The organism is Brevibacillus centrosporus, from assembly GCF_003710815.1.
Classification (GTDB): domain Bacteria; phylum Bacillota; class Bacilli; order Brevibacillales; family Brevibacillaceae; genus Brevibacillus; species Brevibacillus centrosporus.
Map to the genome: position 1 here is coordinate 1 of NZ_RHHP01000032.1, position 57,671 is coordinate 57,671.

Genomic DNA, 57,671 nt, shown 5'->3' on the forward strand with positions numbered 1-57,671 from the left:
CCGCTTCACCAACGGGCCAATATGTAAGGGTGATTATGGCGGATGGAGTGGGATTTGAACCCACGAGACGGGTCGACCCCGCCTACACGATTTCCAATCGTGCTCCTTCGGCCGCTCGGACATCCATCCATGTATGATAAAGGATCGAAGCGATCCGTGTTGTTTCCCTCACGGAATTACTATGTTACCAGATCTCTTGGTTTTTCGCAAGTACTTTTTTAATTTAGTTTAAAAAAGTTCAATCAGATAACACATCGCTGTCAGACACAATAGCCATTGTATATCGTAGAACACTCAATGTCAACGATAAACTCAATTCTTTTATCATTTTTTTGTTTTTTCATGGCGCCAAGTGGATCTGCGATTATCATAACCCTCGAAACCCGAAAATACTCTTCTCACTTCCCCTACAACTTTCAAGTTGATTTTCTATTTTATACCTCCTGATTAAAGTAAGGGAGCAGATGTAAGTTAACCGACTAGGCATCCTTTATTCCATACTTGCAGCTAGTAGCATGTTATTCTTTTCTTATGGCATCTGTTCTTTTTCTTTCTCCTAAATTAGAAAGGGGGCTTCCTTTCATGGTCCTGATCCGTCAGGCTACTTTACAAGACCTCACAAAGGTCTGCCATATCGATGCTGTTGTTCTGGGAAATACCAGCCGAGCTCAAGAACTGAGCAGTAATGTAACAGCTGGAGAATGCTTTGTTGCGTGCGAGAATGCTGAAATTATTGGTTTTATCGTGATGGATTATAGCTTTTTTAAACAGTGCTTTATCCCACTCCTGATTGTACATCCTCAGCATCAAAATCGAGGAATCGGAGCAGACCTCATCACATATGTAGAGTCGGTTTGCACAAAAGATAAACTGTTCACTTCCACTAATCTTTCCAATAGGCCCATGCAGCGCCTCTGTCAAAGGCAGGGCTTCATTCAGAGTGGAATTATTGAGAATCTCGATCCCGGAGACCCAGAAGTCATTTTTTATAAACCGCTCCAGAGGAATAGCGAAACGGACTAAAACAAGACAAAAAGCCGCATGCTCTAACATGAGCTGCGGCTTTCCCATCCCACTCAGCCTATTGATTTCGTTCGTAAATCAGCCGCAGCCCTTTTAAAGTCAAATACGGATCGACGATGTGGATGCACTCCGTCTCTGTTGCTACTAATGATGCCAGCCCACCAGTCGCAACGACTTTGGGCTGGGTTCCGTACTCGGCAATAATCCGGCGAACGATCCCCTCTACCTGCCCGACAAACCCGTAAAAAATTCCAGACTGCATCGCCGCAATCGTGTTCCGTCCAACGACACTCGCAGGCTTAGCGATCTCGATTCGTGGGAGTTTGGCAGCACGACTAACCAACGCCTCCGTGGAAATCCCGATCCCCGGAGCAATGGCACCACCCCAATACTGCCCCCGCTCATCCACATAGCAAAAAGTCGTTGCTGTCCCGAAGTCAACCACAATCGTCGGGGTACCGTAGTAGTGGATGGCGGCTACCGCATTTACAATCCGGTCTGACCCCACTTCTCGCGGATACTCGTATTTGATGTTCAATCCCGTCTTGATTCCGGGCCCGACCAGCAACGGCTTTTGACGCAAATACTTTTCACACATCCGCTCGATCGTATGGTTGGAAGGCGGCACGACAGAGGAAATGATGACCCCACTCACCTGGGAAAGGGTCAAACCTGCATGCTGGAACAGGCTTGCTACCAGCATGCCGTACTCATCTTCGGTCTTGTTCCGATCCGTAGAGACACGCCATTGCTGCCGCAGCTCGTCCCCAGCATACAGACCCATCACGATATTGGAGTTGCCGATGTCTATCACCAGTAGCATGGCAGTGCTCCTCAGCGCTTGCGCGTATTCAAATCAAGGCTGATATCAAATGCCTTGACTGAGTGCGTCAGTGCTCCTACCGATATGATATCCACGCCGGTTTTCGCAATGGAACCGATCGTATTCAGGTTCACTCCACCAGAGGCTTCGACGATCGCGCGCCCAGCAATCAGTTGAACCGCCTCCACCATTTGCTCGTTCGACATGTTATCCAGCATGATGATATCGGCCCCTGCATTCAGTGCTTCCTGGACTTGCCCCAATGATTCCGCCTCCACCTCGACCGTCATCGTATGCGGAATGGCAGCGCGTGCGGCAGCAACAGCTTGCGCAATCCCACCCGCACCTTTGATGTGATTGTCCTTGATCATCACCGCATCGTACAAAGCGAACCGATGATTGTGGCCTCCTCCGACGCGCACCGCGTATTTCTCCAGAAAACGCATGCCAGGTGTCGTCTTGCGCGTATCGACCACGCGGGCTTTAGTGCCAGCTACAGCCTGTACGTACTCATTTGTTTTTGTCGCAATGGCTGACAGGCGCTGCATCAGGTTAAGGGCCAATCGCTCTCCACTCAAAATCGAACGGACAGACCCGCTCACTTCCGCAATTTGCTGGCCGTATTCCACGCGGGTACCCTCCTCTACCTTGGCCGTAAAGGTCAGCTCTGGATCAACCGTTTCAAACACTTGCTGTGCGATCTGCAATCCGGCTACGATTCCCGCTTCCTTGGCATAAAGAATCCCGATTCCCTGCTCGCCCTCCGGAATCGTACTCATCGTTGTAATGTCACCGAAGCCCAAGTCCTCGTGCAGCCACTCTTCGATTTTTCTTTGCAGCTCTCGTTTATTCCACATCGTTTTTGCCACTCTCCTCCTGGACGCCAGCATAGATAGACTGCACCAAGTGCTTGCGCCAAATTAAGTCGTCCTTCTCAGGGAAATCGATGCGATAATGCCCGCCCCGACTTTCTTCTCTCATGAGGGCAGCCCTGGTCGTCAAGACTGCTGTATTCAATAAATTGAGGTATTCAAAATCTTCCCGTTCCATCGGGATATCCTGAAAGTCCTGCTCCATGCGCTCCAGCTCTTCCAGTGCTTTACGCAGGCCTTTTTCATCCCGTTTTACACTCACATAGCGCAGCATCAGCTTTTGCAGCTTCACTCTTTTTTCGCGTGTACCCGCAGCGTGACGCTGTCCAGGGTCTGCTACCACCCTCACAGGCAAAACATCCGGCAAATCCGGCAGCTCTTTGATCCGCTCAGAAATCCGATGGCCAAAAACAACAGCCTCTGACAAAGAATTGCTCGCCAGGCGGTTGGCACCGTGAACCCCTGTGCTCGATGCTTCCCCGCACGCAAATAATCGTTTGGTAGAAGTCTCGCCATGCAAGTCCGTTTGCACACCACCCATCATATAATGGCAGGCAGGCGCTACCGGAATCCAGTCTGTTACCATATCTAAACCATATTGCAGGCAAAATTGATAAATCGTCGGGAAACGATGGCGAATCAATTCCGCTGATTCATGTGTAATATCTAGAAAAACGTTCGTTGCATTCGCTTTTTCCATCTCGGAGACGATCGCCCTAGCCACCACATCACGGGGGGCAAGCTCCTTTTGCGGATGGTACTTGTCCATGAAACGCTCGCCATTGCTATTGCGCAGCACCGCTCCTTCACCTCGAACAGCTTCGGAGATGAGGAAACGTGGTGCGCCTGGATAGTAAAGGGCCGTTGGGTGAAACTGAATGAACTCTACGTCCCTGATGCGAGCACCTGCCCGATAAGCGATCCCGATTCCATCTGCGGTCGCAATTTCCGGATTTGTCGTATAACGATACAGCTGCCCGGCGCCACCTGTCGCGAGTACCGTCGCATCTGCTTCCAGGAAAAATAGCTCGCCGTTTGGCTCCCGCACGATCACACCTACGCACTCGTCATTCTGTGTCACGACATCGATAGCAAAATGATGCTCGAGTACCGTAATGTTCGGCTGTTCCATGACTCGCGCAGATAAAGCACGAACGATTTCCGCTCCAGTCGCATCTCCATTTGCATGCAGGATTCGCCGTTTACTGTGTGCCCCCTCTTGGGTAAGCTCGTAGTGTCCCTGCTCGTCCCGATCAAACTCGGTACCGTAGGCGATCAGCTCTTGCAGCCGATCCGGTCCCTCATGCACCAGCACGTCCACCGCGTCGTATGAGCAGAGTCCTGCACCTGCGATCAGCGTATCCTGGCGATGCAGCGCTGGCGTGTCTGTTTTGGCTGTCACCGCAGCGATCCCACCCTGCGCCCAGCGAGTATTGCTATCGTCCAATTCCTTTTTACTGATCAATACCACATCTGCATACTCGCTCGTTTGCAAGGCTGTATACAAACCAGCGATCCCTGCTCCAATGATAGCCACTTTCGTTTTCCTTCGCGGCAAAGCGTGCAAATCAAAGTCGACGATATAGCGGGGAATCATCTCGTGTCCCTTCTCTCCTCTTGATAGGTTAAGCAATGGAAAAACCGATGATTTCCAACTCATTATAGCAAATCTTTCGGGTTTATCGACCATGTTAGAAAACTTGGCTCGCAAGCCTTTTGCATCCAAAAGGTACTTGGCACTTATACTGGATAAGGATCTCATCAATCCTTCCTGTACAAAAAAGAGCACCTCCCTCATCGGTAGATGCTCTTCTCTGTTTCTTACAAAGGTTTAGTTAGTGTGCGCTACGCAATCCTTACATGTTCCGTACACTTCAAACTTGTGGCCAGTGACCTGAAAATCATCAGGTACAGCTGACATGATATTCATCGGACAGCCGGGTAACGAAGAGGTTTTTCCACATTCCGTACAAATGACGTGATGGTGGTGATGTCCATCTGTCGAACATGCCAAACGGAATTTACCCTCCCCGTCGAGCTCGGTTTCCTCGAGAATCCCCAATTCCACAAAAGTGGAGATATTGCGATAAACGGTATCAAAGCTGAGCGAAGGATACAGCTCTTTGATTCGCTCCATAATATCTTTGGCAGACAGGTATCGCTTCTCCGCCGCGCAGATGCGAATCATCTCCTCCCGCTTGCCGGTATACTTGAATCCATGATCTTTTAAGATCTGCAGCGCTTCTTCTACTTTCATCGACAAACTCTCCTTCCTTTTGTCTTTACTGGGTTGGTTGATCTATCGCATGAGAACTCGCAGTTTTTTTACACCTAAGACGACCAGCAAAATCAATACAGCCATCAACACAATTGTACCACCAGATGCCCAATCTAACAGGTAGGCAAAATACAATCCGGCCAGCACAGATATTTCCGCAAACAGGATCGAAAAGAAAATCGTCTGGCGGAAGCTTCGAGCGATCTGCAGACTAGTGGCAACCGGAAGTGTGATCAAGGCCGAGATCAGCAGGACACCGACAATGCGCATAGAAGCCGCAATCGTCAACGCCACGAGTACCATAAACCACAGGTTGATTGCTCGGCGCGCTACACCCGATACACGGGCAAACTCTTCGTCAAAGGAGACCGCGAACAGCTCTTTGTAGATGAGAAACACGGTTCCCAGTACAACAACCGCTACACCGACGAGTGCGTACAAGTCCTCGATCGATACCGTCACGATCTTACCGAATAAGTATGAGTACAAATCCGTATTAAAGCCGTCGGCGACACTGATCAGAACCGTAAACAGGCCCAAGCCAGTGGACAGGATAATCGGAATGGCCAGGTCTTGATACGCTTTATACACCTTGCGCAGCCGCTCAATAAACAAAGAACCAATCACCGCAAACAGCATCCCGAAAAACAACGGATTTACGGCAGAGAAAAATGCGATTTTCTTGGAAACCAGCATCCCTGCCGCCACACCCGAAAGTGTTACGTGCGAAAGACCATCTGCCATCATCGACAAACGACGTACAATCAAAAAAGTCCCGAGGATGGGACAAATCAGTCCAATCAAAATCCCTGAGAACAGGGTATACCTCAAAAAATCATACTGCCACCAATCAGCAAGCATGTTCATGCTCCTTCTTTTCCATGTTATATACAATCAATGGTGATGAGACAGCAGTTTTACTGAATCACCGTACATTTGCGTCAGGATTTGTTCGTGATTGTGAGCGAACTCGTGCGCCGTTCCATGGAAATGGATTTTCTTTTGAACACAGGCTACCTTGTTTACCCACTGCGTCATGACACCTACATCGTGGCTGACAATCATCATGGTCAGCCCATTTTCTTCTTTCAGGGAGCGCAACAAGCTGTAGAACTGTTCAATCGACTCCTGATCCACCCCGACAGTTGGTTCGTCCAAAATGAGCAGCTCCGGCTCCGCAACCAGTGCACGGGCAATAAATACACGCTGCAGCTGACCGCCCGACAAGCTGCCAATCCTCTGATCGAGCTTGGCTGTCAATCCCACACGCTCCACCGCATCCCGGACCTTTTCGTGATGGTGAGCTTTCAATCGGCGAAAAAGTCCAACCTTGGCAACCAGCCCGGATGCGACCACTTCCCGCACCGTTGCAGGAAAACCACCAGCACCATGAGCGACCTGCTGGGCAACGTATCCGATTCGGCTCCAATCCCGAAACTTCGAGAGCGGCTGCCCGAACAGCTCGACTGTGCCTTTGGTCGGCGACAGAAGCCCGAGAATGAGCTTCATCAGCGTGGATTTACCTGAGCCGTTGGGACCAACAATCCCGACAAAGTCACCGCGCTCCAAAGTAAACGCCACCTGGTCGAGAACTAGTTTTTCTTCATATTGAAAGGAAACGTCCGTGAGCTTTACCACAGCTTCTCCTTTGGTTATGCGTTCCATGAATCAATCATTCCTCAAATCGGATTTGTTCTGATTTAATCCCCTTCATCCTACTACGATTTTGCGAGGACGACAAGGGCTAAGGTGCAAAATATAAAAAGCAACATCTTCTATAAGCAAAGATGCCACCCGAAAGAGCGACACCTTCATTATTCCCATTTATTTTAACGCTGCGCGCAGCGTCTCGATATTTTCACGCATGATGGACATGTAATCACGGCCTGCTTTGACATCCTCTTCCGTCAAACCTTCCAGCGGATTCAGTGTCGCCGTCTGCACACCTGCCTCCCTGGCAATCACCTCAGCGACTTTTGGAGACACGAGTGTTTCAAACAAAACGTACGAAATTTGATGTTCTTTCACATGTTCCACCAATTCTTTCAGCTGCGATGGCGATGGCTCGTCAGCTGGATTCACTCCGGAAATAGCCACTTGTTCCAAGCCATAGCGGTTCGCCAGATAGCCGAATGCGCTGTGAGAGACCATGAATTCCTTTTTGGAGGACTGCGCTACCATGTCCTTGAATTCTTTATCCAACTGATCCAGATCTGCAGACAGCTGCTGGAAGTTCTTCTCGTAGTCGGCAGCATGGGCCTGATCCTTTTTCACCAGAGCATCCTTCACCTTCGCAGCTTGCTCTTTCAGTTTACTAGGGTCCAGCCATACGTGCGGATCTTTGTCCCCATGATCATGACCTTCCTCTTCGGTCGCTGCCTCTCCCTCGTGCTCGTGGTCATGCTCCTCTTCCACCGCATGCAGCAGATCCATTCCTTCTGTCGCATTAACAATGGTCGTTTTATTTTTATCCATACTTTCCACTGCCTTGTCTACCCACAGCTCCAGACCACTGCCGTTAAAGGCAAAGATGTCTGCCCCTGACAATGCCACCATATCTTTGGCTGTAGGCTCGTAATCATGCGGCTCTACCCCCGGCGGAATCAAGTTAGTGACTTCGATATGATCGCCACCAATCCGTTCGGCAGCGTATTCCAGCGGATAAATTGTCGTGTATACTTTTGGCTTAGCAGCCGCACTACCCTCTGCTGCTGGAGTGCTTGCTGTTTCCTTGCTTCCGCAGCCAGCGATCCCCACAGCTGTTACGATGCTCAATAAAGCCAACAGGCTCTTCTTCATTTTTCTAGTCATCTCCTCTAGTAATTCATAATCATTCCGATTTACTTGCTTCCCGTTTTTCATTATACGGACAGTCAACCAGAATGTAAATAGGATTTATTACGATTTAATAGGCATATTTAAACATCTATCCCCATACAGCTTCCTCCCGTGTGAATTTGCGCTGGGAAAATCTTATACGGTAAAATAGGCGGGAGGAGGTTTGTCCAGATGAAACGGAAATCATGGTTAACCATTAGCGTCATGACGGTAGCCCTGTTAACTGGCTGTGGTTCTAACGATCAAGCCGGTCAAGAGCATGCCAGCCATTCCCAACACGCACCAAACGGCGATCTGCAGGAAATGACCGCTTCCGCAGACCAATTGCCGAAATTTCTCGACAATCAGGACCCTGTCATCGTGGAGTCCTACAAAGTGGCGGCTGCCAATCGCGAACTGTTAAAATCCATCCCTTGCTATTGCGGCTGCGGCGAGAGTGCCGGTCATCAGCATAATGGCAACTGCTTTATTAAAGAAGAAAAATCTGACGGTTCCATCGTATGGGATGATCACGGAACTCGCTGCGGCGTTTGTATGGAGATCGCCGTTATTTCCTCCAAGCTGAAGGAAGCCGGGAAAACGACAAAGGAAATTCGCGACTACATCGACAATACTTATAAAGAAGGGTACGGAAAGCCAACTCCGACTCCCATGCCTTCGTAAGAAATGGAAGACTACTGTGAAAATGGCAAAGCCCAGAACCATGAGTTCCGGGCTTTTTAGCGTTTGGCGGATCGTGGCCTTTCCCATAAAAAAACTGCGCCTGCCGGAGCAAACGCAGCTTGTGCTATCCTCTTATCAGCCTGGAGCTACTTCCAGCATTCTTTCCAGCGATGCACGTGCAGCATCAGCCACATCCTGTGGTACAAAAATCTCCGGCTTCATGTTCTCCAGAGCTTCTACGCACTTTTTCAGGTTGTTTACTTTCATGTTTGGACAAACCAGATATTTGGAGGCAAAAATGAAGGTTTTTTCCGGACTGTCTTTTTCCAGCATGTAGCGCGTACCGTCTTCGGTTCCGATAATGAATTCCTTGTGGGAGGACTCGCGGCAATATTTCAAAATGCCGGTCGTAGAACCCACATAATCCGCCAACGAAACCACTTCTGGACGGCACTCCGGGTGGACGACAACGACTGCTTCCGGATGCTGCTGCTTCAATGTCATGATATCCTCGACAGACAGCTGGTCATGCGTATTGCAGTACCCTTCCCATATGATCATTTTTTTGTCGGTAAACTGGGATACATAGTGGCCCAAGTTCTTATCCGGCACCCAAATGATCTCGTCCGTGTCGAGTGATTCAATAACCTTCTTGGCATTGGACGATGTACAGCAGATGTAGGTTTCTGCTTTTACGTCAGCGGATGTATTAATGTAGGCGACAACCTTTGCGTTTGGATGCTGCGCTTTCAGCTTGCGCAAGCCGTCTACATTCACCATATCCGCCATCGGACAGCCTGCTCGTTCATCGGGAATAATAACCGTCTTTTGGGGATTGAGAATTTTTGCACTTTCTCCCATGAAGTGAACACCACAGAACAAAATCACGTCTGCATCCGTTTCTTTGGCCTTTTGAGCGAGTCCAAAAGAATCCCCGATAAAATCTGCTACTTCTTGAATTTCCGGCCGTTGATAAAAATGTGCCAAGATAATAGCATTACGCTCTTTCTTCAACTGCATCAATCGTTCACGTAACTCAGCGTTGCGCTGGGCTTTTTTTTCTAACGCTAAAGCGTCCATGGAAAAAATCCCCCTACGTAGGTGTCATAATTAGGGTCATTGTAAGCTGATTGCTTGATCTTGTCAATGTAAGCGTTGTTATAAATGGATATGAGCCTTATCTCCAAAAGATCCCATGATTTCGTAACGACTCTGTAGATCCAATAATTCTTTTTGCCTCATACGCATTCCCTCCCCCTGCCCAGTCACTGCGCTCATTATAATTGATATCAATTCTCAACAATAGAAAAAAAACCGTTCGCGTCCGAACGGTTTCTTCTCGTGCAAGCTATACACAGTTTTTGTCCCTTATCGTGAAGGCGTCTCACCCAGGACATGCTTCCAAATAAACTGGGCCACGCCATCCTCATTGTGATGTGGTGCAACAAATTTGGCGATCTCCTTGATTTTGGACGAGGCATTCTCCATCGCCACCGAGTAGCCAGCCTCGGTCAGCGCCTCCCGATCATTTTCCGCATCGCCAAAAGCCATCACTTTCTCTGGCGCTATCCCCCACAGCTGGCAAAAATGCCGTAGTCCTTCCCATTTGGAAACGCCGTGTGAATTGATCTCTATGTTGGTACTTCCGGATGAAGTAATGGAAATCTGACTTTTCCAGGGAGCAAACTGATCGGCGATCCACTTCAAGCGCTCCGCATCGCTTTCCCAAATGAAAAACTTCACGATCTCAGCTTCACCCGTCTCAATATTTTTCAGCATTTCTTCCAGAGGAACCACTTTTGCAAGCCTATACAAGGCAAACCGCCGCATAGAAACTCCCTCTAACGAAGTGCCCTGCTCGATAATTGGTTCCAGACGATCCCGATCCTCCTGCACCATCCAGCGATTGCTGTTTGTATCGTGCATTTCGTAGTAAACCGGCTCCGAATCTTGTCTGAGTGCATGGATTGCTCCGATGACCATCTCTTTTGCTAAGGAATAGCGGCGGATCAGCGTTCCATCCTTTTCGTAAAGGGCAGCCCCATTGCTGCAAACATAACCGTCGAAGGGAAACGAATCAATCGGAATCTGTGCGGAACCAAACATTCTTCCTGTCGATAGCACCAGCTTGCAGCCTGTTTCCTGCAGCTTGAACAGTGCTTCTCTGTTTCCCTTGGACATTTGTGATGCCTCATTCAACAATGTACCATCCATATCAAATGCTGCCATCCCCGGTGTAAGTAGCATCATTTCTCCCCCTCCACTGATTCGGTTGATCATGCTTCTTTATGCTGAGCAAAGTGCCGCTTTCCCTTTTATGACGAAAAGAGGCACCTGAGGCGCCTCTTATTGTTTCGGTTCTTCGTTTGTTTCGTCTTGTTTTGGTTGAATGTTCACGACCACATCACTATTTGTCAGTGGATCGTTTTCCATTCTACCTGTCTCAATCAGCTGTCTGATTTGATCCGCATCGAGAGTCTCGACACGCAGCAAAGTGTTCGCAATCAGATCGAGCTGGTCACGGTGCTTGGTCAACAAGTCCGTACATTTTGCGTAGCATTCGTTGATGATGTTTTGCATTTCCTGATCGATCTCGTAAGCAATCTGATCAGAGTAGTTGCGCTCGCTGCCATAATCACGACCCAGGAATACTTGGCCTTGGCTCTTACCGAACTGCATAGGACCCAATTTGCTCATCCCGTATTCCGTAATCATGCTGCGAGCAATGGCTGTTGCACGTTGGAAGTCATTGTGTGCACCGGTACTGATATCGCCGAGCACCAATTCTTCTGCGACACGTCCACCCAAAAGTCCGACGATCTTGTCGAGCAAGTCTGTCTTGGTGGCAAAGAAACGGTCTTCTTTTGGCAGCATGACCGTGTATCCGCCAGCCTGACCACGTGGGATGATCGTAACCTTATGTACCATTTCGGCATTTCTCAAATGATAGCCGATGATTGTATGACCAGCTTCGTGGAAAGCAACCAGACGTCTTTCGTCTTCGCTGACAACACGGGACTTTTTCGCCGGACCAGCAATGACGCGGTCGATGGCTTCGTCCACTTCCACCATGTTGATTTGCTTTTTGTTTTTACGGGCAGTGAGAAGGGCTGCTTCATTCAGCAGGTTCTCCAGATCCGCACCGGTGAAGCCCGATGTACCACGAGCAATCACATCCAGTTTGACGTCCTCACCCAGCGGCTTGTTGCGAGCATGTACTTTGAGTACAGCTTCGCGGCCTTTGATGTCAGGGCGATCCACTGTAATTTGACGGTCAAAGCGTCCCGGACGAAGCAATGCCGGGTCGAGAATGTCTGGTCGGTTGGTCGCAGCCACCATGATGATGCCTTCGTTTCCACCGAAGCCGTCCATTTCTACGAGCAACTGGTTGAGAGTTTGCTCGCGCTCGTCGTGGCCGCCGCCGAGTCCAGCTCCGCGTTGACGACCTACAGCGTCAATCTCATCAATAAAGATAATGCAAGGCGCATTTTTCTTAGCATTTTCAAACAAGTCACGCACGCGGGATGCACCGACCCCGACGAACATCTCTACGAAGTCAGAACCAGAGATGCTGAAGAACGGAACGCCAGCCTCACCTGCAACTGCACGAGCAAGCAAGGTTTTACCTGTACCCGGAGGACCTACGAGCAGTACGCCTTTCGGAATGCGGGCACCAACAGCATTAAATTTGCGCGGGTCTTTCAGGAATTCTACAACTTCCTCCAGCTCCGCTTTCTCTTCGTCTGCACCAGCTACGTCGTCAAACGTAACGCGCTTCTTCTCTTCGTTGTACAGCTTGGCACGGCTTTTCCCGAAGTTCATGACTCGGCTGCCGCCACCTTGCGCATTGTTCAGAAGGAAGAAAAACAAGATGAAGATGATCACAAATGGAATGATCGAGGTCAAGAACGTGAGCCAGATGCTGTTGCCCTCCGCCGGATGCACCTCTACCTTTTTCACTTTTTGTTCATCAATCTTCTGCTCTACCAAAGAGATAATGTTGGAATCATACAGTGGAACGTTGGTGAAGAATTTGTTGCTTTCCTGTCCCGGAATTGCTTTAGCCAATGTACCATCCACTCTGTATGTACCATTCTCAGGGCGAATAGCCATCTCTGTGATGTTATCGGCTTGCAACTGTACCCGGAAATCCTGATATGTAAGTTTCCCAACCTTATCAGTACCGGAGAGGATGAAATTCACGATCCCGACCGTGACAAGAAAAATCAGTAGGTAGAACCCGGTATTACGAAAAAAGCGATTCATTCCTTACCTCCTCTCACGAACAGACACTTTTGACATTTTATCATATTAAGCAGGGTCTCCACAACAAACCTACTTTGTGTAGACCTCAGGCTTCAATACCCCAATGTACGGCAGATTACGGTAGTGCTCCGCATAGTCCAGTCCAAATCCGACAACGAATTCGTCCGGAATGTCAAAGCCGCTGTAATCCGGTGAAATGTCCACCTTGCGACGTTCTGGTTTGTTAAGCAGCGTTACTACTTTGACAGAAGCTGCTTCGCGATGGCGCAAAAGCTCTACTAGTCGGCTTAGTGTCAGTCCGCTGTCCATAATATCTTCAACAACCAGGACGTGACGGTTTTGCACCGAGGAATCGAGGTCCTTCAGGATTTTCACCATGCCCGTGGACTCTGTGCCGCTTCCGTAGCTGGAGACAGCCATGAAATCCATTTCGCATGGAATATCCATATGACGAATCAAATCCGCCATGAAAACAACGGCTCCTTTTAGCACGCAGATCACCAAAGGGTTTTTATCCCGGTATTCTGCAGCCAAAGTCTTGCCCAATTCCTGTATTTTGCCTGCAATTTCGCTCTCAGATAGCAAAATCTTCTCGATGTCTTGATTCATGAAAAAACCTCCCGCCAATCTTCTCCAAACTCTACTCGCACATGTAGGAAACGCTTCGTTCGTTCATCTACAGGCGCTGCGGCGGAACGGCGTACACCCGGTACCAAAACCACTTCATCTCCCGCGATCAAAAGCGGCAGCCGATCTCTCCAGGCTCTCGGAACTTTTGTATCAATCAACAATTCCTTCAGCTTCTTTTCAGAGCCTGAGCCAAATAAAGCGAGACGGTCACCTGGTCTTCGATTGCGCAAAAACAGCGGCCCTGGCAAACGATCGGCATCAAAAACCGCTTCGTTCTCCGGCAGTCGCTCCCAATCCGTAAGGCGTTCCAGATAATTCGTATGTACCCAAACCTCACTCTCTGCGATCCACACCTTTCCTGGAACAGGGAGCTCATAACAATACATATGTATGCGTTCTTCTCGTCCTTTTGGACAAAAATGAATTCGACCGTACACCCGGCTCACGACCAGCTGTCCAGGCAAATGCAGTTCAGCAGAAGGACGGCTACCACCTGACATGTGCAACACTGCCTCGACATGCTGAGAAGACCACTCAGTTTGTTTAGAGACATAATCTAATATTAGAGTAATCATTCTCCTTTGTAAAGCAACGTCACAGTTTTGAAACGGTTCATTGTCAATCACAATCTCGTCTGGTTTTCGTACGATCAGGACCTTTTCCAGTTGCTCAATCGCGAGTCTCTCCAAAAACGTATGGTCTTGGTGGATCGCCTCTGCCGCCTCGAGAATATGTTCCCGATAACGCTCATTGACCTCGGCCAGCAGCGGCATGACTTCAAGCCGCAGCAGATTTCGTTTGTACTTGCGGGAGCGGTTGCTGCTGTCCTCACGTGGATTCAGCCCGTTCTCCTCACAGTAGCTCTCCAGTTCCTTGCGAGTCACATGCAAAAGAGGGCGTACCAGCTCGATGCTTCCCTCTTCCAACCAGCGCCTTTTCGGCATTCCGGACAAACCCTGCATTCTCGTCCCCCGCACAAACCGGAACAAAATCGTCTCAACCTGATCATCGGCATGATGAGCGAGTACCAGTTTGGTCGCTCCTTGCTCTTTTGCCACTTGCCGGTAAAAGCCGTAACGAATTTCTCTGCTGGCCTCTTGTCCCCCCATCCCTGTCTGCTCCATGTAGGCGGGCACGTCGAATTCAAACAAGTGGAACGTGACGCCAAGCTTCCCGCAAAGCTCCTGGGCGTAAGCAGCGTCCAGCCGTGCCTCTTCCCCGCGAAAACAGTGGTTCAGATGAACAGCGTGAAGCTTCCACCCGTAGTGATAGTTTTTATTGAGAGCCGCCAAGATATGCAAGAGAGCGGAGGAATCATTCCCTCCCGAAACACCCACGACGAGGGTCTCCCCAGGCAGCAGGAGCTTCTCTCGCAAAATTTCACTGTGCACGCTTGCCAGCATAACGGGCTCCTTTCACGATAGTGACCACGGAAATTCCAAAAATCAGCCCGGAAGCAATAGCCCCCGCTACCATTAAAGTCTTCGTAGCCAACGTTATGCCTTCTACGTAGTCGTTATTCACAAACGCAAGCATGGACTTGTACGCTAAAGACCCTGGAACCAATGGAATAATGCCGGCGACGCTGAAATTAGTAGAAGGCACGCGCAAAAATATCGACATCACTTGGCTGAGCAAGGAAACAATCGCGGCAGATACGAAGGTCGACAGCAGAACTTCCGCATTTAGGAGCGGCAAGAACGAATAGACGAGAAACCCGACCATGCCGGCGATGCCTCCAGCCAAAATCGTCCGAACAGGCACATTGAACAATACACACCAAGCCATGGATGAAATGAAGCTGAGCGCCAATCCTTTCAACAACATCTGATCACCTCATAAACCAGAGAATAATTGCTGTAGCCACGGCAACAGAAATAGCGGTCAGCATGGCCTCTACTCCGCGTGAAACACCTGCCACCAAATCGCCCGCCATCAAATCACGCAGCGAGTTGGTAATCGCGATCCCCGGAAACATCGGCAGCATCGCCCCAATAATGATGATGCTAATGTGCAGCTCAGGGAAGACAGTCACAGCCAACAAGGCAAACAAGCCACCTAGTAAAGCTGCCGAAAACTCGGTAAAAAATTTCATTCGAACAAACTGTTCCAAATATTCCAGGCTGAGATTGACCGTCAACCCAGCCAGGGCTGACGGAGCGAGATCGTACCAGGTGCCTCCCGCGAGCATGGCAAAAGAGCCGCTGGCAGTAGCGGCCGCCAAATGCTGCATCCACTTCGGGTACAGCGGTTTCTTTTGATCAATCTCACACAATGTCAAATACGCCTGCTCCAAGGTTATGCCTCCACTCACAAAGCGACGGGAAACATCGTTGACCAGCGTAATCTTGTTCAGGTTGGTTGTCCGGGACGGCGTACGTACCATGCGCGTATGGTCCAGACCTTTGCATCGAAAGGAGAGAATAATACTCGTCGGAGTCGCAGAGCTGTTGACGTCATCCATCCCTGCTGCTTGCGCAATCCGCGCCATCGTCTCTTCCGTACGGTAGGTCTCTCCCCCGTTTTTCAAAATAATCGCGCCTGCCAAAAGACAGGTATCCATCACCAAATCTGAGGACAAGACCGTCACATCCTTATCTAAACCTCTATATTGCCTTGTTCCTGCAAATCTCACATGAACCAAGCGTAATAAAGTGTGCCAGCCAAAAGCAACAAGGACGCGACAAACAGTCCGCTAATCCCCATTCCTCCTGCCCCAGATGTCCGCTTTTGCTTCTGTATGTGCTTCTGCTTTTGCGGGGCGGCAACTGTGAGATCTTTTAAAATCTCCAGCATCTCTGCTCTCATTTCCCCTGCTGTCGAGTACTTCCCGTGAAAGGCTTTCAGGAGTGGCACTCGATAGGGGTACAGGCCGTCACTTTTCCGTATTATATCACAGAGCCATACCGTATGCCGCGTTTCACTGTGACTGCTTTGCCACGTTTGCGGATCGACAGCGAGGCGCACCATCATGACTGCCGCAGAAAACAAATCGTAGCTGATTTCCGCCTTTCTGTCTCCCGCATGCCAGTATGCCCGGTCGTACTCCTCGGTGAACTGCCGAACCGCGTTTCCCTGCTTGGTCACTCCCCCAAAATCAATGAGCCGGACCTGCTTGCTCGATTTCGTCACCATCACATTCTCCGGCTTCAGATCTCCAAACACCCAACCGTGCTTGTGCAAAACATGGAGACGAGCCAACAGCTGGACCATCATCACAGCGACCCAGTCCACTCCGGATTGCCTGATATATCGGTCCAGCTGCTCCCCCTCCAAGTATTCCATCGCGTAAAACGTGCATGGCTTGCCATCAATCACCAGATCGTCCACATCACACAGGAGCGGTCCCACTTGGGAATCCCGCCCCTGCTGCACGCTTTTCAGCACATTGACTTCCATTAAAATATCCATACCTTCTGCCCCGACCTTGACCGCCCGTTTGACGCCGCCCTGGGTAGTCAAATAAACGGCGCCGTTCGCTCCACGCCCCAACTCCCTTAAGACGTGGTACGATTTTTTATTCCATTTGCCCTGAAACTGGCGCGGCAAGCTGGGAATGCGGGGCGATTGATTAAAAGACATGGTCACGCAGGCTTCCATCTTCGTTATCGTCGGACTCCATGTCGGCATATCGCTCGGATAGAGCGCGCGGGAGCTTCACATGCTCGAACAAGGCGATCGCCTCTACAATAGCCGGTCCAGTAGGCGTAATCCCGCTCATCGCCAGATCACTGCTGATCTGATGAGCCTGTTCTACCTTTTCCGTCCATGGAATGCGCACATCCAGGTACTTTTGTTTCCCAGGAAATGAACAAACGGCCATCCGACTCTGACCACTGCGTGAGTGCAAGCTGATACTGAAGTCATGTATGGCCTGCTGGACCGCAGACAGCTTTGGCTTCATGCTCCCCGATGTATCCACCAGCATGACGACATTCAGGCTGCTTTTCTCTCCCAACTCGTCCACCATGCCGGCTACCTGCACTCGTTTTTGAGGCTCCAGCTCTTCTATACCCGAATCGCCCAAAATCTCTTTCAATTCTTTATTGACTACTTGGTGAATCGTACGCGTCATCGCTTTGCGCGTGAGCATTTGCACGGTTTGTGCCAGTTGCTGCGGGTAGACAATATCGCAAAGGCCACCTCCTGCTTCTGCAATCTCGCGGATCTCCATCTCGCCCTTTTCACCCAGTTCGCTTTTTTCAATCACACCGATCACGTTCACCGTAATCCCTTGTTCTCTCGCAAGAGCTGCTGCTGCCACCGGGCTCATCCCGGTATTCGAGCATCCGTCGGTGACAACCAAAATTTGCCGAAGTGTCGCTTCTTTCACAAATTATCTCCCCATTCTGCTTTTTAGCAACAGTATCGACGGGGAGCTGAAAAAACATACTCGCTAACTCACAATCCGAGGCCGCTCCAGCTTCTGCATGCCGTGTACCTGAATGGCCGACCACTGTGGGACAAACCGGTCTATTCGCGCGACCAGAACCGTCATGTCATCGACGATCTGTCCCGAGTGCTGGCGAATGACCTTTTCAAGCAACAGATCAGCTACTTCCTGCGGGTCTTCCGTTTCCAGCTCACTGATGATTCGCTTCATCCAGGCTTGACGATTTTCGATATGCCTTGGCGCTTCGTAGATTCCGTCTGACATCATAATCAGCAAATCTCCGGGCTTGAGGGAACGGGATACGACATCCACCTCGATCTCATCCAGGATTCCCACCGGCAAATTATTGGCTGTGATCGTGATGACATCGGCGCTTCGTTTCACAAAGCTGGGGGTCGAACCGATTTTCACAAAGCGGGTATTCGCCGTCTGCAGATCGATCAGCGCCAAATCAACGGTAGCAAACATCTCGTCGGTAGAGCGCAGCGCTAACACCGAGTTGACCGTTTTGATCGAAATTTTCTCGTCCATGCCGGAACGCAGCAGCTGCTGGAGCATGTCGAGTGCCGACTGGCTCTCTATGGAAGCACGTTCTCCGTTGCCCATGCCATCGCTGATCGCCAATGCCATTTTCCCATTTCCCAGATCCATCGTGCGGAAGCTATCCCCTGATAAAAGCTTGCCGTCCTTGGCTGCACCCGCTACGCCGATATCGATCTCGAAGGTTTTGGCGGATGCGAGGCACATCGTGCATGAGCCGTCTTTTTGGGCTTCGCAGTGCCTTTCTCTGACAACGATGTTCTCCCCCAGGATTTCCGTCAGCATGGGTGCCACTATTTTGGCGCATTCATCACGTCCGTAGCAGGTAGGCTGACTGATCTCGATATCGACTCTTCCTTCCTCCAGGCTGTGTATATCAACGCGGCGCACGGAAAGACCCAGTCCCTCCAACGCCTGCGATACTTGTTTCTCCTGAAAGCTCAGCTCCATCCCTTCCCTCTGAATCTCCCTGGCAAAATCGCTCATGACTCGAGATACGCCAGAGAGCTGGTCGGCTACCAGCTTGCGGCTTTCCTTCACCTGCTTTTTCAGCTGTTCAAAGGATTCCTGCCGCTCAAATTCCTGCTCCATGATCGTCATCACTTTTTCCGTCTTGACGCATTTCCGCTCCCACTCCTTTGGTGGTGTAACGCCTGCGAGGGTACCGTTTTCCTGCACCTTTTCCATGAGCCAGCGCATGCCCTGATAGGTCGACTGCATATCCTTTTCCCAGCATTGTTCCTTCTTCCAGCATTTTTGGCAGGTAAACTCCGTGACACGGCTGAGAAAGGCGTCTGCCTGCTCCTCGACTTCCTCAGGGTCCGCCGTCTGGGCGAAGCTGCGGGACAGCTGAGTGAACAGCTCGGAAAACTGCTGGATCTTGCCCGCCGTCACATCCCGTACCCGGCGCATGTACTCTTGATGAGACTGTAGATTTTCCATCGTGCCAGGGATGAATCTTGCGACCTTCTTCCACAGCACGGCCGGCGTCAGGATAAACAAGGTTATCGCGATCGCTGATTCGACGAGAGACAAATACAACGTTTCCTCCGCGCCGCCGTAGATCGCCAGGATCGCTGTCCCAATGAGCAAGCCTGCCGATACACCGACTTTACCCCCCTCTTTTAGCAAGCCTGCCAACAGCCCAGAGAAGGCGAGCAGATTAATTTGCAAAAGGGCACTGACATTTGCCAGACTGAGGATCAGGCCCGTAACGACCCCGACTGCCGCTCCCACGGTTCCTCCACCTACAAAGGCGAACAACAGCAGCAAATACCGGGACAGCACGTGCTCCATGGAAATGCCTTCAACCATCCAGTCCACTGTGCCAGTCATCAGCGAGGCTAACAAAATGACCAGAGAGACGATCTCTTCGTTTTTCAAGGGCTCATAAGGCTTGGCCAGATGAACGATCGAGAGCGATTGAATAAAGATGAGTGTCAGCACAAACCCCAAAACAGCTTCGACTGCGACCATGACCAGCTCGTAAGTATTTACCTGATTGGTCAGGGCATGGTACAGCAGGTGGCTGACAAAGATCGTCGTCATGACGAGCAGAGGCGTTCGGGAAAAATCCTTCCTGCGCATTCGCTGGCTGATCTTGCACGCGGCGAATGCGAGTACAATACTGAGAACCGTCTGCAGCCCGAGCGGCACCGATTGGGTAAAGGCTCCTAATATCAAAGCGAAGCCGGTCGTAATGATACAATCTCTTCGCAGATAAAACATGACTATGAAGTAGGGGATAACAAAAGGAGTCAGCTCTTCCAAGATGAGAGCCCTTCCTAACAAAAAACCCATTAACAAGGGCAGCACGTTCCACCGATAGGCTGCATCCGCTATTTTTTCTCCCCAGGTCATCGCGGCTGTATCCATTTGCTCAGATACTTGACGCGTCCATACCTGGCCGGTACTCGTAACATTTTTATTTGCGATCATGTCAACACCACCCCGTTCTTGTTCAATGTGTTTCTCAATTATACGGAGGCGGTATTGTAAAATTTGTCAAAAAACCAATGGATATTCCCAGAATCGTCCGACAAATTCATTGACACGTTTGGACATGAGTACGTGCTTTATGCAGAAAGGGAAACTTGGCCACTCCAGGCTACTAACGAACCTCCAGCGCCTTTGCGATGGCAAGATTCTTAACTTCCCTTCTTTTTGCACAAAAAAAACCGACGTTATGGCGGATAACGTCGGCTGACAGGTGATTCGCGCTTTGCGAAACGGGCTTACGATACGTATTCGGCATGATTCACAAAATGCCTTCCTGATATTGTAGTCAAAATGCGCAAACTATAAAGAAAGAAAAGTCAAAATTTTCCGAATCAATGTTGTCGACCGCGGCCCTTCTTGTCCCCATTTTTCTTTAACGGGGACTGGCGGTCTTCGCTTTCTTTCAAAAATCGATTCAGTTTATCTTCAAAGCCCTCCCCACGTTCACGCTGATGGCGAGGTGGTCGTTCCTTTTCCAACGCCTTTTTTATCGACAATCCGATTTTGCCCTCGCGGATATTCAAGACCTTCACCGTTACGACATCCCCGATTTTCAGGAAGTCATGAATATCTTTGACAAACGTGTCTGCGATCTCACTGATATGCACAAGACCGGTCACATTTCCTGGCAGCTCCACAAACGCACCAAATTTCGTGATACCTGTCACTTTTCCTTCAAGTTTGCTCCCGATCTCGACTCCCATGAACGTGGAAAGCCTCCCTCTGCTTGAAGATCAGTCAAACGCTACTCCTCCGGAATCACATAAATGCTCTCGCCAGGTTTGGTATAGTAAATCCGTTTTCTCGCCAGCTCTGCCAAATACTCCTGGTCATTCAGACGACTCGCTTCATAGGTCAGCTCCTCTTGCTGCTGCAGCAAAACGGCTGACTCTTGCTTCAATGCTTCCAGCTCAGTCTCTTTCTGGGCAAGAACCCCGCTCTGCAAATAAAAGGTATAGCCAGTCCAGACGAAAAAGCAAAGAATGAAAAAGAAAAACAGCCGCATTCTCCGCTTTTGCCCTCTTCGATTGGTTGTAGGGGATGCTGCTTCTTTCATCATTAGGCCACCTCGGATATTTAATCCCGCTTTCTCTTTGAGTGAAACCAATTCTTCCCATTGGTCCAAATTCCTTTTGTTTTGCCGAACATTTTTTTCCCCAAATGTTGACCCCATCTGGCAAAGGGCGAAGTGACAAAACGCGCCACTTTCCACAAAAAGCCGAGGATCGCGAGCAACACGGAATACAAAAATGCCAGCACCATCAGGATCACTCGGTAAAAAAACAGGATAGGACGCACAACCAGGGTGTCAATGATCTGTAAAACCGTACGGTAAAACCACTGACAAAATTTTATCACGCGGTGTAAAAATTGGATATACTTCTTACTACCTACTACAAAATACACCCAGGCGCCAAAAATCATTCCAAAAAAGATGGGAAACCGAATGATTCCGTCGTTTACTTTCACCAATATCAAGAAAACAGCACCCATGCTGCCGATCCAGAAGAGGACGTCAAAAATGAATACCATCCACAACGGCAGTCTGCTCTTTCCTTTAAAAACATGATACGTATCAAATCCCATTCCCATAAGCGCACCGCACGTGGACATGGCCAGGACCGTCTGAAGCTGGGTTGCGATACTCACTTGAACAGCTTGCCGAAGAATCCTCTCGACCGGTCCCCGGCCTGCCCTTGCTCCAGATAGGCCATTTCATGCACCAGACCCTCGATCGCCACTTCTCCGGTTTCCAAACTCAGATTTTTCATATGCAAATTTTGTCCACGTATGGTTAAAAAGCCGCCTTCTGTCTCCAAGAGAAATTCCTCACTGTCAAAGCTTTCGACGTTCTTCACACCCGAAATCGCCAAAGAGCGCCTGTTGATCATCACGACTTCATGGCGAGGCCGCTTCGTGTGCTCCATCATGCTAACTCCTCCCTTACGTACCCTTCTTGTACAATCGTATGGGGGGGGATGTCCTTTTAGAACAAAAACCCCGCTAGAGAGCGGGGTTAGCAGGGTAGCTTGCTTCTTATTTGTACACGGTGTAATTGCCGTTGACAAAGATGATTTTGTAGCCAGTCCGGTCGGTAATCGTACGAAGTGGCAAGGTTGGAATGTTGCTCTTCACCTGAACAGCCGTTGGCAGGGTAACATTTTGCCCGTTAATCGTCGCCACGTTGGAGCCTACCTTGAACTGCATGACGGTACTGCCGCTAACCACCTTGGCTGTCGTTGCTGTCCAGGTAACGGACATGCCCAAGCCATCGCGGAAGAAGGAAGCAGGCATCAGCGTATTCCCGTTCACAATGTATGGTGCCGCTGTCATTGCTGTCGCTTTTCCTGACTTCGTGAATGAAGCGACGTTGGCCTTGAAGCTGACGCCATTTAGTGCCACGATCGTCGCAGGACGAGCGAACAGAAGACCCTTTTCCTCCGAGGTGTAGACACCAATGCTGTATACACCCGCCGTTGCCGGATTCACAACGCCTCCTGCCTCCAGCACATTGACCGTCACCGCTGTCTGTGCAGGAATGTCCTGGGACGGCACGATAATCAGGTTTTGACCCCGTACCCCGACATAGTTGGCAGCTGTACCGTTGACCGTCACGCTCGTCGCCGGTATGTAGGCAGGGACTTTGAAGCCTGCAGGCAGGACAATTTCAAAGAATCCTTGCGAGCGCGTGATAGGAGCCCCGAGTCCTTTGATGGCAATCTGCACGCCAGTCGGTGTCGACGCCGTCGCACGAGTCAATCCGATGGTAGCAGCCGTATTGTCCACGGCAGCAGGGACAGAGGTACCGGAGATTTCAAAGCTTTTGGAACGGTACGTCTTATTGTCAACCTTGGCAGTCAGGCTGTATGTACCTGCTGTTTTGGGGTTCGTCAAATACGCATCATAGGCAAATTTGACGGTCAGGCTGTCCGTGCTTTTAAATCCGCTAGGTGTACGGAAAGAAACCTTGCCATTGCTTGTACTCACGGTATTGACCTGATCCCCGTTCACCGTTACGCTGTAGCCGGATACCACAGGCGGTACCATGTCTGCACTCGGGAACTCAATCGTAATATCCGTATTGGAATACAGCTTTGTCGAAAGGTCTATGTCGAAGGAATAGCTTGAACGCGCTCCAGCAGCACGATCAGACAGGGCCACATCAAAGGATGACTTCGCTGTCCCGGTCACTTCCATGTCTTCGGAGGTGTATTTTTTGCTGTCGTACTCAATCTCAAAGGTGTATTCGTCATCGGCCTCTGACGGATTCTTGATACCTGCGGACGAACTGAACTCCAGCTTGATGTAGCTATCTCCGTCGGCTCCGCTCGGAATCTCGATGCGCATGGAGTCACTGTCCAGGATGCTGACATATTCGGCTTTGGTTCCGTTGACTTTTACGTCGGATTTGCTGATGCTCTTTGGCAGCATATCCTTCGTTGGAAAATCTACATAAATGTATTTTCCCTTTTTCAGTTTCCCTTTGGAGGAAAGGTTGAATTTGCCCAGCGTCAAGGAGATGTCAGCCTCAGCCGACTTGCTGCTCTGGACGACGTCAAACTTGCTGCTACTGCTGCTTCCGCTGCTTGACGATTTGCCGATAGTGATTTTCTCATTTTTATAGGTGGTTTCCTTCGAGGTCTTTACCCCGATCGTGTAGGTTCCTTTGTCCTCTGGATTCGTAATGTTGTCGATCGTCAGAGTGAGCAGCGTGCCTTTGCTGACCTTTTCATCCAGCTCGATCGTCACCACGTTGCCGCTGACCGAAACATCATCGATCTCGACTTCATCGCCATCGTCATCTTCCAAATACACGTCGGATGTTTTCAGCTTTTTATCAACCGTGTAATCCGAAGGGAACTTGACGGAAATTTCGTCACCCGATTTCAATTCCTTGTCGATTTCAAATTCAATCGTATATTCAGTTTCTTCATCTGCGCTCGTATCATCTGCCGAAATATCTTCAACAGTTAGGGCATAAGCGGCTTTTGGCACCACGACAAATGGACTTGCCAACACCGTAGTCGCCAGCAATACGGAAATACCTGTTTTTGCGCTTTTGTGCAACGGTAACGCCTCCTTTAACCTGCAATTCCTTTTATGATAGGAAAAGAACGGCAGGAAAGGGTTACAGAAGGGTAACGAAAGACTTCACCCAGAGTTTGGAGAAATCGAGCCAACCAAATGAATTGGCGACAAACCCCTGCAAAGCCGGGTCATAGCGGTCAATCCGTTTTACATGAAAGATGAATAAAATCCACAGGTCCTGACGAAAGATTTCTTCGATTTCCATTAAAGCATCCATCCGCTTTTCCCGATCCGACATCCGCATCACCGCAGACAATTTCTTGTCCACCGCCTCTCGCATCTCGTCATTCATAAATCGGTATACGATCGTGCTCTTGTTTTTGTACAATTCGAACAGCCCGAGCTCAACGTCACTTTGCAAGACTTCTCCCATGATAGCCATATCTGCCTCACGATCCATAAGATCAGACAGGTAATTTGCTTTTGTCACTGGGACAAACGTGATCTCGAGCCCAATTTGACTGCATCTGCGTTTTATCCATTTCCCGACTACGTCAAACAATTTTCCCTCACTGATAAATAATGTGAGCGTCTCTCCCTTGTATGTGCTGCGACGGAGCCAAGAAGCTGCTTCCTCCAAATCAGATGATGGCAACGACATGCTTCTGCTCTTCTTTGGCAAAAAGCTCCCTGCACTAGAAAACGCGTATTCTCCCAGTTTTCCTACCAGTTGATTGCGGTCAACCACGATCTGCATCGCCTGTCGAAAAGCAAAATCATGGTGAACACCCGGTCTGCGGAAATTGAAAGCGATATAATGACACCCCGTTTCCTCAAAAACGAGGTCTTCCTCCTTGTTCCCTGCCCCAGGCTTTATCTCCCGCTCCGGCAGCTGATACAGCTGATTGGAAGAGTGCCTTCCTGCCACAATCCAGATCTCGACGCGATCGAGCAGCGCCCGCTCTCTGTAGTAATCGTCAAACGCCTCCAGCACAAGTCGCTCATCGGTGTATTCAGCCATCCGAAACGGCCCTGTTCCCACGACGGCTTTCTCTGAAAAGGGCAGATCATACGGCAAGATGGACATCGCCATCGAACCCATGAAATGGAGAAAAAAACTGTTTGGCTGACGTAAATGGAAGGTAAGGATTCTTTCGCTTTGATGCTCGATCCGTTCTATGTCATCGACTTGCCAGCGATAGGGGGAGTCCAGGTCAATGAGACGCTGTACTGTGAATTCAACATCTCTGCCTGTCAGGATACGTCCGTGATGAAAGCGCACCCCTTTCCGCAAGTAAAAGGTCCAAGCTGTCTGTTCTTCATTGCTTTCCCAAGCATGTGCCAGCTCGGGAAGAATGGTCTGTGTCTCCTGATCGTAGAAGACCAGCCTGTGACACATCTGATAAAGAAAATGACTCTCGGCAGCCACGGACACAAAGGCTGGATCGAGACTGGAAAAACCACGCGACCGAGGAATCCGCAGGACATCAAGACTCGCCGTCTTCCCCTCTTCGGAAACGAACCCGAATTGACTGTCCCACGTTTCCTGTAGGGAATGTTTGATCCTTGGCGGAAGCTTTTTATTTTGAATGAGCTCGATCGCCTCTTTGATTTTCCCTTCCGACAACAGCCTCTTGAAGCAGGATCGGAAAAAATGAGCGGTATCACACAGAATCGTCAATGTCGAATGGTTGCCCCGTCCCACTCCTGCCTTCCAGCGCAGCAAACCCTCATTTTCCCATTTACGGAGGATCAGTTTCACATTGCGGGGCGTACAGCAAAGAATTTCTGACAATGCCTCGATGCTTATCGACTGTTCATGATTCGTCTCCCAATCGGATAGACCAAACAGCATCTGCATAAAGTGCTCTTCGCTCTTCATCCCAACCACCATCCTAAAAGGTGAAATTCTTAAATGAATCTTACCCTTTTTCTTCTCCTTTTGACAGGTAAAATGTAGAAAAACGAAAGGTGGTCTGCTCCATGAGCTTTTTGCAGCTGCACCCGAACATTCGAATACGCATCGTGACTTCCTTTCTGATCAGAGCGGTGGGGACGATGATCTTCCCTTTCATGGCTATTTATTTCTCTGACAAACTCGGTCAGGCAGTCGCTGGTTTCCTTCTATTCGCCAACATTTGCGCCCAGATGCTGATGGGTTTCTACGGTGGGTATCTCGCGGATCGTTGGGGCAGAAAAAAGGTGATGGTATATGGGGAGATCGCCCAGTGCATTGCCTTTGTCTTCATGGCGCTCGCCAACTCTCCCCTTTTGGATTCCCCATGGCTTACCTTTGCGATGATGCTCGTTCAAAATGCGAGCAACGGTATGATCGGACCTGCTGCGGATGCGATGCTGATCGATGTAAGCACCAAAGAGAACCGGACCTTTATGTACAGCATCAACTATTGGGCAGTCAATCTGTCCGTAGCGATCGGCTCCGTACTCGGTGGGATCTTATTTGCTACCCACCGCTTTGAACTCATCCTGGGACTGACAGGTGTCAGCCTGTTCGCCCTTGCTCTCACTGTTTTTTTCATGCAGGAGACTTACAAGCCGAGCACCATCGACAACGCACCCAAAGCCAGCATTCTAAAAGATGTGTTCACCAGCTACAAACAGGTAATGAAGGACCAACGCTTTTTACTGTTCTCTCTAAGTGGATTGCTCATCTTTTCACTGGAATTTCAAACGGCGAATTACATTGCAGTCCGATTGTCCGATGAATTTCAAACGCAAATGGTGCATGTCGGAAGCTTGTTTTCCTTTGAGCTGAACGGCCTCAAGGTATTCAGCCTGATCCAGCTGGAAAATACGCTGCTGATTGTCTGCCTGTCGCTCTTTGTGAGCAAGCTCGTTCGGCAGGCAAGTGAGGCCAGAACCATGTACACAGGTGGGTTCCTGTTTGTGATCGGCTACTCGGTCATTAGCTACAGCAACTCGCTGGTCGTGATCGTAGCTGCGATGCTACTTGCGACAATAGGCGAGCTGCTCCACATTCCCACTCGTCAGGCCTACCTCTCGCAAATCGTGAAGGACGGTGCACGCAGCTCATACATGGCAGTGAATGGACTCTTTTTTCAATGCGCCAGACTGACCGGGACGATCGGTATCAGCGTCGGAGCCATCTTACCCACGATGGGAATGTCGATTCTCCTGCTCGCGATAGGATTCTCAGGGCTTATGCTCTTGCGCCACGTACAGCAACAGGATCAACAAATAGGCATTCGCTGCTCGCAAGCCAACGCAAAAGGAGCTGCCGACTAACCGGCAGCTCCTGCTCTCTTTTCTTACGGTTTTACTGGGCCGACAAAGACTCCAGAATCGCATCGCCCTTTTTGCTTACACGCACCTGGGCAAATTTCGCGGAACGCTCGACTTCAAGCCCTGTGCCCTCGGGGACAAAGTAGCTCTCGATCCCATACTCGACTTGGCTGGATCCAATCACATTTCCATTGATCGTAACGTCGTCCGGCTGCATCTGATACGCTCTGTTCCAAACACCGTTCTGTGCGTAATAGCCGCTGTAATCATACACGCCATCCGCTTGTGGTCGAAGCACCACCTGAATCTTGCTATCCATATCAGATATGTTTTCTTGCTCGAGGGTCGAGATCGTGTACCCCAATCGCACATAATCACCTTGCAGCAGGGAACGTGGATCGATGGGCTCGAGCTTCAGCTTGATAGCGCGACCTTGTGTAAGAATCGTCTCGCTGCTGACGATCTGGTAGCCAATCAGCACGAGCTGCAGCAGGATAATGAGGAGGAAGGCGAAGCGCTTTTGTGCAAAAAGAGCCGGTTTAGCTGCTTCCCACTCGGATTTTTCAGAACGATCAAACCAGTAGCTGATAGCGAAAAACACGATACTGAGCAGCAACAAGCTGATAGATTTATGCAGAAGGCTCCACAGAAGATCGTAGTATTTCATGAGCAAAAAGGCGAACCAAAAGCCGAGCGCGATGGCAAAGCTCACGCGATCCTTCCTGTGCATGGTTCGATACACCAGATACGTACTGATCACGAAATAAACAAGGCTGATCGCGACATTCCACGCGACTCCCCACTGGTTGCTTTCTGTTAATACCAACAGGGAAAGCAGCCCGTAACCCAGGGAGCTGTTCCGCAGGGCATTTGGCAAACTCGGCAGCAGATACATGGCCATCTGCGAGACAAAGATGATCGCAAGCACCAGGTCATGGGTATTTCTCCAGTCACCCAACTTGAAATAAAGGATGAACAGAAAGACAAATTGGGTCAGTAATTTCGTGGGAATTCCGCCTGTGATTGTCCAAGCCACACACAAGCCCGCCAGCAGTACTACCCAATAATACCCATCCAAATACAGGCTCGTAGCGACCCCGATCATACAACCCATCGTTATCAGCGTGTAGCGGACAGTCCCGTTCATTTTTTGCTCGGAAAATACCGGGACCAATAGGCCAATCAACGACAGGAAGAAAAGAAAATAGATGACGGTATCATCATCACCGATCACCAAGAACAAAAAGCCCGCAAGAGAAACGGCCCCAATCGTAGCTGCCACTAGTGTAACGAGCACCGTAAAGGCTTCCTGAAAAAAGCGCACCCATCTGCTGTCTTGAGAAGCTGCCTGTCTTTTCAGCCACTTCATCGCCGCTACGGCTCCCCAGACAATCCCTACAGCAGCCAGCAGGCCAATCAGGAAAAAGCCCTCCGAATAATGCTCAAACATAAACCAGAAAAACTGGGCCAGCAAAAACAGCGCAAGCATCGTCGAGGTCACGATCAGCAGGACGCGATTTGGCATCCATTTCAAAAAGCCGAAGAAAAGCACTCCACCGATCACCAGGTACAACAGCTCCGGAAGCCCTCCGTAAACCTCCACGAAGGAAGAGCAGAACAAAGCGAGCTGAAAGACGAGAAAAGAAAGGTAATAGAGAGGACGAGACTTTAACCGCTCGGATGCGGCCAGCCAAAACAACAGGAGATTGCCCAGCGCGATCAGCCAGTAGACCATAAACCACCAGTACCCATCCCTGACCACATGTATAACCGATGGCTGCAAAAAGAAGCACAGTGCCAAATGGGCCAGCACATAGCTGATCACATAGAAAGGCTGGTATCTCGACACGATCGCAAACAACAGATTGGGAATCAGCCAAACGACAAACAGCATGTAGCTGTCCGCGTGGGAATTATAGATCTGCCCTAGCAAAGCTACACTGATGCCAAAGGCAAGCCCGCCTGCAACCAATAGCCAGTTGCTAAGAAAGGTGTGCCTTTTCAGGACGAGAGTGGCCACGTACGAAAATAAATAAAAGAGAACGAGCACAGAGGTACTCACACCGATTTTCTCCCATCGGCTAAGCACGGGCCAGTTGGAGGCAAAGAAGTAAAATAGTGCAGACAGCAAGAGTGAGATCGCCAAAAAATAACCGAGTCGCACTGCGTTTTGTTGCATGTGTTCACATCCCTTCTTCGTCATCGTGCCTACATGCGTAAACCCATTATATACCATACCCCTATAAGAAAACCTCTATCGAGACTTATTCAAGGAGGAGCGGCCCCGTTGTAGCGGAAAATTTCCATGCGCTCTTATACGTTAAAAAAGACTACCCGTTTTAGGGTAGCCTCTGCGTATGCTCTTACTGGCCTTTGATGTAGGCGTCTTCTTCTTTTTCATCCCGTGGAACCGGCACTTCTCCCAGGACGCTATACAGGGATGCCGCCTCTTCCTTGCGTGGATTCTCCTTAATGTCTTCCACTTTCACCGTCACGATTTTCTGTCCGAAGCGAATAGCCAGCTTGTCGCCGATTTTTACATTGCTGGCAGATTTGGCCTGACGATCATTGATCTCGACACGGCCTTTGTCACAAACCTCTTTTGCCAGTGTGCGCCGTTTGATCAGACGGGATACTTTTAAGTATTTGTCCAGTCTCATAGCTTATCCTCTCCTTTTAGCGTGCTGCTTGGCTTCTTCCCACCACTGATCCATCTCTTTCAGATCGGTATCTTCAAAGGATTTGCCTGCCTCACGAAGCTTGTCTTCAATATAGGAAAAACGCTGCTTAAACTTGTTATTGGTCAATGCCAAGGCTTCTTCCGGATCGAGCTTCATGAATCGAGCCAGATTCACGACAGCAAACAGCAAATCGCCCAGCTCGCCCGCACGCTCTTCTTCCGAAGCTTCGCCCAGCTCGCGGTACTCTTCCTCTACTTTGTCGTAGACATCAGCAACATCGTCCCAGTCAAAGCCTACCTGTGCCGCTTTCTTTTGCAGCTTGTAGGCGTACATCAGGGCTGGCAAATCGCGGGGAATACCCGCCAGCTGGGATTGTACGGAGACATCAATTCCTTTTGCCGCCTTTTCCTGCGCCTTGATTTCCTGCCAGTTCGCCAAAGCTTCATCGGAGTCGCTCGCACTCTTTTCTCCGAAGACGTGTGGATGTCGGCGAATCAGCTTCTCGTTGAGCGTCGCAACCACATCGTCCACGGTAAAGTAGCCGTCCTCCGAAGCGATTTGCGAATGCAGCATGATCTGCATCAGCAAATCACCCAATTCCTCGCACATGGCATCCGGGTCTTCATCGTCGATCGTCTCCAACACCTCGTACGTTTCCTCGATGAGATTTTTGCGGATGCTCTGATGGGTCTGCTCCCGATCCCACGGGCAGCCGTCTGGACTGCGCAGAATCGCTACGATTTCCTTCAAATAGGAAAACTGGCGGTACGAGATGCGTTCATCGTGCGCTGGTGGTACATAGACAAGCGACAAATTGCCGAAATGGTCCAAGCGATCCAGCTCGTACAAAGGAACCGTTTCAATTCTCTCTTGTCCTGCTACCCCGACGGCAGTCGCTACCGTCACGAGAAAATCATCCGGCAGAACCTCCATCAGCGTCAGTTTGACATCGGATGCGACAAAGGCATCGTAAACCTGTGCGATAATGGTGTGCAGTCCTGGGGAGACTTGCTCTGTTTTCAGCGCCGTTCCATCCAGCAAGGAAAAGCCCTCGATCGGATCAATCTTCAAACGTGCAAACAGAGGATCAATAAAGCTCTGACCGCCGCCAATCTCGATCTCTACCCCTCGCGATGGACCTTGTTCCAAAAGCAGCTGTACGGCACGCTCGGCTACCAATGGATGACCTGGCACAGCGTAGACGATCCTGCCATGCTGCTGGGCTTGGGCAAACAGTACTTCTACGATGTCGGCATACACATCTTCAAAGGATTCGTGCTTCTCATAAGTCTCATCAAAAGACGAAAACGAAATGTTCTCTGCTCCGAGCTGTGCCACTACCGGATGCTCCTGGGTGCGCAAGTAGAGATGCTCAGCCTGCTTGAGCGTCCGATAAATGCCATATGGCAATTGGTCCAGATCTCCCGCTCCCAACCCCACTACTGTAATCATTTGTTTGGTTGTATTCAATCGTCTCGCCCCCTTATCGATCTGCTTTCTTCTATCCTTATTTCGGCAACAGATGCAGCTTGGCCAAGAGCGAAGCAATCCGTTTGCCTTTCGGTAAAAACTGAATGTCAGTTCGTGTCAGCCCACCTGTTTTCAGCAGAGCCAGCAAGTACACCAGCGCCCCGCAGCCCACGGCCACCAGACCAACAATCGTATGGATCAACCGCTGCGGACCTGGCATGTTACCCAGCAGTGCATTGGCCCCCCACTCTACGACCAAAACTACGACCGACATGACAATGACCGATAAAAACGGCTTCAACACCGTCTGACGAAGGCCGATTCCGGCTCCCGTGTACTTTTTCACTGCGAGCACGTTTAAGCCCATCGCTACCAGGTAGGCAAGCACCGTGGACAGCGCAGCCCCCGAAATCCCCCAAAACGGTACGAGGACCAGATTGAGGACCAGCTTGACCATCACGCCAATGAAAAGATTCCGTGCCGGGCGCATGACTCGTCCAAGTCCTTGCAAAATGCCTGCGCTGGCAATGCTCAAGGTCGCAAAGATAATCGTAAAGGATTGGACAGCCAGTGCCTCCGTGCCGTTGGTATCGCCATACAGCATCACGTTGATCGGCTCTGCCAGCAAGGCCAGTCCGAATGAAGCGGGCAGTCCCAGCAAAAACGTCAAGCGAATGGCTATCTCCGCACGGTTTGCGATCAACTGATGCTGACGCTGTGCGACCGCTTCACTGATCGCTGGCACCAAGGCCAAAGACAGGGAGGTAGCGAAGAAGGTCCCGAACTGAATCAGAGGCTGCCCGCGGTCAAATGCACCTTTTGCCAGCTTGGCGAGATCTTCCTGCATCCCGCTCCACTGCAGCATGTTGACGACGGTCACCGAGTCTACCAGCGGGATGAGCGGCAACACTAAAGCTCCCATGCAGATCGGAAGGGCGTAGTACAAGAGACTGCGCAGAACCTGGCGATTGGTCCATTCGGCAACCCCAGAGGATTGCTGCTGCTCCCCTTCCAAATGTCGAATTTGCTTGTCCTTTCGCCAATACCACAACAGCACGAGAATGGCTGCTATTCCTCCAGGAAAGGCTGCAAATACGGCGCCTGTCCCAGCCAGGTAAGCATCCTGATACACATTCATCGCCCAAAAGGCGGTCAACAGGATGAAGATGACCCGAATCAACTGCTCAACTACCTGAGATACACCTGTGGGCATCATATTCTGATGGCCCTGAAAATATCCGCGCAAGATCGCTGCCATCGGTACGAGCGGCAACGACCAAGCAACTGCCCGAAGCGGAGTCGTCAGGTGTTCGTCTCCCATAAACTTTGCAACCATTGGTGCTCCTACATAAAGCAACAGAAAGAAAAACAACCCCAGTATGACCAGCGAAATGCTGGCTACTCGAAAGGCGCGACGTGCTCCGATCGCATCACCTACGGCCACTCTTTCAGACACGATCTTGGAGATGGCAATCGGAAAACCCGCCGTCGCCAAAATTAACAGCGTGGTATACAACGGATATACTTGCATGTATACGTACAAACCGATGTCACCGGCAATGTTCTGGTACGGAATGCGGTACACAGCGCCCAAAAGCTTGGAGACAAGACCGGCTACCCCGAGAATCGCGGCGCCTTTCACAAACTGAACAGATGCCTTTTCTTGAACCATACGAGTGAATTTTCTCCTCTCCAACCAGAAACTTCGTACATTATACCACATGCGTTTGGAGATAAAGAAAACTTGAAGCAACGTAAAAGACAGCCTCGGCATATCGAGGCTGTCTTTTTAAGTATGGTCTACTGTTCCATTTGTTTAGCCAAGAATCCAGCAGCTGTTTCCGACATTTTCATTTCGAGATCGCTCATTTTGGTTGACTCGTTTTTGTTGAGCAAGATCACGGAACCAATCGGGTCACCACCGGCAACGATAGGCGCTACTACAAAGGATCCATATGTCTCACTCATGTCGCGACAAATTTCATACGAGCCTGCGTTTTTCTCCAAACGCGTCTTGCGCTCCTCCAAGCATTTCTCCACAATGCTGCCTATCGCCTTTTCCAGGTACTCTTTCTTGGATGCCCCCGCCACTGCAATCACGCTGTCTCGATCAGAAATCAGTACGGTATGATTCATGCTCTCATACAGAGAGTCAGCGTATTCTTTGGCGAAATCCCCGAGCTCACCAATCGGCGAGTACTTCTTGAGAATGACTTCTCCATCACGATCTACGAAGATCTCCAGCGGGTCGCCTTCACGAATGCGCAGTGTACGACGAATCTCCTTAGGAATCACGACCCTACCGAGGTCGTCAATTCGACGAACGATACCAGTTGCTTTCATGTCATGTTGCCTCGCTTTCCTAAGAGAAGTGGTAGTGAGAAGCTTTGGTTCGTTACCTGTATTTTTTCCTCAAATTCTAATTTTACCTATGCGTGACGACTGCAACTTTTTCCAGCTTGTTTCAGTTACTCTCCCCCGGGCGGTAGCGAGTGACTATAGTATTTGCCCACGTTTCAAGAATATGCGAGAAAACGAAAAAACAGGGAACCCATGTCCCTGTTTCTTTCCAACAGCCTGCCTAACCCATTTATTTCGCGGCAGGTGTATTCACTTTAGGAAGATTGTACTTGGTGATGAGCTTGTCCAGCTCGTTTTTACCAAAGGCATCGTATGCTTTCTCCAATGCATTTGCACGCAGGCTTTCCTTCATCTCATCAAAGGTCTTTTCCTTCCGGTTTTCCACTTTGATGATGTGGTAGCCGTAGTCCGTTTTCACAGGTGGACCAACTACACCTACTTCTTGCTTCAAAGCAGCATCCTTGAATTCAGGTACCCATTGAGTAACATCGGCATCCGCATAAAGACCGCCGTTTTCTTTGCTGCCTGGGTCATCTGTGAATTCTTTTGCCAGCTTCGCGAAGTCCTCGCCTTTTTTCAGACGCGCTTCCAGATCATTCGCCAGCTTCAGCGCTTCTTCTGGTTTGCGTTTCTCTGTCGAAATCAGGATGTGGCGAACAGACGCGGTCGTACGGGATGCCTTATCCATCGTGTCGTACGCTTTTTTCAGCTCAGCATCATTAATGCCTTTTTTCAGTACATTGATCGAATCGTTGATAAGCGCCATTTGGTTTACAACCAGCTCTTTGCTGACAGATTGTCCTTCCATCAGCTTCGTGAACTTGGCTTCATCCTTGTCAAGCAAGCCCATATACTGGGTTTTGATCTTTTCAAAAGTCTTTTCAGCCAGTTCCTTCGAATCCTTTTTCATGGTCTCATCCGCACGGGCAGCCAAAATCTTGGTCGCAGTGTATTCACGTGCAAATGCCTTCAACGCATTTTCGTCAGCTGCTTCAATCATGCCGCCTTGCTGTGGGTTCATGAAGTTGATGACACGCAAGAACTCTTCAAATTCTTTCCCATTCATGGTACCGCCCTGATATTCCACCAGAGCTGCATTTGGTTCTACTGTAAACGGCAGTGTCAGCTTTGGAAACTTGACCAATGGGTCGTTCGCATCCGCAGCTTGATTGCCTTGACCGCTGCCTTCTGTCTGATTCGTTGGTGTTTGTGGCTGCGCGTTGTTGTCAGCCTTTCCGCAACCTGCCATCAATGCCATAACGAGCACAGCAGACGACAAAATCGCTACAGAACGTTTCTTCATGAGGATCTCCCTTCCTGTCTAGCCCAGCTGTCTAGGACACAGGGCTCTCCGTACCGGTGTCTTTTCGCACCTGGTGAAATTGACGTAGCAGTTTTTCAACCAGCTGTACGCCCTCGTCTTCTCTCAACCCTTTTACTTTAACAGCAATGACGATCTGTTGTCCACCCGAGAGCCCTACCCTGCGGCTCCAACTGCTGGCAAGCGCAAACAACGCACCACCGTCAATATTGTTATTTTGGCTCGGATGGAGGAACAGCTTGATCTCATCCGGATTTTTCTGGCTGATCTCGGTGATATGGTGCTGCAGGGCGTACACGCGCATTCTGGAAATGGTCAGCAGATTCTCAACAGGCTTGGGCACAGGTCCAAAGCGGTCGAGCAATTCCTCTGCCAGGTCGTCCACATCATCCAGAGAGGAGACAGCGACGAATTTTTTGTACATCTCGATTTTTTGGCGGCTGTCCGTGATGTACATCGAAGGAATGTAGGCATCCAGCTGCAGGTTGATCTCCACCGTCGTAGCGCTCTCCTGCTTGACCTCGCCTTTCAGCTCATCAATCGCGTCCTTCAGCATCTGGCTGTACAAGTCAAAACCGACTGTATTAATGAAGCCGTGCTGCTCCGCGCCCAACAGATTCCCCGCACCGCGAATCGACAAGTCGCGCATGGCGATTTTGAAACCGGAACCGAGCTCTGTAAACTCCTTGATCGCCTGCAAACGCTTTTCCGCGACCTCCGTCAGTACTTTATCCCGTTGGTACGTAAAGTACGCATACGCAATCCGATTGGAACGACCTACACGTCCACGCAGCTGATACAGCTGAGACAAGCCCATTTTGTCGGCATTGTAGATGATCAGGGTATTCACGTTCGGGATGTCCACACCGGTCTCAATAATGGTCGTACTTACCAGAACGTCGAAGTTCCCTTCCAAAAAGTCGAGAATGACGCTTTCCAGCTCGCTCTCGTTCATCTGACCGTGAGCGACTGCGATCCGTGCATCAGGGACAAGCATGGAAATCTGCTCGGCCATCTGTTCGATTCCTTGCACCTGGTTGTAGAGGAAGAATACTTGCCCATCGCGAGCCATCTCCCGCTCGATCGCTTCCCGTACGAGTGCCGGGCTGTAGTCCATCACGTACGTTTGCACAGGAAAACGATTTTCCGGTGGCGTCTCGATAACGGACAAGTCCCGAACGCCGAGCATCGACATATGCAGCGTCCGCGGAATTGGCGTAGCCGTCAAGGTCATGACGTCTACATTCGTTTTCATTTGCTTCAGCTTTTCCTTGTGACTCACCCCAAAGCGCTGCTCCTCATCCACGATCAGCAGCCCCAGCTCGCGGAATGTCAGATCTTTGGAGAGCAGTCGGTGGGTACCGATGACCACATCGACTGTGCCTTCCTTCAGGCCCTTCAGCGTAGCGTTTTGCTCCTTGCGGGAACGAAAGCGGCTCAATACTTCCACGCGAATCGGATAATCGGCAAAGCGCTCGCGGAACGTCTCGTAGTGCTGCTGGGCGAGAATCGTGGTTGGAACAAGTACCGCTACCTGTTTGCCATCCATCACAGCCTTGAACGCAGCGCGAATCGCGACCTCGGTTTTCCCGTATCCTACGTCCCCACATACTAGACGATCCATCGGGCGTCTGCGTTCCATGTCGGATTTAACCTCTGCGATCGCACGCAGCTGATCAGGCGTCTCCTGATATGGGAACATCGCTTCGAATTCACGCTGTTCGGACGTATCCTGCGAGAACGAGTGTCCGACTGCCGCTTCCCTGGATGCGTAGAGCTTGATCAAGTCCTCGGCAATATCCTTGACGGAGGATTGGACCTTGTTTTTGACCCGTTTCCACTCACTGCCGCCCAAGCTGTAGATTTTCGGCTGCGCCTCTTCACTCGCCACGTATTTTTGGACGTGGTCAATCTGATCGATCGGCACAAACAGGCTGTCTCCTGCCGCGTATTGAATATGCAAGTAATCTTTATGAATTCCGAGTATTTCCTTGGTTTCAATTCCAAGGTATTTTCCAATCCCGTGATTGACGTGCACCACGTAATCGCCAGGCTTCAGCTCGAGGTAGTTCTTGATCCGCTCAGCGTTGTTCATCGTCTGCTGGACTTTTCGTGCCTTGCGCTGTTTGGCCGTAAAAACTTCGCCCTCGGTGATGACGACGAGCTTGTTCAAAGGCAGCTCAAATCCTGCCTGCAGGTTGCCCAAAATGATCGTCGGACGACCTGGCGGCACCATGTCCACCGTCTCCGTCAGTACATCTGCTTCCATTTCATAGTCGTGCAGGACACGCTCCAGCCTTTTGGCACGTTCCAGATCGGCTGCGACAAATACGATTTGGTCATGAGATTTTTGCCAGCGAGCCAGCTCTGTTTTCAGTACGTTCATCTGACCATGGAAGTTTTGCATGGTACGACAGGTCAGATTAACGATGTTTTGCGGCTGTGTCTTCGGGGACTGCCTCAGGAACAGGGAAAGATAAACGATTTGGCGTTTTTTCGCCATAACGATATCCTCGTACGTGCGGGACAAAGTCAGATTTGCCATGTACTCACCGGACATGATGCGCCCTGTCAGCCATTCGCCTTCTTCCTTTTGCAGCTGTGCTGCAGTGTCTAGAACCCGCGTCGGCTCGTCGACGATCATGAGCGTGTTGGCAGGCATGTAAGACAGCAGCGTTTCCTCTGTCGGATAAATGACAGAAATATAAGAGTACAGTTGCGGGAAACGTTGACCGTGGCTCATTCGCTCAATATCGGCGCCGATGCGCTCCACAATTTTTTCCTTCGCCGACCCGTCCTTAAGTTTGGCAACGGTTTCACCAAGCTTTTGCTCTAAGCGCACGGCAGATTCTTGCAGTAATGGCGTCGAGGCAATCATTTCTTTTGCCGGACCGAACACGTAGGATTGAACCGATTCCAAAGAGCGCTGGGAAAGCATATCAAACGTACGGATCGAGTCGATCTCCACATCAAACAGCTCGATTCGCACCGGCCATTCGGAATCGATCGGGTACAGGTCGATGATGCCGCCACGGACACTCAGCTCCCCTTTTCGCTCTACCATGTCGACTCGCTCGTACCCCAGTTCAATACAGCGGAGTAAAAATGATTCAATATCGAGCTCTTCCCCTACCGACAGCTTGATTTGCGATTCCTTCCAAACATGAGGAGGCACAACCAGCCGACGCATACCGGCAAAAGGTGCAACCAAAAAACCCGTAAAGCCCTCGGCCAAACGGTTGAATACATGTATTCTCTGCGCCAGCATTTCCGGGCTGGCGATAGCAAGCTCCGAACCGATCAGCTCGTTCCCCGGATAGAGCAGCACCTGGTCACTCGGCACCAGCTCGATCAAATCTTCGTATACCTTTTGCGCCTGATACATGTTATGTGTCACGACGCAAATAGGGCGATCCGTCATTTGCTTGAGCGTAGCCATGAGCGCCTGACGAGCAGAACCAGCCAGCCCTGATACCAGCTGCTCATGCAACCCCTTTTCCAGGCCCGCGACAATCGTACCTACGTTGGAATCCTGCTTCATCGGGTTAATGATGACTTGCATTCACTAATCCCCTCTCTACTCTTCTGTCATTCGTATTTGGGTCACCGGCAAGGATCGACCATGCGAAAAGAAGCCTTAGCTCCCCAAGCTAAGGCCTTGTCAGTGCAAGCCTTCCTAACGAGTGTATCCACTTATTGCAGTGGGTTTCCGACCAAGGAAAGCTCTGGATGCTGATTCAGCGCTTCACGGCAATAATCGCACGTGATACTGACGACCGTATCTCCACTTTGTTCTCTCGATATTATAAGAGCCCGCTCATCTGGGGTCAAGGAATCAAACCCGAGCTGCGCTTCCGATACTTGCGATTCGTCAAATTCCGCGATTTTCATCCCGCAACAACGACATGTATAACGTATGCTCATGTATATGCCACCCCCATACCTTTCATATCGATTAGTATGGACGGCAGGGTGGAAAATCATACTAGACTCGGACCATGCTAGACGTGCTTACTGCTTCAAGCTGTTGTAGTGATTCATCACTTTCACGAAGGTCTCGCGGGTCCACATCGCTGCGGCATCGGCAGCCAAACTGACGGCTTCCTGAATGCTTGATCTCTCAGACGCTGGAAACGACTGCAAAACATAATCACTGACACTGCGGCCTGGCTCGGGACGACCAATTCCTACCTTGATCCGTTTGAAATCCTGCGTTCCCAGATGTTGAATCATGGATTTGATCCCATTATGACCGCCAGCGCTTCCTTTTTCCCGCAAACGCAGCTGGCCTGTCGGCATATCCAGATCATCGAAAATGACGACCAGCTCATCTGGGATCAATTTGTAAAACTTGAGGATCTCCGCTACGGATTCACCAGAGAGGTTCATATAGGTTTGCGGCTTAACGAGAAGAACCTTTTCTCCTTCGATCCGCCCTTCCCCCACCAGCGCCCGAAACTTGTTCTGCTGGACGGGAATACACCATTTGTCGCTTATTTTATCTATGGCCATGAATCCGGCATTATGTCTTGTATCTTCATATTTCTTGCCGGGATTGCCCAGCCCAATGATTACTTTCACCGTGATCCCTCCTACTCTTTCCCCATTGTACTAAAATGGTTCCGCGAACAAAAGACAAAGCCCGCAATGAGGTCATATGAATAGCCAAGAAAAAAAGGCCAGGCAGCTTGCACCTTGGCCTTTTTGCTTTCTATACCCGATTGGACTGCTCGGTCGATCCCGCTGCTTCCGCCACTTGCTCGGCATCATGCTGCGCCTCAATCGATTCCTCGGACTTGGCTTTGACAGGCAGAACGCTAATGAGAACTTCTGCCGCATCCAGACCAAGCTCGACTCCGGCCGGAATCACCAAATCGCTGACGAGCACGACGTCGCCAATATTCAAGCCATCTACGTCCACGGTAAACGATTCTGGAATATTGCCCGGCAGGCAGCTAATCTCCACGCTATGGCGAACCAACGTAGCCACACCCAGCTCTGGATCGCCCGTCATCAACACCGGCACAGTCGTATGTACCTTTTCATTCATATTGATCTTTTTAAAGTCGGCATGGAGGATGTTCCCCATTACCGGATGTCGCTGCAGCTCATACACCATGACATCGTAGGAACTGCCATCAACCATAAGTTTGTAAGGTTTATTTGTCGCTTGCCGACGCAATGCTGCATCCAGTTCTTTTCCTTGTACCTGGATCTGTTGATTGGTTATGTCGGAACCGTAAACTATCCCAGGAACCCAGCCGTTTCGCCGCAGTTTCTTGACCGAATTGCCCATTCCCTGCGCTCGTGATTGACCCTGAATCGCTTCCACAAAAAAACCTCCCTTGGTCCGCTAGTAAAAGATTCCTCACTAGCTTGTCCAACGGAGGTTTGTTTCAATCCCCCAACAGTAGGGGGCATGTCAATTAATCAAACAGCTTGCTTACCGACAGCTCTTCGTGTACGCGGATAATCGCTTCGCCGATGATCGGTGCAACAGAGAGAACGGTAATTTTGTCGATGATTTGCTCTTCTGTGAGTGGGATCGAGTTGGTTACGATCAGCTCACGAATATTGGAGTTGCCGATGCGCTCGATAGCTGGACCGGACAGCACAGGATGTGTGCAGCATGCGTATACGTCACGCGCTCCCGCTTCCACCAGTGCGCTCGCAGCCAACGTGATGGTTCCTGCTGTATCGATAATATCGTCGATGATGATCGCGGTTTTTCCCTCGATGTTCCCGACGATGTTCATTACTTCCGCTACGTTTGGCTCCGGACGGCGTTTGTCGATGATCGCGATTGGCGCTTCCAGACGCTCAGCCAGTTTGCGAGCGCGGGTAACACCACCGTGGTCAGGAGAGACTACCACGATGTCCGACAGACCTTTTTCAGAGAAGTGTTTTGCCAGAATCGGTACGCCCAACAGATGATCAACCGGGATGTCGAAGAAGCCTTGGATTTGGGTCGCATGCAGGTCCATCGTGATTACACGTTGTGCGCCAGCTGTTTCAATCAGGTTGGCAACCAGTTTCGCTGTAATCGGATCGCGTGCGCGTGCTTTACGATCTTGACGAGCATAGCCGTAGTAAGGAATCACTACGTTGATGCTCTTAGCAGAAGCACGTTTCAATGCGTCTACCATTACCAATAGCTCCATCAAGTGCTCATTAACGGGAGCAGATGTCGGCTGAATAACAAATACGTCACAACCGCGAACACTTTCATTCAATTTGATTTGGCACTCACCATCACTAAAGCGCACTGCTTGCGCATTTCCGAGTGGTACACCAATATGTTCGGCGATTTCTTTCGCCAGTTCTGGGTTAGCGTTGCACGTAAATACCTTCAGTTTTGGGTCGCGGTAGTTAGCCATGATCTTCTCAAGAACCTCCCGTTATGATTGCTTTTTGCCCTTGCGAGGCATTCTGTTGGCGTAATCGATTTTATTCACTTGTCGTTCACGAGCGATGGCCAGGGCATTATCTGGCACATCCTGGGTGATCGTAGAACCAGCTGCTACATAAGCATTCTGCCCTACTGTGACCGGAGCAACCAGATTCGAGTTGCATCCGACAAACGCACCATCTTGCACGGTCGTTTTGTGTTTGACTGCTCCATCGTAGTTGACCGTAATTGTTCCACAGCCGATATTGACGCCAGCGCCAATCTCAGCATCCCCAACATAGCTGAGGTGAGGAACCTTCGAGCCTTCGCCGATTTTGGCATTTTTCAGCTCAACGAAGTCACCGATTTTTGCTTTTGGACCAATCACACTTCCCGGACGAACATACGCGAAAGGTCCGACGGTGCTCTCGTGCTCCACACGCGCATCCACCATGACAGTGTAGGTCAAGGATACATTGTCCGCAACCGCAACATCCGTCAAATCTGCATTCGGTCCGATGACACAGTCAGATCCGATGGTTGTCCGCCCGCGCAGGAATGTACCTGGATGAATAACGGTGTCAGATCCGATGGTGACGCCTGCCTCAATGTAAGTAGAGGAAGGATCCAGAACGGTCACGCCGTTGCGCATGTGTTCAACAACAATGCGACGTCTCATGTACGCTTCCGCTTCAGAAAGCTGCACGCGGTCGTTTACGCCCATCGTTTCATCAGGATCCGCCGCTTCAAAGGCAGCTACCTTTTCACCGGCATCCCGCAAAATACCGACAACATCTGTTACATAGTATTCGCCTTGTACATTGTCATTTTTCACTTGTGCCAAGGCTTTCCATAATTTTTGGTTGTCATAGCAGTATATGCCCGTGTTAATTTCCTGGATCGCCCTTTCCTCAGAAGTGGCGTCCTTGTGTTCCACGATTCGCAATACTTCGCCTGCCTCATCACGCACGATACGTCCATACCCGGTTGGGTCAGACAGCACGGCGGTCAAAACGGTAGCAGCCGCTTCCTGTTCTTCGTGATAGGTCAATAACGCGGCTAACGTCTCTGCAGACAAAAGTGGGACGTCTCCGTACAAAAGAAACGTAGTGCCTTCTTTATCATGTAAAAATGGCGCTGCCTGCTGGACGGCATGCGCCGTTCCCAACTGTTCTTCTTGTAGTGCATATGCAACGTCTTCGCCCAGTTTGGCGCGGACTGCGTCAGCACCATGACCTACGACGACAACGATATCCTTCACCTGCATCGATGCCATCGTATCCACAACATGTTGGACCATTGGCTTTCCGCAAACAGGGTGAAGAACCTTGTACAGCTTCGATTTCATCCGTGTACCCTGACCAGCCGCCAGAACCACGGCATGGATCTTAGACATGACAACCCTCCATCGTAGAAGTTCCACAATGACTATATCTTAATCATATGTGGATTTCAAGACAATCGATTCAGGATTATCGTCGTTTTCCGGACAATGCCGGGAAGTTGGACAAACATCGGACAACATTTAATTTTCTGATAAGAGTGTGATATATTGATGGTCGATAGGGTTTTGAAAAGGGAGGTCGATATGGATGAGTGCTCAGGTGTACTTGCTGACAGGTTATTTAGGAAGCGGAAAAACCACCCTATTGCAGAAAATGCTTGCTCATCTGCGCGTACAGGACGAAAAGGTCGTAGTCGTTATGAATGAAATGGGCGAAGAAGATATTGACGGGGAACAACTGCAAGGATTTGGGTTTCCTGTAAAAAAGCTGTTGGACGGATGTATATGCTGCTCGATTCGGGGAGAAATGACGGAGAGCCTAAAGGAAGTAATTACCTCCATAAATCCGGATAAAATCCTCATTGAAACAACAGGGGTTGCTGATCCTATCGATGTGATCGACGGTTTGACTCATCCTGAGCTTTACGAGCAGATTGAGATGAAAGGCATTGTCTCTGTCGTAGATGCTTCCCGCTTTTTGGAGCTGAACTCGCGCTTTCAATCTACCGGTGCGCTCGTCAAAACGATACGCAACCAGGTCAAATACGCAGATCTGCTGCTCGTCAATAAAGTAGATCGCACCACGGGCGATACCTTGGAGAAAGTAAAGCGAAAGCTGTCCGAGATCAATCCAAATGCCCCACTCTACGACACCGTACAGAGCGACATCGATTTGCACACGCTGCTATCGGTCTCACGTCTGTCTGAAAACATCGAGCTGCGACGAGAGGCGGTCAGCAGCGTTCCGGTGCAAAAGACGATCGGACGGATGTCACCCATGGATCGACTGAAGCAATCCCTTGGACTGAGCACGGGCCAGCCATCTTTATATAACAGCATAGAAACCTTTTCCTACCGTTTCAAAGGAGCCGTCGACGCTGGCAGGTTTGAAGACTTTCTGTACGACTTGCCCAAAAACGTCTACCGCGCAAAAGGATACGTGCAGTTTCACGGAAGAGAGGAACTGATTTCTTTTCAGCATACCGACAATCAGGTCCACTTGTTTCCCTTTGAAAACCATGGCCCGAAAATGGTAGCTGTCTTTATCGGTGAGGGAATGAACCGAGATAAAATCATTACTGACCTGGAAAGCTGCTATTGATCATCGACACACATCGAAGCACCCTGCCTATTCAGACAGGGTGCTTGCTTGTTTCACCTAAGCACCTGCTTCAATGGTGCTTTCTTCTTCTTGACCTACGCGATCGTACTCCGACAATACTGCTGCCTGGATTTTTTCGCGGGTAGTGGAAGAAATCGGGTGCGCGATATCACGGAACTCTCCATCCGGTGTACGTTTGCTTGGCATGGCAACGAACATGCCATTGTTTCCATCAATCACACGGATATCATGAACCACAAATTCATGGTCAATTGTAATGGACGCAATCGCTTTCATCCTACCATCCGTATTCACTCGGCGAAGTCTAACGTCTGTAACTTCCATCTAGTTCACTCCCTTTATCTATGAAAACGCGTTTAGGAGTATTTCCACCCTTTGGGTAAATATTCCTGCTGTATCTATGCAAATTTTTAAAAAAATATATAAATTTATTCATATCTACAGCATTCGTATGCATCTCAAGAGGGATTTGGTCGAAAAAAATAGCCTGGTGCACGTTAGGCACGAGGCTATTTGGTCCATTTTTGACGCTTACACTTCCAGATGAGCAATGATCTCGATCTCGACTTTTACATCGCGCGGCAGGCGAGCTACCTCTACCGTGGAACGCGCTGGCTTGTGATCGCCAAAATATTGTCCGTACACTTCATTCAATTGTCCGAAGTCGTTCATGTCCTTGATAAAGACAGTCGCCTTCACGACGTTCGACAAGCTGCCGCCTGCTTCTGCCAAGACCGCTTTGATGTTGGCGAAAACCTGATGCGCTTGCTCGACGATGTCACCTTCTACGAGGGTACCATCTGGGCGGAGTGGAATTTGACCGGACGCAAACAGGAGTGGTCCTACTTTTGTTGCCTGGCTGTAAGGACCAATCGCTGCAGGCGCTTTATCAGTGGATACAAAAGACATTGCCATGTAAATCTACTCCCCTCATTTTTTGAAAACGTGCCCCGTTCTCTCAGAGCAGACAAGAAAAGCCGCCTATCTACCGAAAAAACTTCCGAGCTCGATCTCGATTTGCTTGCCCTTGATGTCTACATCTTGAAGTTTGGCCAACGAAACGTATTCATCGACCAGTCGCTCAGAAACGTCTGCTGTCGTTTCTACCAATACGCCGCAGCCTACGACGGTAGCACGGAATTCTTGCAGCAGGTCGATCATTCCACGCAGCGTTCCGCCTGCTTTCATGAAGTCGTCTACAATCAGCACGCGGGACTGTTCAGCCAATGCACGCCGAGCCAGTGACATGGTCTGAATCCGCTTGCTGGATCCGGAAACGTAATTAATGCTAACGACTGAACCTTCCGTCACCTTGTTATCACGCCGCACGATCACCACGGGAACATTCAAAAACATCGCTGTCGCATACGCCAGTGGAATCCCTTTGGTTTCCACTGTCATCACCACGTCAACGTTTTTGTCCGCGTAAGCTGTCGCAAACAGCTTCCCGATCTGCGCCATCGTGGAGGGGTTACCTAGAACGTCTGACATGTACAGGTATCCGCCTGGCAGAAGTCGATCTGGATTCGCCAGTTGACCAATCAGCTCTTGTACAAAGGTAAGAGCCTCTTCGGTTTTGACTTGGGGAATGAACTTCACTCCACCAGCCGCACCCGCTACCGTTTTCAACAAGCCTACACCCTGTACCTCAAACGCTTCTTTGATGATGGATAAATCTTCGCTAATCGACGATTTCGCCGCCCCGTATTGTTCGGCAAACAGAGTGAGCGGAATCAGCGTATGGGGATGGGCGAGCAAGTGCTGAGTCATATCGACGAGCCGAGCACTTCTACGCAATTTCTTCATAGCTCTTCCTCCAAAACCGAATATTATGGTGCTAATGTATCATTTATATACGGGTCTATGCAAGCATTTCCCCTTCTTGGGCACCTAACATTCGGGCAACAAATACATCTTTTACAAATCCGCGCAAAGCATTGTAGATGCGATGCACTTTTGCTTCCTTTTGTACGAGCGCAAAAACGGTCGGGCCGCTGCCTGACATCAGGACACCGTCAGCTCCCGATGCCATCATCAGCTCCTTGATCTGTCGTACTTGCGGATGGAGAGACAAAGTCACATTCTCCAGAACGTTGCCGAGTGCCTGGCACATCATCGGGAAGTCCTGCTCCGAAATCGCCCGCAGCATTTGTCCCGTCAAAGGATGATTGTCGATCTCCTGGACGCGCAGATTTCCGTACACATCCGCAGTCGACACACCGATCGGTGGCTTTGCCAGAATCACCCAGCAGGGAGCAGGCGTATTCAGATGCGTGATCTGCTCTCCTCTCCCTTTTGCCAGAGCGGTTCCACCGTAAACGCAAAAAGGAACGTCTGAGCCGATCTGAGCCCCAACCGCAGCCAGCTCGTCCAAGGACAGTCCCAGATTCCACAATTGGTTCAGCCCTCGCAAGGTCGCTGCTGCATCACTGCTTCCTCCCGCCAGTCCTGCGGCGACAGGGATCTGCTTATCAATATACAAATGCACGCCTTCGCGTACCTGATAGCGTTCTTTTAAAAGTACTGCCGCTTTGTACGCGTGATTGCGAATATCATCCGGTACGAAGCTGGCAGAGCAGTCCAGCGTAATCTCTCCATCTCCGCGCAGAGTGAGATCTACACGGTCCGCCAAGTCTACGGTAGTCATCACCATTTCGACTTCGTGATAACCGTCCGGCCGCTTGGCAAGAACATCAAGAGTTAAATTAATTTTGGCCGGAGCTTTGACCGAGATACGCACGTTGTTCACCTCTGACTACTTTCTAATTTTCCTAGTCTCTTATTGTAGCATAGGCATTCTCTTCCATGCCACTCGATCAACCAAAAGAATATGATCAAGAAGATTATAATGGTTCGGAAAATAAGAGTCAGAGACAGAAGACCGGGAAGTCCCCGGTCTCGCCAACGAGTCATGTCGTATGCTGCTTGGCCAATGCTTCCTCGGCAATCTGAATGGCTCGTTTGACTAGGTTACCAGCGTCACTTGTCGTGATCGCTCCCCAGCCCTCGGTTTTCACCTTATCGTAAAATCCTAGCTCCTTGGCGATCTCCATCTTGAACTGCTCAGACATAATGCCTCGTCTGCGACGACCCATAACATCCTCCCCTTCTCGTTGACACAAATAGTTTGTGCAGCCAACAAGGGATTCAATCTCGATCCGGGGTGCAGCCAACACTTGGTAATAAAAAAACTCTGCCGCGGCCTATTCGCCGAGGAGCTTTCTGCACCCAAAAGGGACAAGTCTCGCCTTTACCTCGCTTATTTAGGTTAAGAATCTAAAGTTCTCTCTGCAAAACAAAACAGTAGAACCCAAAGGGCTCTACTGTTGTACAAATGTGATGCGGATGTGCTGATTCTCACGGCACACCGTCAACTCTACTGTTTCCGTCAAGATGTCCGCATAGCTGTAAGAAACCCGCTCGAAAAGTTGATCATCGTCTAGCTTTACTACAAATACTGATGGGTATGTTTCTTCGAGGATGCCACTTCGTTCGACGGTTTTGCGGCGGCCGCCATTTGCCTTCAGCAGGATGCGCTCACCAATATGTCCGTCTAAACTGCGTTTAATGTCAAGTAACGCGTTTCTTGCCATTGTTCCATCCACCTCGCTTACATCTATTATAACAGCACACACTTATTTTGTCAAAGAAATAAAAAATTATAGCAACCAAGCGGAGTTTTTGTCAACGGGCTTTTTTTCATGAATTACGTAGATATTTGTCAGTATTATATCGAAAGGAAGACGCAAACACAAAAAACCCTCACTTTTGGCGTTATAAGCCCAAAAATGAGGGTTCCCCAAGGCTACTGCCCAATCAATCCACGCCGCAAGCTTTCGTTCGCCAGTCGGGCAAACTCTTCAATGCTGAGCGTCTCCCCACGACGTGTGGGGTCGATCTGGATGTCGGCAAGCATCTGTATTACTTCGTCTTTCTGTTCTTTGCGAAACAGACCGTTCATTAGGTTGTTTAGGAGCGTCTTTCTGCGCTGTGCGAACGAGCTGCGAACGACCCGAAAGAACATGTCCTGGTCATCTACCTCGACCGGTGGACGATCCCTTACCTTCAGGCGTATAACCGCAGAATCGACGTTAGGACGAGGGATGAAGACGCTAGCAGGCACGATCATCGCTACTTCTGTTTCTGCATAGAATTGGGCTGCGACCGATAAAGACCCATAGTCTTTCGTACCCGGCTTGGCAGCTATTCTTTCCGCTACTTCTTTTTGAATCATCACCACGATGTTCTCCAGAGGAAGGCGTTCCTCCAGCAGCTTCATCAAGATCGGTGTCGTTACGTAGTAGGGCAGATTGGCTACCACACTGATCTTTTCTACACCCGCCATTTTCTCTGCTAACAATGCCTTCAGATCAAGCTCCAGCACATCGCCGTGCACGACCTCGATATTTTCATAGGGCGACAGCGTGTCCGCCAAAATAGGCAAGAGGCGCTGGTCGATCTCGATCGCCATCACCTTTCCTGCTGCTCGTCCCAATTGCTCCGTCAAGGCTCCAATCCCAGGCCCGATCTCTACGGCACCCTTTTCCTTCGTCAGATCCGCTTCTGCGACGATGTTGTGCAGGATGTTCGTATCGATCAGGAAGTTTTGCCCCAGACTCTTTTTAAAAGAGAAGCCGTACTTCTCCAGGACCTCTTTCGTACGCGTAGGTGTGGCAATGTCTTTGCCGGTCATTTGGGTCATGGCTTACTCCCTCTCTTTATCGATAGCTTGCATGGCAGCTTCAAATTCTTCTCGTTTGATCTGAAAGGCATTCAGGCGCGCGAGAAGCTGCTTGGCGTTGGCATAGCCGATCCCTAGCTTCTCACCCAGCTTGATTCGGCGTTCTTTGGAATCTCCGCCTGAGGTCAGCCCGTACGCCAGCATATCCTCTGCCGTGATCTCTCCCGCAGATTCGATCATCTCTGTGCGCACATCTGCGAGAGCTCGTACAATCACTTCGGGAGACGCATTCTCCACTCCGATGTCACCCTTCTTCGTACCGTCCTCCTGAGTGATAAACGCATGCTTGCATCCCGGTACAGCCTTGCTGATGATCCTGCGGATGCGCTCTCCCTGATAATCCGGGTCGGTGAAAATAATAACGCCTCGCTTTTGCTGCGCCAGGCGGATTTTTTCAATCACCCAAGTATGAATGGCAGATCCGCCCGTCTCGATCGTATCGGCGTTGACAGCCCGCTTGATCGCCACAGTATCGTCCCTACCCTCCACCACGATAAGTTCCTTGATTTTCATTCCTGTGCTCCCACTTTCGTACATTGTCCATATGGTACAAGTATGCCAAAAAAATGCGGTCAAAAGCCCCAAAAAGGCGAAACGATTTCCGCCCATTCAACGTCTTACTAACAACCAGATTAGCACGGCTCACAACCAAACAGAAGACAGGAGCATGTCGCTCCTGTCCTAAGGCTTCTGCGGTCCAATTATATAGACAGTTTTGTTACGCTTGCGGCCAAACTGAACCGCCTCCGATTCCGTGCTAACAAATACGTCAATCTTGCCACCTTTCATAGCCCCACCAGTATCTTCTGCTCGACGGTACCCAACTCCGTCGATGTAGACCCACCACCCATAAGGAATGACGCGAGGATCTACTGCAATGGTGTGCCCTGCCTGAGCTTTTACCCCAGTCGCAGTACGTCCGTAGCCTGCCGAGCTGGGATGCTTGCCCCCGCCTGCTGGCGAGTAAGCAGTCAAGGTAACTCCGTTCAGTACTTTTTTCGGCCTAAAAACTTTTCCACCGCGGGAGACCATCCCCGCCGATGCGACCAGAACTCTTTGCGAACTGTCTTCTGTGCGCATCGCCACCGCAGTCCCTACGGCGATCACATGGTCCTTTTTCGGAGTAACAACATCTCTCGAAACCAGCTCACGGGAGACTTCTTTGCCGTCCACAGTGACTAGCTTGTAGTGTGCAATTGCCTTACCTTCTTGTCCTGTTTGCAGTACTTTTGTTTTTCCTTTTTCCAACGCAGAATCGTTTTTACGGATTTCCTGATAGGTGACGCGCTCTTCTTCGTCTACCATCTTCTCGACAACGCGTTTGACGGTGATGGCTGAAGATTTTGCTAGAGACGCTGTCAAGGCCGGTTCTACCCGGTCCTTTTCACTGAGTGTGATGCCGCCGTCCTTCAACGCGCCAGCAACATCGCGGCTCAGTGTTTGAATCACTTTGGTCTGCCCGTCAATCTGGACTGGTATGGACCAGACTGTATGTAAAAATATTTCTGTTCCGTCTTTGAGCTTGGTCGTAGGTGCTGGTTGAAGGGAATCCTTTTCCGTCAGGGTGATCTGTCGCTCTGCCAAAAACTCTTCAACGGTCTCGGCTTTGGTAGCTACCTTGCGACTTTCACCATCTAACGAAAATGTGACCTGTTTTGGCTGGGTAGCCTGGGCAGAGAAATACCCAATCATGGGAATGATGACAAGAGCGAGGACCCCAAAGATGACGAGCCCCTTATTCTTATACCTTTCCCACATCGTGCGTAACTCCATTTCCCACACTCCTTTTCCTAGAAAAGCACAAGGCTTTTTCGGTCTAGCCAGGTAAGGGTCGCTGTAATTGCACTAATATTCTGGAAGTGGCCGGTACTAAACAAGATCGGATTTGATTGTATGTCACTTTTCCGGCTTTGTCAAATTTCCCCTACCTTTGGCTGAAGAGAAGATGGTACAAGCCTAGCAAAAAGCGTCTGACGAATCATAGGCAGTTGGTGTCGAGTACCCATGTCGATAGGACAATAATCGTTCGACATATTGTTCATGGTATGCTTCGACAAACGGGTGTAGAACACAGGAAAAACGAACGAAAAAAGCGGAAAACCACGAGCCGCGCCGTGATTTTCCGCTTTTGCTTTATTTTTGGGACTCATTTAGTCGAAATAATCGTCGGGCGTTCTCCGAAGTAATTTCAGCCATTTCTTCGTAAGACAAACCCCGAATGTTCGCCATTTCCTCGCAGACGTAACGGACGTAGCCGCTCTCGTTTCGCTTGCCCCGAAAAGGATGCGGCGTGAGGTAAGGACTGTCCGTCTCGATCAACAATCGATCGAGTGGTACTTTGGCCGCAACCTCTTTTGGCTGCTTGGCATTTTTGAAGGTGAGCGGTCCGCCAAAGGAGATGTAGAAATTCATGTCCAAGGCGAGCTTTGCCGTTTCCCAGCTGCCGGAGAAGCAGTGCATGATCCCGCCGACATCAGCAGCCTTTTCTTCCCGGAGTATCGAGATGACGTCCTGATGGGCATCGCGATTGTGGATGATGATCGGCATGTCTACCTTGCGCGCGAGACGAATCTGCTTGCGGAAAACGTCTGCCTGCACGTCCTTGGGCGACGTATCCCAGTAGTAGTCGAGACCCATTTCTCCCAGTCCTACGACCTTTGGATGACGACTAAGCTTCTCAATCCACTCCAGATGCTCATCCGTCATATCTTTTGCATCCTGCGGGTGCCAACCGACTACCGCATAAATAAAGTCATGCTTCTCAGCCAGCTCGATGCACGTCGGGATCGTCTCCGCGTTAAAGCCGATATTGACGATCGTGCTGACCCCGTTTTCCCTGGCACGAGCAATTGTCTCTTCGCGGTCCTCGTCAAATTCCTTGGCATTCAGGTGCGTATGCGTTTCAAATAACACGGGTTGATCCTTCCTTTCCTGCTGGATGCGCTCGCTTACTTCACGATCGCGCCGTTCGGCATGCTCGGATCTACAGTCGCAAGTGTCAGCGAATCTCCTGCAGATGCTGCTAGAATCATACCTTGGGACATTTCACCGCGCAGCTTTACTGGCTTTAAGTTCGCGACCACGATGACTTTCTTCCCAACCATATCTTCCGGCGAGTAGTACTTCGCGATCCCGGAAACGACCTGACGTTTTTCATAGCCCAGATCCAGTTGCAGGATCAGCAGCTTGTCGGCGTTCGGGTGCTTCGCGCATTCGACTACCTGTGCAACACGCAGCTCTACCTTTCCAAAGTCATCGATGCCGATTTCTTCCTTAGCATCCGCTGGTTTCTCAGCTGCAGCTGCTTCCGCCGCATTTGCTTGTGTTTCGCTCACACCTGCTCCACCTTCCGTTCCCTCTTGCTTCTTCTTGTTTTCTTCTGCTTGGCGACGCGCTTCCGCCGTTGACTCGTCGATGAATGCCAGCTCTGCCGCAACATCCAGACGCGGGAAAAGCAGCTCTTTGCGGCTAACCGTACTACCTACAGGCAATCCGCCCCATGTGCCGGCAGACTCCCAGCTGGTCGCTTGCTCATTTCCTACGATACCGAGTTGATCCCAGATTTTTGCTGGGGCTTTCGTCATGAATGGTTGAATGAGAATCGAGCTGATGCGAATGCTCTCTGCCAGGTTGTACATAACGGTTGCCAAACGGCCTTTAGTTTCTTCCGACTTTGCCAGGTTCCAAGGCATGGTCTCATCGATGTATTTATTGGTCCGTCCCACCAGCTCCCAGATGTGAGCCAGCGCGTTGCTGAAGCGCATTGCTTCCATATGCTCCTCAACCAGACCTTTTGTTTTCACAGCCAGCTCGATCAAGCTGTCATCCGGCTCTCCCGCAACCTCAGCAGCCGGAATCACACCATCGAAGTATTTCTCGATCATCGTCGCAGTGCGGCTCAAAAGGTTTCCGATGTCGTTTGCGAGGTCAAAGTTCAATCGTTGGACGAAGGACTCCGGCGTAAAGATGCCGTCTTGACCGAAGTTAATCTCACGCAGCAGGAAGTAGCGAACACCATCGGAGCCGTAACGGTCGATCAGAAGCTTCGGATCGATTACGTTTCCTTTGGATTTGGACATTTTGCCATCTGGCATCAAGAGCCAGCCGTGACCAAAGATTTGTTTTGGCAGCGGTACATCGAGTGCCATCAACAGAATCGGCCAGTAAATGGTGTGGAAGCGCAAAATGTCTTTTCCTACCATGTGCACATCCGCAGGCCAGAAACGGCGGTATTTACTGTCATCGTCGCTCAGGTAGCCCAGTGCGGAAATATAGTTGGTCAAAGCATCGATCCAAACGTAGATCACATGTTCAGGATCGCTTGGCACTTTGATCCCCCAGTCAAATGTGCTGCGAGAGACAGAGAGATCCTGCAGACCTGGCTTGAGGAAGTTGTTGATCATTTCATTTTTGCGTGTCTCTGGCTGGATGAACTCTGGATTTTCCTCGATGTGCTTGAGCAGTCTGTCCTGGTATTTGGACATGCGGAAGAAGTAGTTGTTCTCCTTCACCAATTTCACTTCGCGGCCGCAATCTGGGCAAAAATAGCCTTTGTCCGTCTTCGCCTGCGTCTCTGTCCAGAACGCTTCACATGGCACACAGTAGTAGCCTTCGTATTCGCCCAGGTAAATGTCCCCCTGATCGAGCAGGCGTTGGAACACCTTTTGGACGACTTCCTTGTGGCGCGGCTGCGTCGTGCGGATGAAATCATCATAAGAAATGTCCAGTCTGTCCCACAGGTCGCGAATCCAGTCCACGACAGGGTCGATGAACTCCAGCGGCTCTTTGCCATCCTGTGCTGCGCGCTCCTGAAGCTTTTGCCCATGCTCGTCCGTACCCGTCAGGTAGTAGACATCGTACCCACGCAGGCGTTTGTAGCGAGCCACTGCATCACAGGCAATCGTGGTGTAGGCATTTCCGATATGCAGCTTGTTACTGGGATAGTAGATCGGTGTGGTGATGTAATATGTTGGTTTCATTGCAACAAAACTCCTCCACTTTACGTTTAGTAATTAGAAAACTTGGCTTCGCCATTCCTATGGCGGAGCCTTAGTTGCCCTTATACTGGATAAGAATCTTATAAATTCTTAACTGTATAATAAAAGCCCGCCCCAAAAAATTGGGGCGAGCTCTAACTCGCGGTACCACCCAAACACTCCGTACCCTCACGGCATACGGACTTGGTGAGTCAAGGTCTGACTCTGCCCGTAACGTGGGCGTTGCGTCGCGGACTACTGGAAACGGCTATCCCGATTCGTGTTCATCGGCGAGACTCTGGGTCCATGTTCAGCTTGCTCGCTTATACCGGTTTTCAGCTACCCCGGCTCTCTGAAATAAGGAGGTCCACTTACTCTTCCCATCAAGGTCGTTTGCTATGTTTTGGTGCTTTACACCCTCTATTGTACACGACCAACCTGTTTTGTAAACCTCCCTCACCCTGCTTTCTCCAGAAAAAGGGCCTTAGTAGGAATTAAAGGGAAAACAGTGAAATAACGGTGATTATGTCGAATGTACAAACGATAATTCGACATGAACCGACTATAGGCTAGGCGAAAACTTCCAGTAAATTTTATCCAATTATTTTTACATAACATTTCCATATTGGAGAAAAACGTTGCTACAACAGTGTTTTCATTTTCAAAAAAAACTTTTGTTTTCAAAGAATTGTAAATGCTAGGTTGACACCTTTGGGAATCGCTGGTATGATGTTTTCAACAGAAAATGTCGAATATTGACGATAAATGGTTTCCGTTGAACAATAGCATCGACATGTCCATATTTGGGAGGAGAAATCACTAATGATGAAATCAACAGGTATTGTTCGGAAAGTGGACGAGTTGGGCCGCGTGGTAATCCCAATCGAATTGCGCCGCACGCTGGGTATCGCAGAAAAAGATGCTTTGGAAATCTACGTTGACGGTGAGCGCATCATCCTGAAAAAATACGAGCCTGCTTGCATTTTCTGTGGTAATGCAGATAAAGTATCTCACTTTAAAGGTAAAATCGTTTGCCAAGACTGCCTGTCCGAAATGCCAGTCGTAAAACGATAACTTTCTCTCTTTTACATATGTTGAGCCTTTTGGGGACAAGCCCCGAGAGGCTCTTTTTGCTTTTGTGCCGGATGTGTAAATAGAATCGCCTATTTGGATGCAAAAAAACTGGCCGTAAAAGCCAGCCAGCTCTAATCTTCGTCTTGTTCACGATGGTACTCGTTGTACACATCTCGTTTGGAGACACCGCGATCATCCGCAGCCTGCTTGATCGCATCCTTTTTGCTCAATCCCTGCTCACAGTACTGGTCGACGTGCTGGGTGACACTGAGCTCTTGCCACCACAAATCTTCCTCCTCTTCCTCGAGAGGACCTGTGTAGCCTTCCACAATCAAGCAAAACTCTCCTCGCGCTTCTCCTTCACGCAGCCACTCAATCAGTTCATCAAGCGTGCCCCGCACAAATTCCTCATAGCGCTTGGTCAGCTCTCTCGCCAGCACTGCCCGACGATTGCCCCATGCATCCCGAATAGCCACCAGTGTTTTGTCAATCCGATGCGGAGCTTCATAGAAGATGAGCGTTTCCTGATACTTTTTCAACCGCTCCAGCTCTTCGCGGCGCTCCTTGTTTTCTCTGCCCATAAACCCGCAAAATACAAAGCGATCTGTCGGCAGTCCTGATGCGATCAATGCCGTTAACCCAGCATTTGCTCCAGGAACCGGGATCACCGGATAACCAGCTGCTGTCGCATCGCGAACCAGATCAGCTCCCGGGTCTGATATCGCCGGCAGCCCAGCATCGCTGACTAGTGCGATCTGCTTTCCTTCTGCCAGCCACTGCAAGAGACCATTTCCGCTCGCTTCCTTATTATGCTCGTGATAGCTGACCGTTCGCTTGTCGATATGAAAATGGTTAAGCAGCTTTCGCGTCTGCCGTGTATCCTCACAAGCAATCACATCGACAGAGCGCAGCGTTTCCAGGCAACGGACCGTGATATCATCCAAATTTCCAATCGGTGTCGCCACCAGATAGAGGACACCGGCCTGCTCGGACGAAAAGCTACGCTGGATATTCACCATGAGGTCCCTCTCCAATCAATTCTTCTTTTTTCGGGCGGGAGAGCCGCTTGATTCCTTCCTCTCTCCTCAGCCCCCAGGAGCGGTCTGTCCCTTCTTCCCAATACAGCAATTCGACAGGTCCGCGTCCACGGGTGTATTTGGCTCCTTTGCCTTCGTTATGTGCTCGCAGTCGTCTTGGCAGCTCGGTTGTGTAGCCTGTGTAAAGACTCCCGTCCGCACAAGACAAAATATAAACAAAGTGGCCTTTATGCGAGGGAATCGCGTCTTCCGAAATAGACTTCCTGCAGCTCTTCACAGTATTCCTCTCCATTTTCATAGACAATCAACGGTGGCTGGATCCGCAGCTCCGGCTTGCCTCCCCGCATCCCTTCTATTAATACCATGTTGGGCTCAGCGTCGCGGCGAGGATACACGAGGCGCATCCGCTTCGGCTCGATTCCGTACTGGCGCATCAACGTAATGATCTCAATCAGACGCGTCGAACGGTGTACCATCGCGAGCTTTCCTCCGTTTTTCAGCAGCTGGCTGCCTACACGAATCACGTCTTCCAGAGAGAGCATGATTTCGTGACGGGCGATGGCAAAATGCTCACTGATATTTTTCTCCCCACTGGTGGCCGGCATATAGGGCGGATTGCAGGTGATCACGTCAAACTTCGCATGACCGAAGCGCTCCACCGCCTCCTTTACATCTCCGTGGTGCATGGTGATGCGCCCTTCCAGCTGGTTCAGCGCTACATTGCGGCTCGCCATGCTGAACAATCGCTCCTGAATTTCGATTCCTTCAAAAGAGGCTTCTGGTGTCCTGGTCGTCATAATGAGCGGAATCGCCCCGTTGCCTGTGCAAAAGTCTAGGATACGCCCTCTTTTTGGCGCCGAAGCAAAGCGAGCGAGCAGGACAGCGTCCATAGAAAAACAGAACACTTCATGGCTCTGAATAATTTTCATTTCGTGCGTCAGCAAATCATCGATGCGCTCTGATTCGAAGAGCGGCACATTGGTGACTGGTTCCATCCGTTGTTCATAACCCCTTTGGTTTACTCATGTATAAAAGCGACCTGACACATGGCCCAGGTCGCTTTTTCATCCGGCTATTGGTACACCGCTTATTTTTGAGGGCCTCCGCTTAAAAACGACAAGCAGAATAAACAATCGCCTTCTTTACGCAAGCTGCCAAAATGCACATTGCAGATATGAAACCCTTCTGCGTAGAGACGAGCAAGATTGTCGTATCCTTCTCCGACCACTGCCTTCTTGGCCTTCTCTTGTGCCACTGGGCGCGTTCCCTTTTGCTTCGGTGAAGTGCTTGTCTTTTTTCTGTCTAGTCGGTTGCGAAGGTGCTGGTTTTCAACGAGTAATTGGGCGTTTTCCTCCATCAAAACTACGATGACGTCTTT

Annotated in this window: 55 protein-coding genes and 1 tRNA gene (1 of these 56 running past the window's edge); 5 read left to right on the forward strand and 51 right to left on the reverse strand. The window is 50.1% G+C overall.

Annotation, left to right across the window (positions count from 1 at the left end; genetic code table 11):
• Positions 1-36 precede the first annotated feature (36 nt).
• Positions 37-129: transfer RNA gene (locus tag EDM55_RS22495), tRNA-Ser, on the reverse strand.
• A 453-nt stretch (positions 130-582) separates the two neighbouring features.
• On the opposite strand from EDM55_RS22495, the gene EDM55_RS22500 reads away from it, so the two are divergent.
• Positions 583-1,023 (forward strand): GNAT family N-acetyltransferase, encoded by a 441-nt coding sequence (locus EDM55_RS22500; RefSeq protein WP_122961449.1) that lies wholly within the window; start codon positions 583-585, stop codon positions 1,021-1,023.
• Positions 1,024-1,081: 58 nt separating this feature from the next.
• Here the strand turns inward: EDM55_RS22500 and EDM55_RS22505 are convergent, their stop codons facing one another.
• The 7 genes from EDM55_RS22505 to EDM55_RS22535 all read right to left on the reverse strand — a co-directional run bounded on the left by EDM55_RS22505 (position 1,082) and on the right by EDM55_RS22535 (position 7,795).
• Complete coding sequence (locus EDM55_RS22505) at positions 1,082-1,846, reverse strand: type III pantothenate kinase (RefSeq protein WP_092275050.1); 765 nt, start codon at positions 1,844-1,846, stop codon at positions 1,082-1,084.
• An 11-nt stretch (positions 1,847-1,857) separates the two neighbouring features.
• On the reverse strand, positions 1,858-2,703 hold the full coding sequence (gene nadC, locus EDM55_RS22510) for a carboxylating nicotinate-nucleotide diphosphorylase (protein WP_092275047.1): 846 nt from the start codon (positions 2,701-2,703) through the stop codon (positions 1,858-1,860).
• Complete coding sequence (nadB, locus tag EDM55_RS22515; protein WP_092275044.1) at positions 2,693-4,315, reverse strand: L-aspartate oxidase; 1,623 nt, start codon at positions 4,313-4,315, stop codon at positions 2,693-2,695. The genes nadC and nadB overlap by 11 nt, the downstream gene beginning before the upstream one ends.
• A gap of 234 nt (positions 4,316-4,549) precedes the next feature.
• The gene (locus EDM55_RS22520; RefSeq protein WP_092275041.1) at positions 4,550-4,975 is read right to left on the reverse strand and encodes a Fur family transcriptional regulator; all 426 of its coding nucleotides are present in this window, start codon (positions 4,973-4,975) and stop codon (positions 4,550-4,552) included.
• Positions 4,976-5,017: 42 nt separating this feature from the next.
• Positions 5,018-5,857: a metal ABC transporter permease gene (locus EDM55_RS22525; RefSeq protein ID WP_092275038.1), complete on the reverse strand. Its 840-nt coding sequence runs from the start codon at positions 5,855-5,857 to the stop codon at positions 5,018-5,020.
• A 33-nt stretch (positions 5,858-5,890) separates the two neighbouring features.
• On the reverse strand, positions 5,891-6,661 hold the full coding sequence (locus EDM55_RS22530; RefSeq protein ID WP_122923819.1) for a metal ABC transporter ATP-binding protein: 771 nt from the start codon (positions 6,659-6,661) through the stop codon (positions 5,891-5,893).
• A gap of 159 nt (positions 6,662-6,820) precedes the next feature.
• Positions 6,821-7,795: a metal ABC transporter substrate-binding protein gene (locus tag EDM55_RS22535; protein WP_092275033.1), complete on the reverse strand. Its 975-nt coding sequence runs from the start codon at positions 7,793-7,795 to the stop codon at positions 6,821-6,823.
• Positions 7,796-8,005: 210 nt separating this feature from the next.
• Here EDM55_RS22535 and EDM55_RS22540 point away from each other — a divergent pair, with 210 nt between their 5' ends.
• A complete protein-coding gene (locus EDM55_RS22540; RefSeq protein ID WP_092275031.1) occupies positions 8,006-8,497 on the forward strand; it encodes a PCYCGC domain-containing protein in 492 nt (163 codons plus the stop codon).
• Between the two features lie 135 nt (positions 8,498-8,632).
• Here EDM55_RS22540 and nadA read toward each other — a convergent pair whose 3' ends face one another.
• The 16 genes from nadA to EDM55_RS22620 all read right to left on the reverse strand — a co-directional run bounded on the left by nadA (position 8,633) and on the right by EDM55_RS22620 (position 26,235).
• Complete coding sequence (gene nadA, locus EDM55_RS22545; protein WP_092275028.1) at positions 8,633-9,577, reverse strand: quinolinate synthase NadA; 945 nt, start codon at positions 9,575-9,577, stop codon at positions 8,633-8,635.
• A 288-nt stretch (positions 9,578-9,865) separates the two neighbouring features.
• On the reverse strand, positions 9,866-10,744 hold the full coding sequence (locus EDM55_RS22550) for an HAD family hydrolase (protein ID WP_092275078.1): 879 nt from the start codon (positions 10,742-10,744) through the stop codon (positions 9,866-9,868).
• 99 nt (positions 10,745-10,843) lie between these two features.
• Positions 10,844-12,763, reverse strand: a complete 1,920-nt coding sequence (gene ftsH / locus EDM55_RS22555) for an ATP-dependent zinc metalloprotease FtsH (protein ID WP_092275025.1) — start codon at positions 12,761-12,763, stop codon at positions 10,844-10,846.
• Positions 12,764-12,832: 69 nt separating this feature from the next.
• Entirely contained in the window at positions 12,833-13,372 is a 540-nt protein-coding gene (gene hpt / locus EDM55_RS22560; RefSeq protein ID WP_122923826.1) for a hypoxanthine phosphoribosyltransferase, read from the reverse strand.
• A complete protein-coding gene (gene tilS, locus EDM55_RS22565) occupies positions 13,369-14,796 on the reverse strand; it encodes a tRNA lysidine(34) synthetase TilS (protein ID WP_122961450.1) in 1,428 nt (475 codons plus the stop codon). Before tilS ends, hpt begins: the two co-directional genes overlap by 4 nt.
• Positions 14,774-15,220 carry a threonine/serine exporter family protein gene (locus tag EDM55_RS22570; protein ID WP_092275015.1) on the reverse strand — a complete coding sequence of 149 codons (447 nt, stop codon included), beginning with the start codon at positions 15,218-15,220 and terminating at the stop codon, positions 14,774-14,776. The genes tilS and EDM55_RS22570 overlap by 23 nt, the downstream gene beginning before the upstream one ends.
• A gap of 4 nt (positions 15,221-15,224) precedes the next feature.
• On the reverse strand, positions 15,225-15,974 hold the full coding sequence (locus EDM55_RS22575) for a threonine/serine exporter family protein (protein WP_092275012.1): 750 nt from the start codon (positions 15,972-15,974) through the stop codon (positions 15,225-15,227).
• A 50-nt stretch (positions 15,975-16,024) separates the two neighbouring features.
• Positions 16,025-16,975 carry a serine/threonine protein kinase PrkT gene (gene prkT / locus EDM55_RS22580; RefSeq protein ID WP_122961451.1) on the reverse strand — a complete coding sequence of 317 codons (951 nt, stop codon included), beginning with the start codon at positions 16,973-16,975 and terminating at the stop codon, positions 16,025-16,027.
• On the reverse strand, positions 16,965-17,726 hold the full coding sequence (locus EDM55_RS22585; protein WP_122961452.1) for a VWA domain-containing protein: 762 nt from the start codon (positions 17,724-17,726) through the stop codon (positions 16,965-16,967). Before EDM55_RS22585 ends, prkT begins: the two co-directional genes overlap by 11 nt.
• A gap of 63 nt (positions 17,727-17,789) precedes the next feature.
• A complete protein-coding gene (gene spoIIE, locus EDM55_RS22590; RefSeq protein WP_092275001.1) occupies positions 17,790-20,264 on the reverse strand; it encodes a stage II sporulation protein E in 2,475 nt (824 codons plus the stop codon).
• A 392-nt stretch (positions 20,265-20,656) separates the two neighbouring features.
• A complete protein-coding gene (locus EDM55_RS22595; protein WP_092274998.1) occupies positions 20,657-21,028 on the reverse strand; it encodes a S1 RNA-binding domain-containing protein in 372 nt (123 codons plus the stop codon).
• A 41-nt stretch (positions 21,029-21,069) separates the two neighbouring features.
• Positions 21,070-21,381: an FtsB family cell division protein gene (locus EDM55_RS22600; RefSeq protein ID WP_092274995.1), complete on the reverse strand. Its 312-nt coding sequence runs from the start codon at positions 21,379-21,381 to the stop codon at positions 21,070-21,072.
• Between the two features lie 20 nt (positions 21,382-21,401).
• The gene (gene yabQ, locus EDM55_RS22605; protein WP_122923832.1) at positions 21,402-21,974 is read right to left on the reverse strand and encodes a spore cortex biosynthesis protein YabQ; all 573 of its coding nucleotides are present in this window, start codon (positions 21,972-21,974) and stop codon (positions 21,402-21,404) included.
• Positions 21,971-22,255: a sporulation protein YabP gene (yabP, locus tag EDM55_RS22610; RefSeq protein ID WP_092274989.1), complete on the reverse strand. Its 285-nt coding sequence runs from the start codon at positions 22,253-22,255 to the stop codon at positions 21,971-21,973. The genes yabQ and yabP overlap by 4 nt, the downstream gene beginning before the upstream one ends.
• A 106-nt stretch (positions 22,256-22,361) precedes the next feature.
• Positions 22,362-24,392 (reverse strand): copper amine oxidase N-terminal domain-containing protein, encoded by a 2,031-nt coding sequence (locus tag EDM55_RS22615; RefSeq protein ID WP_122961453.1) that lies wholly within the window; start codon positions 24,390-24,392, stop codon positions 22,362-22,364.
• A 61-nt stretch (positions 24,393-24,453) separates the two neighbouring features.
• Positions 24,454-26,235: an SgrR family transcriptional regulator gene (locus EDM55_RS22620; protein ID WP_122961454.1), complete on the reverse strand. Its 1,782-nt coding sequence runs from the start codon at positions 26,233-26,235 to the stop codon at positions 24,454-24,456.
• 101 nt (positions 26,236-26,336) lie between these two features.
• Here EDM55_RS22620 and EDM55_RS22625 point away from each other — a divergent pair, with 101 nt between their 5' ends.
• On the forward strand, positions 26,337-27,620 hold the full coding sequence (locus tag EDM55_RS22625; RefSeq protein ID WP_122961455.1) for an MDR family MFS transporter: 1,284 nt from the start codon (positions 26,337-26,339) through the stop codon (positions 27,618-27,620).
• Between the two features lie 31 nt (positions 27,621-27,651).
• On the opposite strand, the gene EDM55_RS22630 is transcribed toward EDM55_RS22625, so the two are convergent.
• The 12 genes from EDM55_RS22630 to glmU all read right to left on the reverse strand — a co-directional run bounded on the left by EDM55_RS22630 (position 27,652) and on the right by glmU (position 43,234).
• On the reverse strand, positions 27,652-29,796 hold the full coding sequence (locus tag EDM55_RS22630) for a GDYXXLXY domain-containing protein (protein ID WP_092274975.1): 2,145 nt from the start codon (positions 29,794-29,796) through the stop codon (positions 27,652-27,654).
• Positions 29,797-29,980: 184 nt separating this feature from the next.
• Positions 29,981-30,277, reverse strand: coding sequence for an RNA-binding S4 domain-containing protein (locus tag EDM55_RS22635; RefSeq protein WP_122923836.1), 297 nt, complete (start codon positions 30,275-30,277; stop codon positions 29,981-29,983).
• Positions 30,278-30,280: 3 nt separating this feature from the next.
• A complete protein-coding gene (gene yabN / locus EDM55_RS22640; RefSeq protein ID WP_122961485.1) occupies positions 30,281-31,750 on the reverse strand; it encodes a bifunctional methyltransferase/pyrophosphohydrolase YabN in 1,470 nt (489 codons plus the stop codon).
• A gap of 55 nt (positions 31,751-31,805) precedes the next feature.
• The gene (locus EDM55_RS22645) at positions 31,806-33,440 is read right to left on the reverse strand and encodes a putative polysaccharide biosynthesis protein (protein WP_092274969.1); all 1,635 of its coding nucleotides are present in this window, start codon (positions 33,438-33,440) and stop codon (positions 31,806-31,808) included.
• A 128-nt stretch (positions 33,441-33,568) separates the two neighbouring features.
• Entirely contained in the window at positions 33,569-34,111 is a 543-nt protein-coding gene (gene spoVT, locus EDM55_RS22650) for a stage V sporulation protein T (RefSeq protein WP_092274966.1), read from the reverse strand.
• Positions 34,112-34,358: 247 nt separating this feature from the next.
• Positions 34,359-35,432, reverse strand: coding sequence for a peptidylprolyl isomerase (locus EDM55_RS22655; protein WP_092274963.1), 1,074 nt, complete (start codon positions 35,430-35,432; stop codon positions 34,359-34,361).
• A 31-nt stretch (positions 35,433-35,463) separates the two neighbouring features.
• Positions 35,464-39,012, reverse strand: coding sequence for a transcription-repair coupling factor (gene mfd, locus EDM55_RS22660; protein ID WP_092274960.1), 3,549 nt, complete (start codon positions 39,010-39,012; stop codon positions 35,464-35,466).
• A 131-nt stretch (positions 39,013-39,143) separates the two neighbouring features.
• On the reverse strand, positions 39,144-39,374 hold the full coding sequence (locus EDM55_RS22665; RefSeq protein WP_092274957.1) for an anti-sigma-F factor Fin: 231 nt from the start codon (positions 39,372-39,374) through the stop codon (positions 39,144-39,146).
• 87 nt (positions 39,375-39,461) lie between these two features.
• Positions 39,462-40,031, reverse strand: coding sequence for an aminoacyl-tRNA hydrolase (pth, locus tag EDM55_RS22670; RefSeq protein WP_122961456.1), 570 nt, complete (start codon positions 40,029-40,031; stop codon positions 39,462-39,464).
• 130 nt (positions 40,032-40,161) lie between these two features.
• Positions 40,162-40,782 (reverse strand): 50S ribosomal protein L25, encoded by a 621-nt coding sequence (locus EDM55_RS22675; protein ID WP_092274951.1) that lies wholly within the window; start codon positions 40,780-40,782, stop codon positions 40,162-40,164.
• Positions 40,783-40,876: 94 nt separating this feature from the next.
• Positions 40,877-41,827 (reverse strand): ribose-phosphate diphosphokinase, encoded by a 951-nt coding sequence (locus tag EDM55_RS22680; protein WP_092274948.1) that lies wholly within the window; start codon positions 41,825-41,827, stop codon positions 40,877-40,879.
• 21 nt (positions 41,828-41,848) lie between these two features.
• Complete coding sequence (gene glmU, locus EDM55_RS22685; RefSeq protein WP_092274945.1) at positions 41,849-43,234, reverse strand: bifunctional UDP-N-acetylglucosamine diphosphorylase/glucosamine-1-phosphate N-acetyltransferase GlmU; 1,386 nt, start codon at positions 43,232-43,234, stop codon at positions 41,849-41,851.
• Positions 43,235-43,430: 196 nt separating this feature from the next.
• Here glmU and EDM55_RS22690 point away from each other — a divergent pair, with 196 nt between their 5' ends.
• A complete protein-coding gene (locus EDM55_RS22690) occupies positions 43,431-44,444 on the forward strand; it encodes a CobW family GTP-binding protein (protein ID WP_122961457.1) in 1,014 nt (337 codons plus the stop codon).
• Positions 44,445-44,501: 57 nt separating this feature from the next.
• Here EDM55_RS22690 and spoVG read toward each other — a convergent pair whose 3' ends face one another.
• From spoVG to metG, 11 genes are all read right to left on the reverse strand, one after another.
• Positions 44,502-44,789 (reverse strand): septation regulator SpoVG, encoded by a 288-nt coding sequence (spoVG, locus tag EDM55_RS22695; protein ID WP_092274939.1) that lies wholly within the window; start codon positions 44,787-44,789, stop codon positions 44,502-44,504.
• Positions 44,790-44,996: 207 nt separating this feature from the next.
• On the reverse strand, positions 44,997-45,380 hold the full coding sequence (locus EDM55_RS22700; protein ID WP_092274936.1) for a RidA family protein: 384 nt from the start codon (positions 45,378-45,380) through the stop codon (positions 44,997-44,999).
• Between the two features lie 66 nt (positions 45,381-45,446).
• Positions 45,447-46,271 carry a pur operon repressor gene (gene purR, locus EDM55_RS22705; protein ID WP_092274933.1) on the reverse strand — a complete coding sequence of 275 codons (825 nt, stop codon included), beginning with the start codon at positions 46,269-46,271 and terminating at the stop codon, positions 45,447-45,449.
• 55 nt (positions 46,272-46,326) lie between these two features.
• The gene (gene ispE, locus EDM55_RS22710) at positions 46,327-47,205 is read right to left on the reverse strand and encodes a 4-(cytidine 5'-diphospho)-2-C-methyl-D-erythritol kinase (protein WP_092275071.1); all 879 of its coding nucleotides are present in this window, start codon (positions 47,203-47,205) and stop codon (positions 46,327-46,329) included.
• A 169-nt stretch (positions 47,206-47,374) separates the two neighbouring features.
• Entirely contained in the window at positions 47,375-47,560 is a 186-nt protein-coding gene (locus tag EDM55_RS22715; RefSeq protein ID WP_092274931.1) for a small, acid-soluble spore protein, alpha/beta type, read from the reverse strand.
• Positions 47,561-47,785: 225 nt separating this feature from the next.
• Entirely contained in the window at positions 47,786-48,058 is a 273-nt protein-coding gene (gene veg, locus EDM55_RS22720; protein WP_055746088.1) for a biofilm formation stimulator Veg, read from the reverse strand.
• Between the two features lie 212 nt (positions 48,059-48,270).
• Positions 48,271-49,167, reverse strand: a complete 897-nt coding sequence (gene rsmA / locus EDM55_RS22725) for a 16S rRNA (adenine(1518)-N(6)/adenine(1519)-N(6))-dimethyltransferase RsmA (protein ID WP_092274928.1) — start codon at positions 49,165-49,167, stop codon at positions 48,271-48,273.
• 3 nt (positions 49,168-49,170) lie between these two features.
• Positions 49,171-49,719 (reverse strand): ribonuclease M5, encoded by a 549-nt coding sequence (rnmV, locus tag EDM55_RS22730; RefSeq protein WP_092274925.1) that lies wholly within the window; start codon positions 49,717-49,719, stop codon positions 49,171-49,173.
• Between the two features lie 168 nt (positions 49,720-49,887).
• Positions 49,888-50,979, reverse strand: a complete 1,092-nt coding sequence (locus EDM55_RS22735; RefSeq protein ID WP_092274922.1) for a resuscitation-promoting factor — start codon at positions 50,977-50,979, stop codon at positions 49,888-49,890.
• Between the two features lie 360 nt (positions 50,980-51,339).
• Complete coding sequence (locus EDM55_RS22740; RefSeq protein ID WP_122961458.1) at positions 51,340-52,119, reverse strand: TatD family hydrolase; 780 nt, start codon at positions 52,117-52,119, stop codon at positions 51,340-51,342.
• Positions 52,120-52,154: 35 nt separating this feature from the next.
• Positions 52,155-54,185: a methionine--tRNA ligase gene (gene metG, locus EDM55_RS22745; RefSeq protein WP_122961459.1), complete on the reverse strand. Its 2,031-nt coding sequence runs from the start codon at positions 54,183-54,185 to the stop codon at positions 52,155-52,157.
• Positions 54,186-55,004: 819 nt separating this feature from the next.
• Between metG and EDM55_RS22750 the strand changes: the two genes are divergently transcribed.
• Positions 55,005-55,256, forward strand: coding sequence for an AbrB/MazE/SpoVT family DNA-binding domain-containing protein (locus EDM55_RS22750; protein ID WP_055746082.1), 252 nt, complete (start codon positions 55,005-55,007; stop codon positions 55,254-55,256).
• 131 nt (positions 55,257-55,387) lie between these two features.
• Here the strand turns inward: EDM55_RS22750 and rsmI are convergent, their stop codons facing one another.
• From rsmI to yabA, 4 genes are all read right to left on the reverse strand, one after another.
• The gene (gene rsmI / locus EDM55_RS22755) at positions 55,388-56,272 is read right to left on the reverse strand and encodes a 16S rRNA (cytidine(1402)-2'-O)-methyltransferase (RefSeq protein WP_092274913.1); all 885 of its coding nucleotides are present in this window, start codon (positions 56,270-56,272) and stop codon (positions 55,388-55,390) included.
• On the reverse strand, positions 56,256-56,570 hold the full coding sequence (locus tag EDM55_RS22760) for a GIY-YIG nuclease family protein (RefSeq protein ID WP_246011016.1): 315 nt from the start codon (positions 56,568-56,570) through the stop codon (positions 56,256-56,258). The genes rsmI and EDM55_RS22760 overlap by 17 nt, the downstream gene beginning before the upstream one ends.
• The gene (locus tag EDM55_RS22765; RefSeq protein WP_092274907.1) at positions 56,521-57,288 is read right to left on the reverse strand and encodes a tRNA1(Val) (adenine(37)-N6)-methyltransferase; all 768 of its coding nucleotides are present in this window, start codon (positions 57,286-57,288) and stop codon (positions 56,521-56,523) included. The genes EDM55_RS22760 and EDM55_RS22765 overlap by 50 nt, the downstream gene beginning before the upstream one ends.
• 92 nt (positions 57,289-57,380) lie before the next feature.
• Positions 57,381-57,671: the 3' portion of a DNA replication initiation control protein YabA gene (yabA, locus tag EDM55_RS22770; protein ID WP_092274905.1), read on the reverse strand. 81 nt of this gene lie beyond the right edge of the window; 291 of the gene's 372 nt are visible here — the last part of the coding sequence; its start codon lies off the right edge, out of view; it ends in the stop codon at positions 57,381-57,383.

Bases quoted from the DNA above. Each gene is read 5' to 3' on its own strand.
- EDM55_RS22500 (WP_122961449.1), top strand. From the start codon at position 583: ATGGTCCTGATCCGTCAGGCTACTTTACAAGACCTCACAAAGGTCTGC.
- EDM55_RS22505 (WP_092275050.1), bottom strand. From the start codon at position 1,846: ATGCTACTGGTGATAGACATCGGCAACTCCAATATCGTGATGGGTCTG.
- nadC (WP_092275047.1), bottom strand. From the start codon at position 2,703: ATGTGGAATAAACGAGAGCTGCAAAGAAAAATCGAAGAGTGGCTGCAC.
- nadB (WP_092275044.1), bottom strand. From the start codon at position 4,315: ATGATTCCCCGCTATATCGTCGACTTTGATTTGCACGCTTTGCCGCGA.
- EDM55_RS22520 (WP_092275041.1), bottom strand. From the start codon at position 4,975: ATGAAAGTAGAAGAAGCGCTGCAGATCTTAAAAGATCATGGATTCAAG.
- EDM55_RS22525 (WP_092275038.1), bottom strand. From the start codon at position 5,857: ATGCTTGCTGATTGGTGGCAGTATGATTTTTTGAGGTATACCCTGTTC.
- EDM55_RS22530 (WP_122923819.1), bottom strand. From the start codon at position 6,661: ATGGAACGCATAACCAAAGGAGAAGCTGTGGTAAAGCTCACGGACGTT.
- EDM55_RS22535 (WP_092275033.1), bottom strand. From the start codon at position 7,795: ATGAAGAAGAGCCTGTTGGCTTTATTGAGCATCGTAACAGCTGTGGGG.
- EDM55_RS22540 (WP_092275031.1), top strand. From the start codon at position 8,006: ATGAAACGGAAATCATGGTTAACCATTAGCGTCATGACGGTAGCCCTG.
- nadA (WP_092275028.1), bottom strand. From the start codon at position 9,577: ATGGACGCTTTAGCGTTAGAAAAAAAAGCCCAGCGCAACGCTGAGTTA.
- EDM55_RS22550 (WP_092275078.1), bottom strand. From the start codon at position 10,744: ATGCTACTTACACCGGGGATGGCAGCATTTGATATGGATGGTACATTG.
- ftsH (WP_092275025.1), bottom strand. From the start codon at position 12,763: ATGAATCGCTTTTTTCGTAATACCGGGTTCTACCTACTGATTTTTCTT.
- hpt (WP_122923826.1), bottom strand. From the start codon at position 13,372: ATGAATCAAGACATCGAGAAGATTTTGCTATCTGAGAGCGAAATTGCA.
- tilS (WP_122961450.1), bottom strand. From the start codon at position 14,796: ATGCTGGCAAGCGTGCACAGTGAAATTTTGCGAGAGAAGCTCCTGCTG.
- EDM55_RS22570 (WP_092275015.1), bottom strand. From the start codon at position 15,220: ATGTTGTTGAAAGGATTGGCGCTCAGCTTCATTTCATCCATGGCTTGG.
- prkT (WP_122961451.1), bottom strand. From the start codon at position 16,975: ATGTCTTTTAATCAATCGCCCCGCATTCCCAGCTTGCCGCGCCAGTTT.
- spoIIE (WP_092275001.1), bottom strand. From the start codon at position 20,264: ATGATCGCAAATAAAAATGTTACGAGTACCGGCCAGGTATGGACGCGT.
- EDM55_RS22595 (WP_092274998.1), bottom strand. From the start codon at position 21,028: ATGGGAGTCGAGATCGGGAGCAAACTTGAAGGAAAAGTGACAGGTATC.
- EDM55_RS22600 (WP_092274995.1), bottom strand. From the start codon at position 21,381: ATGAAAGAAGCAGCATCCCCTACAACCAATCGAAGAGGGCAAAAGCGG.
- yabP (WP_092274989.1), bottom strand. From the start codon at position 22,255: ATGATGGAGCACACGAAGCGGCCTCGCCATGAAGTCGTGATGATCAAC.
- EDM55_RS22620 (WP_122961454.1), bottom strand. From the start codon at position 26,235: ATGAAGAGCGAAGAGCACTTTATGCAGATGCTGTTTGGTCTATCCGAT.
- EDM55_RS22625 (WP_122961455.1), top strand. From the start codon at position 26,337: ATGAGCTTTTTGCAGCTGCACCCGAACATTCGAATACGCATCGTGACT.
- EDM55_RS22630 (WP_092274975.1), bottom strand. From the start codon at position 29,796: ATGCAACAAAACGCAGTGCGACTCGGTTATTTTTTGGCGATCTCACTC.
- EDM55_RS22635 (WP_122923836.1), bottom strand. From the start codon at position 30,277: ATGAGACTGGACAAATACTTAAAAGTATCCCGTCTGATCAAACGGCGC.
- yabN (WP_122961485.1), bottom strand. From the start codon at position 31,750: ATGATTACAGTAGTGGGGTTGGGAGCGGGAGATCTGGACCAATTGCCA.
- EDM55_RS22645 (WP_092274969.1), bottom strand. From the start codon at position 33,440: ATGGTTCAAGAAAAGGCATCTGTTCAGTTTGTGAAAGGCGCCGCGATT.
- spoVT (WP_092274966.1), bottom strand. From the start codon at position 34,111: ATGAAAGCAACTGGTATCGTTCGTCGAATTGACGACCTCGGTAGGGTC.
- EDM55_RS22655 (WP_092274963.1), bottom strand. From the start codon at position 35,432: ATGAAGAAACGTTCTGTAGCGATTTTGTCGTCTGCTGTGCTCGTTATG.
- mfd (WP_092274960.1), bottom strand. From the start codon at position 39,012: ATGCAAGTCATCATTAACCCGATGAAGCAGGATTCCAACGTAGGTACG.
- EDM55_RS22665 (WP_092274957.1), bottom strand. From the start codon at position 39,374: ATGAGCATACGTTATACATGTCGTTGTTGCGGGATGAAAATCGCGGAA.
- EDM55_RS22680 (WP_092274948.1), bottom strand. From the start codon at position 41,827: ATGGCTAACTACCGCGACCCAAAACTGAAGGTATTTACGTGCAACGCT.
- glmU (WP_092274945.1), bottom strand. From the start codon at position 43,234: ATGTCTAAGATCCATGCCGTGGTTCTGGCGGCTGGTCAGGGTACACGG.
- EDM55_RS22690 (WP_122961457.1), top strand. From the start codon at position 43,431: ATGAGTGCTCAGGTGTACTTGCTGACAGGTTATTTAGGAAGCGGAAAA.
- spoVG (WP_092274939.1), bottom strand. From the start codon at position 44,789: ATGGAAGTTACAGACGTTAGACTTCGCCGAGTGAATACGGATGGTAGG.
- EDM55_RS22700 (WP_092274936.1), bottom strand. From the start codon at position 45,380: ATGGCAATGTCTTTTGTATCCACTGATAAAGCGCCTGCAGCGATTGGT.
- purR (WP_092274933.1), bottom strand. From the start codon at position 46,271: ATGAAGAAATTGCGTAGAAGTGCTCGGCTCGTCGATATGACTCAGCAC.
- EDM55_RS22715 (WP_092274931.1), bottom strand. From the start codon at position 47,560: ATGGGTCGTCGCAGACGAGGCATTATGTCTGAGCAGTTCAAGATGGAG.
- veg (WP_055746088.1), bottom strand. From the start codon at position 48,058: ATGGCAAGAAACGCGTTACTTGACATTAAACGCAGTTTAGACGGACAT.
- rsmA (WP_092274928.1), bottom strand. From the start codon at position 49,167: ATGACCCAAATGACCGGCAAAGACATTGCCACACCTACGCGTACGAAA.
- rnmV (WP_092274925.1), bottom strand. From the start codon at position 49,719: ATGAAAATCAAGGAACTTATCGTGGTGGAGGGTAGGGACGATACTGTG.
- EDM55_RS22735 (WP_092274922.1), bottom strand. From the start codon at position 50,979: ATGGAGTTACGCACGATGTGGGAAAGGTATAAGAATAAGGGGCTCGTC.
- metG (WP_122961459.1), bottom strand. From the start codon at position 54,185: ATGAAACCAACATATTACATCACCACACCGATCTACTATCCCAGTAAC.
- EDM55_RS22750 (WP_055746082.1), top strand. From the start codon at position 55,005: ATGATGAAATCAACAGGTATTGTTCGGAAAGTGGACGAGTTGGGCCGC.
- EDM55_RS22765 (WP_092274907.1), bottom strand. From the start codon at position 57,288: ATGGAACCAGTCACCAATGTGCCGCTCTTCGAATCAGAGCGCATCGAT.